Origin of the sequence: Pseudoalteromonas sp. S3776, from assembly GCF_005886915.1 — a bacterium.
In the GTDB taxonomy this organism is placed as follows: Bacteria; Pseudomonadota; Gammaproteobacteria; order Enterobacterales; family Alteromonadaceae; genus Pseudoalteromonas.
Window position 1 is genome coordinate 1 of record NZ_PNCU01000027.1, and the last position, 57,671, is coordinate 57,671.

49 protein-coding genes and 2 pseudogenes (1 of these 51 running past the window's edge) are annotated in these 57,671 nt (G+C 40.5%); 22 read left to right on the forward strand and 29 right to left on the reverse strand.

Annotated elements, in window-relative coordinates:
• Positions 1–116 precede the first annotated feature (116 nt).
• Complete coding sequence (locus CWC16_RS11600; protein ID WP_138541644.1) at positions 117–1,487, reverse strand: TIGR03503 family protein; 1,371 nt, start codon at positions 1,485–1,487, stop codon at positions 117–119.
• A gap of 8 nt (positions 1,488–1,495) precedes the next feature.
• Positions 1,496–2,209 carry a DNA polymerase III subunit epsilon gene (gene dnaQ / locus CWC16_RS11605; protein ID WP_055013898.1) on the reverse strand — a complete coding sequence of 238 codons (714 nt, stop codon included), beginning with the start codon at positions 2,207–2,209 and terminating at the stop codon, positions 1,496–1,498.
• Between the two features lie 68 nt (positions 2,210–2,277).
• Between dnaQ and rnhA the strand changes: the two genes are divergently transcribed.
• Positions 2,278–2,742, forward strand: coding sequence for a ribonuclease HI (rnhA, locus tag CWC16_RS11610; protein ID WP_138541645.1), 465 nt, complete (start codon positions 2,278–2,280; stop codon positions 2,740–2,742).
• A gap of 78 nt (positions 2,743–2,820) precedes the next feature.
• Here rnhA and CWC16_RS11615 read toward each other — a convergent pair whose 3' ends face one another.
• Positions 2,821–3,597, reverse strand: a complete 777-nt coding sequence (locus tag CWC16_RS11615) for a class I SAM-dependent methyltransferase (RefSeq protein ID WP_004585979.1) — start codon at positions 3,595–3,597, stop codon at positions 2,821–2,823.
• A gap of 53 nt (positions 3,598–3,650) precedes the next feature.
• Between CWC16_RS11615 and gloB the strand changes: the two genes are divergently transcribed.
• Both gloB and CWC16_RS11625 read left to right on the forward strand, forming a co-directional pair.
• Positions 3,651–4,424: a hydroxyacylglutathione hydrolase gene (gene gloB, locus CWC16_RS11620; protein ID WP_138541646.1), complete on the forward strand. Its 774-nt coding sequence runs from the start codon at positions 3,651–3,653 to the stop codon at positions 4,422–4,424.
• Positions 4,425–4,608: 184 nt separating this feature from the next.
• Positions 4,609–6,186, forward strand: a complete 1,578-nt coding sequence (locus CWC16_RS11625; protein WP_138541647.1) for a lytic transglycosylase — start codon at positions 4,609–4,611, stop codon at positions 6,184–6,186.
• 142 nt (positions 6,187–6,328) lie between these two features.
• Here the strand turns inward: CWC16_RS11625 and CWC16_RS11630 are convergent, their stop codons facing one another.
• From CWC16_RS11630 to CWC16_RS11640, 3 genes are read right to left on the reverse strand one after another with little or no spacing between them, the layout of a single operon-like run.
• The gene (locus CWC16_RS11630) at positions 6,329–6,778 is read right to left on the reverse strand and encodes a flavodoxin (protein WP_138541648.1); all 450 of its coding nucleotides are present in this window, start codon (positions 6,776–6,778) and stop codon (positions 6,329–6,331) included.
• Positions 6,778–7,542, reverse strand: a complete 765-nt coding sequence (gene truC, locus CWC16_RS11635) for a tRNA pseudouridine(65) synthase TruC (protein ID WP_138541649.1) — start codon at positions 7,540–7,542, stop codon at positions 6,778–6,780. The genes CWC16_RS11630 and truC overlap by 1 nt, the downstream gene beginning before the upstream one ends.
• The gene (locus tag CWC16_RS11640; protein WP_138541650.1) at positions 7,535–7,855 is read right to left on the reverse strand and encodes a YqcC family protein; all 321 of its coding nucleotides are present in this window, start codon (positions 7,853–7,855) and stop codon (positions 7,535–7,537) included. Before CWC16_RS11640 ends, truC begins: the two co-directional genes overlap by 8 nt.
• Positions 7,856–7,960: 105 nt before the next feature.
• Between CWC16_RS11640 and CWC16_RS11645 the strand changes: the two genes are divergently transcribed.
• Both CWC16_RS11645 and CWC16_RS11650 read left to right on the forward strand, forming a co-directional pair.
• Complete coding sequence (locus CWC16_RS11645) at positions 7,961–8,989, forward strand: DUF3549 family protein (RefSeq protein WP_138541651.1); 1,029 nt, start codon at positions 7,961–7,963, stop codon at positions 8,987–8,989.
• A complete protein-coding gene (locus tag CWC16_RS11650; protein ID WP_004585972.1) occupies positions 8,989–9,288 on the forward strand; it encodes a DUF3301 domain-containing protein in 300 nt (99 codons plus the stop codon). The genes CWC16_RS11645 and CWC16_RS11650 overlap by 1 nt, the downstream gene beginning before the upstream one ends.
• Positions 9,289–10,029: 741 nt before the next feature.
• On the opposite strand, the gene CWC16_RS11655 is transcribed toward CWC16_RS11650, so the two are convergent.
• A complete protein-coding gene (locus CWC16_RS11655; RefSeq protein ID WP_138541652.1) occupies positions 10,030–10,674 on the reverse strand; it encodes a GNAT family N-acetyltransferase in 645 nt (214 codons plus the stop codon).
• 210 nt (positions 10,675–10,884) lie between these two features.
• Between CWC16_RS11655 and CWC16_RS11660 the strand changes: the two genes are divergently transcribed.
• From CWC16_RS11660 to CWC16_RS11670, 3 genes are all read left to right on the forward strand, one after another.
• Entirely contained in the window at positions 10,885–11,124 is a 240-nt protein-coding gene (locus tag CWC16_RS11660; protein WP_138541653.1) for a DUF2789 domain-containing protein, read from the forward strand.
• Between the two features lie 109 nt (positions 11,125–11,233).
• Entirely contained in the window at positions 11,234–11,497 is a 264-nt protein-coding gene (locus CWC16_RS11665; RefSeq protein WP_004585969.1) for a hypothetical protein, read from the forward strand.
• A gap of 13 nt (positions 11,498–11,510) precedes the next feature.
• Positions 11,511–12,284, forward strand: a complete 774-nt coding sequence (locus tag CWC16_RS11670; protein WP_055019239.1) for a Zn-ribbon-containing protein — start codon at positions 11,511–11,513, stop codon at positions 12,282–12,284.
• 44 nt (positions 12,285–12,328) lie between these two features.
• Here the strand turns inward: CWC16_RS11670 and syd are convergent, their stop codons facing one another.
• Positions 12,329–12,868 carry a SecY-interacting protein gene (gene syd, locus CWC16_RS11675; protein ID WP_138541654.1) on the reverse strand — a complete coding sequence of 180 codons (540 nt, stop codon included), beginning with the start codon at positions 12,866–12,868 and terminating at the stop codon, positions 12,329–12,331.
• 59 nt (positions 12,869–12,927) lie between these two features.
• Between syd and queF the strand changes: the two genes are divergently transcribed.
• Positions 12,928–13,773 carry an NADPH-dependent 7-cyano-7-deazaguanine reductase QueF gene (gene queF, locus CWC16_RS11680; RefSeq protein WP_138541655.1) on the forward strand — a complete coding sequence of 282 codons (846 nt, stop codon included), beginning with the start codon at positions 12,928–12,930 and terminating at the stop codon, positions 13,771–13,773.
• A gap of 67 nt (positions 13,774–13,840) precedes the next feature.
• Here queF and CWC16_RS11685 read toward each other — a convergent pair whose 3' ends face one another.
• The 3 genes from CWC16_RS11685 to CWC16_RS11695 are packed head-to-tail and all read right to left on the reverse strand — an operon-like array spanning position 13,841 to position 20,119.
• On the reverse strand, positions 13,841–14,722 hold the full coding sequence (locus tag CWC16_RS11685; RefSeq protein ID WP_138541656.1) for a peptidylprolyl isomerase: 882 nt from the start codon (positions 14,720–14,722) through the stop codon (positions 13,841–13,843).
• A 10-nt stretch (positions 14,723–14,732) separates the two neighbouring features.
• On the reverse strand, positions 14,733–18,416 hold the full coding sequence (gene tamB, locus CWC16_RS11690) for an autotransporter assembly complex protein TamB (RefSeq protein WP_138541657.1): 3,684 nt from the start codon (positions 18,414–18,416) through the stop codon (positions 14,733–14,735).
• Positions 18,416–20,119 (reverse strand): autotransporter assembly complex protein TamA, encoded by a 1,704-nt coding sequence (locus CWC16_RS11695; RefSeq protein WP_235576465.1) that lies wholly within the window; start codon positions 20,117–20,119, stop codon positions 18,416–18,418. The genes tamB and CWC16_RS11695 overlap by 1 nt, the downstream gene beginning before the upstream one ends.
• 227 nt (positions 20,120–20,346) lie before the next feature.
• Between CWC16_RS11695 and CWC16_RS11700 the strand changes: the two genes are divergently transcribed.
• Positions 20,347–20,682 (forward strand): ribonuclease E inhibitor RraB, encoded by a 336-nt coding sequence (locus CWC16_RS11700; RefSeq protein WP_138541658.1) that lies wholly within the window; start codon positions 20,347–20,349, stop codon positions 20,680–20,682.
• Between the two features lie 16 nt (positions 20,683–20,698).
• Here CWC16_RS11700 and radD read toward each other — a convergent pair whose 3' ends face one another.
• From radD to CWC16_RS11730, 6 genes are all read right to left on the reverse strand, one after another.
• A complete protein-coding gene (gene radD, locus CWC16_RS11705; protein WP_138541659.1) occupies positions 20,699–22,450 on the reverse strand; it encodes a DNA repair helicase RadD in 1,752 nt (583 codons plus the stop codon).
• A 173-nt stretch (positions 22,451–22,623) separates the two neighbouring features.
• A complete protein-coding gene (locus CWC16_RS11710; RefSeq protein ID WP_055013917.1) occupies positions 22,624–22,926 on the reverse strand; it encodes an H-NS family nucleoid-associated regulatory protein in 303 nt (100 codons plus the stop codon).
• A 153-nt stretch (positions 22,927–23,079) separates the two neighbouring features.
• Complete coding sequence (locus CWC16_RS11715) at positions 23,080–25,899, reverse strand: TonB-dependent receptor domain-containing protein (protein WP_138541660.1); 2,820 nt, start codon at positions 25,897–25,899, stop codon at positions 23,080–23,082.
• Positions 25,900–26,350: 451 nt separating this feature from the next.
• Entirely contained in the window at positions 26,351–27,217 is an 867-nt protein-coding gene (locus tag CWC16_RS11720) for a class I SAM-dependent methyltransferase (RefSeq protein ID WP_138541661.1), read from the reverse strand.
• Positions 27,218–27,297: 80 nt separating this feature from the next.
• Positions 27,298–29,919, reverse strand: coding sequence for a TonB-dependent receptor domain-containing protein (locus tag CWC16_RS11725; protein WP_138541662.1), 2,622 nt, complete (start codon positions 29,917–29,919; stop codon positions 27,298–27,300).
• A gap of 245 nt (positions 29,920–30,164) precedes the next feature.
• Positions 30,165–32,507, reverse strand: a complete 2,343-nt coding sequence (locus CWC16_RS11730) for a DNA polymerase II (protein ID WP_138541663.1) — start codon at positions 32,505–32,507, stop codon at positions 30,165–30,167.
• Between the two features lie 233 nt (positions 32,508–32,740).
• On the opposite strand from CWC16_RS11730, the gene dinG reads away from it, so the two are divergent.
• Genes dinG through rsmS form a run of 6 tightly spaced genes read left to right on the forward strand, consistent with a single transcriptional unit; the run spans position 32,741 to position 37,564 of the window.
• Positions 32,741–34,816 (forward strand): ATP-dependent DNA helicase DinG, encoded by a 2,076-nt coding sequence (gene dinG, locus CWC16_RS11735; protein WP_055019233.1) that lies wholly within the window; start codon positions 32,741–32,743, stop codon positions 34,814–34,816.
• Positions 34,816–35,592 carry a TSUP family transporter gene (locus CWC16_RS11740; protein ID WP_138541664.1) on the forward strand — a complete coding sequence of 259 codons (777 nt, stop codon included), beginning with the start codon at positions 34,816–34,818 and terminating at the stop codon, positions 35,590–35,592. The genes dinG and CWC16_RS11740 overlap by 1 nt, the downstream gene beginning before the upstream one ends.
• Positions 35,593–36,201 (forward strand): primosomal replication protein, encoded by a 609-nt coding sequence (locus CWC16_RS11745; RefSeq protein ID WP_138541665.1) that lies wholly within the window; start codon positions 35,593–35,595, stop codon positions 36,199–36,201. It abuts the gene before it with no gap.
• Positions 36,201–37,097: a histone deacetylase family protein gene (locus tag CWC16_RS11750; RefSeq protein ID WP_138541666.1), complete on the forward strand. Its 897-nt coding sequence runs from the start codon at positions 36,201–36,203 to the stop codon at positions 37,095–37,097. The genes CWC16_RS11745 and CWC16_RS11750 overlap by 1 nt, the downstream gene beginning before the upstream one ends.
• A 49-nt stretch (positions 37,098–37,146) precedes the next feature.
• Positions 37,147–37,428: a late competence development ComFB family protein gene (locus CWC16_RS11755; RefSeq protein ID WP_055013926.1), complete on the forward strand. Its 282-nt coding sequence runs from the start codon at positions 37,147–37,149 to the stop codon at positions 37,426–37,428.
• On the forward strand, positions 37,412–37,564 hold the full coding sequence (gene rsmS, locus CWC16_RS11760; protein WP_024033713.1) for a pleiotropic regulatory protein RsmS: 153 nt from the start codon (positions 37,412–37,414) through the stop codon (positions 37,562–37,564). Before CWC16_RS11755 ends, rsmS begins: the two co-directional genes overlap by 17 nt.
• Before the next feature lie 2 nt (positions 37,565–37,566).
• On the opposite strand, the pseudogene CWC16_RS11765 reads toward rsmS, so the two are convergent.
• Positions 37,567–38,091: pseudogene (locus CWC16_RS11765) on the reverse strand (SEL1-like repeat protein).
• A 105-nt stretch (positions 38,092–38,196) separates the two neighbouring features.
• Here CWC16_RS11765 and CWC16_RS11770 point away from each other — a divergent pair.
• Entirely contained in the window at positions 38,197–39,081 is an 885-nt protein-coding gene (locus CWC16_RS11770) for a DMT family transporter (RefSeq protein ID WP_138541667.1), read from the forward strand.
• 30 nt (positions 39,082–39,111) lie between these two features.
• Here the strand turns inward: CWC16_RS11770 and CWC16_RS11775 are convergent, their stop codons facing one another.
• Genes CWC16_RS11775 through CWC16_RS11785 form a run of 3 tightly spaced genes read right to left on the reverse strand, consistent with a single transcriptional unit; the run spans position 39,112 to position 40,878 of the window.
• Complete coding sequence (locus tag CWC16_RS11775; RefSeq protein WP_138541740.1) at positions 39,112–39,624, reverse strand: CC0125/CC1285 family lipoprotein; 513 nt, start codon at positions 39,622–39,624, stop codon at positions 39,112–39,114.
• 25 nt (positions 39,625–39,649) lie between these two features.
• Positions 39,650–40,390 (reverse strand): anti-sigma factor family protein, encoded by a 741-nt coding sequence (locus tag CWC16_RS11780; protein ID WP_138541668.1) that lies wholly within the window; start codon positions 40,388–40,390, stop codon positions 39,650–39,652.
• Positions 40,387–40,878, reverse strand: a complete 492-nt coding sequence (locus CWC16_RS11785) for an RNA polymerase sigma factor (protein ID WP_006793586.1) — start codon at positions 40,876–40,878, stop codon at positions 40,387–40,389. The genes CWC16_RS11780 and CWC16_RS11785 overlap by 4 nt, the downstream gene beginning before the upstream one ends.
• Positions 40,879–41,018: 140 nt before the next feature.
• On the opposite strand from CWC16_RS11785, the gene CWC16_RS11790 reads away from it, so the two are divergent.
• The gene (locus CWC16_RS11790; protein WP_138541669.1) at positions 41,019–42,365 is read left to right on the forward strand and encodes a S8 family serine peptidase; all 1,347 of its coding nucleotides are present in this window, start codon (positions 41,019–41,021) and stop codon (positions 42,363–42,365) included.
• Here CWC16_RS11790 and CWC16_RS11795 read toward each other — a convergent pair.
• The 3 genes from CWC16_RS11795 to CWC16_RS11805 form a co-directional block, all read right to left on the reverse strand.
• Positions 42,349–43,302, reverse strand: a complete 954-nt coding sequence (locus CWC16_RS11795) for a surface lipoprotein assembly modifier (protein WP_138541670.1) — start codon at positions 43,300–43,302, stop codon at positions 42,349–42,351. The genes CWC16_RS11790 and CWC16_RS11795 overlap by 17 nt on opposite strands.
• Before the next feature lie 62 nt (positions 43,303–43,364).
• The gene (locus CWC16_RS11800) at positions 43,365–44,246 is read right to left on the reverse strand and encodes a hypothetical protein (RefSeq protein WP_138541671.1); all 882 of its coding nucleotides are present in this window, start codon (positions 44,244–44,246) and stop codon (positions 43,365–43,367) included.
• A gap of 136 nt (positions 44,247–44,382) precedes the next feature.
• Positions 44,383–46,620, reverse strand: a complete 2,238-nt coding sequence (locus tag CWC16_RS11805; RefSeq protein ID WP_138541672.1) for an exonuclease domain-containing protein — start codon at positions 46,618–46,620, stop codon at positions 44,383–44,385.
• 513 nt (positions 46,621–47,133) lie between these two features.
• Between CWC16_RS11805 and CWC16_RS11815 the strand changes: the two are divergent.
• Positions 47,134–47,562 (forward strand): annotated as a pseudogene (locus CWC16_RS11815) (phosphatase domain-containing putative toxin); the annotation flags it as partial.
• 346 nt (positions 47,563–47,908) lie between these two features.
• Here the strand turns inward: CWC16_RS11815 and CWC16_RS11820 are convergent.
• The 5 genes from CWC16_RS11820 to CWC16_RS11840 form a co-directional block, all read right to left on the reverse strand.
• A complete protein-coding gene (locus tag CWC16_RS11820) occupies positions 47,909–48,328 on the reverse strand; it encodes a GNAT family N-acetyltransferase (RefSeq protein WP_138541673.1) in 420 nt (139 codons plus the stop codon).
• A 112-nt stretch (positions 48,329–48,440) separates the two neighbouring features.
• Positions 48,441–49,160, reverse strand: a complete 720-nt coding sequence (locus CWC16_RS11825; protein WP_138541674.1) for a DUF6445 family protein — start codon at positions 49,158–49,160, stop codon at positions 48,441–48,443.
• The gene (locus tag CWC16_RS11830) at positions 49,153–49,893 is read right to left on the reverse strand and encodes a SapC family protein (RefSeq protein WP_138541675.1); all 741 of its coding nucleotides are present in this window, start codon (positions 49,891–49,893) and stop codon (positions 49,153–49,155) included. The genes CWC16_RS11825 and CWC16_RS11830 overlap by 8 nt, the downstream gene beginning before the upstream one ends.
• A gap of 38 nt (positions 49,894–49,931) precedes the next feature.
• Entirely contained in the window at positions 49,932–51,488 is a 1,557-nt protein-coding gene (locus CWC16_RS11835; protein ID WP_138541676.1) for a tryptophan halogenase family protein, read from the reverse strand.
• A 70-nt stretch (positions 51,489–51,558) separates the two neighbouring features.
• Entirely contained in the window at positions 51,559–54,852 is a 3,294-nt protein-coding gene (locus tag CWC16_RS11840; RefSeq protein ID WP_171037652.1) for a TonB-dependent receptor, read from the reverse strand.
• A gap of 354 nt (positions 54,853–55,206) precedes the next feature.
• On the opposite strand from CWC16_RS11840, the gene CWC16_RS11845 reads away from it, so the two are divergent.
• The 3 genes in view from CWC16_RS11845 to CWC16_RS11855 are tightly spaced (at most 36 nt apart) and all read left to right on the forward strand, a layout consistent with a single transcriptional unit that may run on beyond the window.
• A complete protein-coding gene (locus CWC16_RS11845; RefSeq protein ID WP_171037653.1) occupies positions 55,207–55,779 on the forward strand; it encodes an RNA polymerase sigma factor in 573 nt (190 codons plus the stop codon).
• Positions 55,772–56,869, forward strand: a complete 1,098-nt coding sequence (locus CWC16_RS11850; RefSeq protein WP_138541677.1) for a FecR family protein — start codon at positions 55,772–55,774, stop codon at positions 56,867–56,869. Before CWC16_RS11845 ends, CWC16_RS11850 begins: the two co-directional genes overlap by 8 nt.
• A 36-nt stretch (positions 56,870–56,905) precedes the next feature.
• Positions 56,906–57,671: the 5' portion of a sugar porter family MFS transporter gene (locus tag CWC16_RS11855; RefSeq protein ID WP_138541678.1), read on the forward strand. It continues 665 nt past the right edge of the window; only the first 766 of its 1,431 coding nucleotides appear in the window; the start codon lies at positions 56,906–56,908; its stop codon lies beyond the right edge, outside the window.

Sequence of the window (57,671 nt, forward strand, 5' to 3'; positions counted from 1 at the left end):
CAACTGAACTACCACTCCGCATTTTCGTTTCTGCTTAGGTCTCCCTTTGCAGCGGCGTGAATAATACGAATCAGCCCCTACTTCGTCAAGGGCTTTTTTGTTTTTTTACAGGTTTTTTAGTCATCTGACATCGAAAGGTTTAAAATTTCACCTGATTTGTCACTTTTTGAGCCATTTTTGCCGACTTGATTTTTTTCTACCTCGGCATCGTGCTCACTGCCTACTTTCTTTTTGTTTAAAAAAGGGAGTTTAAAGTTAAATTTGATTGGCTTTTTCTGTACAAAAATACGAATTGCTAACCAGCCTAACAATAAAATGAGCAAATTACAGCCCGCGATTAAAATCACTAATGTAGAAGTGGCCATTTTTTCTTCAACGGGCTCTGTTTCCAAAGGGAGGTATTGATCAATCAGCGTAGCTGGGTCTATTTCGGGCACTGCTTCTATGGGTCTTTCTATCTCAAACTTGTACGTTGGTATTGTGGCCATAAACTCACGCCCGTTTATATTAGTACCAAAAACAGACAGTTCAACGCTGTATCTTCCCCAATCATAGTTTTTAATTGCCAGTTGTCGTGTATCACCCGCTTGCGCGTCAATCGTAAACATTTGCTCTTCATTGTTAGGGTAATAAATTTTCCCCTGTACAATAACGGTTTCGGGTTTAACTATGCGGCTATCTATATTAATAGTTAGCAAGTGCTCATCGGTATCAAGCTCTGCCAACGCTATTTCAGGTTTAAATGGCGGTTCATGCACAATAATAGGCTCTTGCACAATACGTCGTTGTAGTAAAGGAGTGGCTATGTAGAGCTCTGGCGTCCACTGCCCTGCTGGAAAGTCTAATTTAAATTCGCCAGTAAACACCCCATCTTTAGGACGCTCGTCAAAGCCGCGCCCATCGTCTTTAAATTCGGCAACTTCTTGAATGCCGGCACCAAAGTTTGCGTAGCTTTCATCGTTGGTGCTTACAAAGTCAACGTTAAGGCTTACCACATCTTTAAATAAGTTTGCATCGATAGGCTCATCATCATTTAAAATTTCGCCCGTTATTTTTATTGTCTCACCTCTAAACAGCATAGGGGGTAACGGCTGTGCTTTTAAAGACACCTCCCCCAAAACCACAATGCGGCTGTCGGGCAAAATACGGCCAATAACTTGCCATGGGCCCGCCATCGGTTTTTTTATGGTGATTAAATCGTAACTAAGCTCATCAAACCAATCAAGATTGGGATCTTTAACGGCGTTGGTGGCAAAGTATTTGCTGCCATCGGGCCTAACTAAAATAACCGCAGGCGACCCTGGCTTTCTAAAAAATAGTAAGGTTATTTCGTCTAATTGGCTGTCTATACGAAAACGGTTATCTAGCAGCGGTATTTCATTTTGTTGGCCGTCGCGTTTGAGCAGCTCTACTTGCTTAACGGCAAACGCACTGGCGCTAAAAAGCGAGGCGGCGCATAGTGCAGTTATAAAATACATCGTTTTCATAGTTGGCCTTATTCAGCGCGCCATAAACAGTGGCCGCCTTCTTTGTTTACAAGATCGAGTCGTGCTTCGTGTGCGCTTTGCTCTGCGTCGTTTGCGCGCAATACAACCAAAGGTGCTCGGTCACTACTTAAGCGCCTTATGCCGCCAGCTTGTTGCTCGCTGCCGTCGTCTTTATTTTGGTTTAAGTTTAGCTTGGTTTGCCCACCAGTCATGGCAAGGTAAACATCGGCTAAAATTTCAGAATCCAGTAACGCGCCGTGTAAGGTCCGTTTGGCGTTGTCTATGTCATAACGACGGCACAAAGCATCGAGGTTATTCTTTTGACCAGGATGCAAGTCACGCGCCATTTTAAGGGTGTCGAGAACTTGGCAGTACTCGTGCGTATTTGGATAGCCTTGGTTAAGCAGCGCAAACTCGTTATCCATGTGGCCCACATCGAACGGGGCGTTATGTATTACAAGCTCTGCACCTTTAATGTAATCAAAAAACTCTTGCGCTATATCGCGATAAAGTGGTTTGTCACGTAAAAACTCATTGGTAATACCGTGAACATCTATTGCTTCTTCTTCAATACTGCGCTGTGGGTTGATGTAAACATGAAAATTATTTCCGGTTAGACGCCTGTTTACTAATTCTACACACCCAATTTCTATTATGCGGTGCCCCTGTTTGGGGTCGATGCCGGTGGTTTCTGTATCTAAAACTATTTGTCTACGTGCCATATCGAATTTAGCCTGACTCTGGTATCTTTCTATAATCACTTTATTGTACATAATATCAAGGTAAAACAGTGCAAAAAACCGTAGAGATTTACACCGATGGCTCATGTTTAGGTAATCCGGGCCCGGGTGGTTATGGTATTTTTATGATTTATAACGGCCACGAAAAAAAATTAAGCCAAGGGTATAAGCTCACCACGAACAATCGCATGGAAATGCTCGCAGCCATTGTTGCCCTTGAATCACTTACCCGCCCTTGCACAGTTAACCTCACCACAGATAGCCAATATGTTAAGCAAGGCATTGAATCGTGGATTGCAAATTGGAAAAAGCGAGGCTGGCAAACATCAGCAAAAAAATCGGTTAAAAATGTCGATTTATGGAAACGCCTAGATAGCGCTTGCAGTGAGCACGCGGTTACATGGAAATGGGTCAAAGGGCATAGCGGACATAAATATAACGAAATAGTTGACGATTTAGCACGTGACGCAGCAAGCAGTAGTAATCTACTTGATGATGAAGGCTATCAGCCTTAACCCGTTAAAGCTTACGCACTTTTTAATGTCATGAACGTTAGGTTTATCTAGCCAATAAAAAAGTGCGTCTTACTTTCTTTAACTATTATTATTTTTTTGCTCACACTGCTTAAAGTGCTGTTTTGAGGTTTGCCTAAGCCCTGCCCCTTTTACGGGTGAAAACTGCGGCCTTGCATGCCACTTAGGTTTTATAGGCGTAAGCGGAGCTACGCGTTTTCGCGCCACCAGCATGTACACACTCCCCATAGGTTTTAAATACTGTTTGGCAAAACTGCGCCAAAATGCAAACCGCGAAAGTCTGTTACCACGCGCAAGAGATGAGTAAATAAAGCGCTCATCGCTAATAATTTCAAACCCCAATAAATTAAGCCAATCTTTTACCCGTGCAGGCGTAAAAAAACGCCCCGTCCACGGCAGTTTTTGGCCGCTAAAAGGCAACATTTGCGCCAATCCACATAAGCTAAACGGATTAAATCCGGTAATAACAATGTAACCACCGGGTATTAGCGTGCGGTGCGCCTCGCGTAATATGTGATGAGGGTCTGAGTGGTACTCTAAGCAGTGGCTTAAAATACACGCATCCACACTGTGCTCATAAAAAGGCAACTCGTCTATATCGGCTATCACACCTGTGTAAGGCCCCTCTTCGGCAACACATACTTGGTGCTTTATAGTGCTTACACTGGTATTAAGCTCGCCACTTAAATTCCCCAATTTAAGCATATGGTAGCCAAACATACGTGGCAGCCATTGATCCATTTTTTGTTCAATGTCAGCACGTAAATAGTCCCCATGAGGGAACTGCTGCCATGACAGCGGTTTGGGTCCTTCTTGAAAACTAAGGGCTGGTTTCATTTTTATAGCTCGTTATACTAGGTGTTATCTGTCACTTTATAGAGCAAATTAATATGGTGCAAGTTAAAGCAATTAAAGCCTTTTCTGACAATTACATTTGGTGTTTAACTACCCATAATAGCGACCTAGCATGGGTGGTTGACCCTGGCGACGCTCAGCCCGTTATGGCACATTTAGCAGAGCATAATTTACAACTTGGTGGTATTTTAATTACCCATCATCATAGCGATCATACCGGTGGCGTAGCCGAGCTTGTAAAACAGTTTCCAAGTATTGCCGTGTACGGCCCTATAAACAGTCCTTTTGCGGGAGTCACCAACACTCTGGTTGATGGCGATAGCATTGAGGTATTGGGTGTGCGTTTTAATATTATTACTACCCCAGGCCATACGCTTGATCACATTTGTTATACTCATGAAGAGTTGGCCTTTACAGGCGATACGCTTTTTAGTGGTGGCTGTGGGCGATTATTTGAAGGCACGCCAGAGCAAATGTGGCACTCGTTTAATAAACTGCGTGAGCTACCTAAAACCTGCAAAGTGTATTGCACCCATGAATACACACAAGCCAATTTAGCATTTGCAAAAGCCGTAGAGCCGCGTAACCCTGAACTACTCCAATACAGCGATAAAGTAGATGCACAGCGTGCTAACAACGAAATTACACTGCCAAGTACAATAGACCAAGAGCTAAAAGTTAATCCATTTATGCGCAGCGACCTACCGACAATTACAGAGTTAATTCCAAAAGAGTTTGTGTTGGTTACAAAAAACAATGAACCCTGGGAAAACTTTGCCAGTCTGAGACGATTCAAAGACAACTTTTAGTTAAGATATGTTGACCTGCTGTCATTAATTTTGCAGCATCGTGGTTAGGTATGACCTAGATAAAACCATTGGTTTAAAAATAGCGAATGGTTTTATCAACATGTTAAAGTTGGTCGTTAAGTGGCAATGTTGACTCATAACGGGTAGTATTCGCCGAGTTTTTTTACCTGATGTATTGGTATATATGAATAAATCTCCTCTATTAATTGCCTTGGCGCTTGCGCTAAGTGGTTGTCAAACTTTAACAACCGTAGATTCAGACGCACAAGCTGCTACCCAAGCAAATAAGCGCTTAGAAGGCGCAAGCCCTAACGATATTAACAATGCATTGATGGTAAACGCACAATATCAACACGTTGAACAGAGCGAAGACGCCCCCATTTTTGACGATGTGTGGGAGCGTATTCGCTACCAACTGTCTATTGAAGTACCGCAAAACCGCCCTGTTGTTACTGAGCGTAATTACTATGCACGTCATCAAGCTTATTTAGATCGCATTTCAAAACGCGCAGAACCTTACTTACACTTTATTGTTGAAGAAGTAGAAAAGCGCGAAATGCCTATCGAAATCGCGCTTTTACCTATTGTAGAGAGCGCGTTTGACCCATTTGGCTACTCTAATCGCAGTGCTTCGGGTATTTGGCAATTTATGCCAGCCACAGGCGAGCGTTTTGATTTAAAACAAAACTGGTGGTACGACGGCCGACGCGACATAGTGCAATCTACGCGTGCCGCTCTTGATTACTTATCGTATTTACACAAAACCCTTGAGGGCGATTGGTTAAACGCCATTGCGGCTTATAATTCAGGCGAAGGACGTTTAATGCGTGCGATTAAGAAAAATCGTAAAAAGCATTTACCCACCGACTTTTGGTCTTTGGATTTACCTAGCGAGACCACCGCGTACGTACCTAAGCTATTAGCGCTTGCCGATTTATTAAAACGCGCTGATGAGTTTAATGTAAAGTGGAAGCCGGTTATCAACGCGCAAGTTGTAGAAGTGGTTGATGTAGGCTCACAGATAGACTTAGCGCTGGCCGCTGATATGGCCGATATGACCCTGACTGAGCTATACAGGTTAAACCCTGGCTTTAATCGTTGGGCGACCGATCCTAACGGCCCGCACTTTTTATTGTTACCCAGCGATAAAGCTGAGCAGTTTAGCCAAAAGCTGGCACAAACCGATGTTAAAGACCGTTTACGCTGGCAACAATACACTGTGGCGCGCGGTGATAGCCTATCGGTTATTGCTAAAAAGTTTACCACCAGCACCAGTGCTATTCGCTCGCTTAATAAATTAAAGTCAAACACCATACGTATTGGCCAACAGTTATTGGTCCCCTTAACCGATGGGGCAATTAATAGCGAACATTTACCTAAGCAAATGCGTTTAGCCGCTAATAAAGCCACCCGTACAAAGCTGTCGCACACGGTTAAAAGTGGCGACACCCTGTGGGACATTAGTCGTGAATACGATGTCACCATGGATGAGCTGGCCTCGTGGAATAAACTGAAGAAAAACGCAGTGTTGCGCTTAAATCAAAAGCTCACTGTGTATAAATCAGCGAGTAAACCACAAGCAACTGCAAGTACTAATCGCACCATTACTTACAAAGTACGCCGTGGTGACTCGCTTGCTCGTATTGCGTCTAAGTTTAATTTAACCGTAAACGAAATTATTAAGTGGAATAACTTAGCCGGCCAAAAGTATTTACAACCAGGCCAAAAGTTAAAGCTTAAAGTAGACGTAAGAAGTAGCTAATTTATAAAGCTATAAAAGCAAAAAGGAGCGCATGCGCTCCTTTTTTAATACTTTAATTTAATAAGTCTGGCCTATTGCACGTAAATTCCACGCTAAAAATAGCTGTTAAAAATAAATTTACTATTCAAAGTTCAGGGTTAAATTAAGCAGGTAGCTTTTCAAGCCATGCTTTTAACCACGGCTCTGCTACAGGCCATGGCTCAAAGTCTTCACAGGCATCTATTTCTAAACGGTTTCCTACCGGCTTAGCCTGCAAGTCACGTAGTAGCTCATCAAAGCTGCGCCCTGCACCGCAAAACGTATCGCCGTAGCATCTATCGCCCATGGCTATAACACCAAATGGCTTATCTGTTAGCATCGGAAATGTGCTATTCATAGCAAAGTAGAGCCCTGCTAAATTGCTAGGTACATCGCCCTGCCCTGTGGTAGAGGTAACAATTAATATATGTGAGGCGTTTTTTATATCATCAAGTGAGGCCTCACTAATAACGCTCGCAGTGTGCCCCGCTTTTTCTATTGTATTTGCAACGTCGTAGCTTAAACGTTCTGCGCCGCCGTTAACGCTGCCTACAAAAATACTAATATGTGCCATTAATAATCCTTTTCTTGCTGTGGCCAACCTAGTTGCTTACATATACTAAGCATGTCTTCACCTAGTGGCGCTTTAATTACGATGGGTTTATGCGTATAAGGGTGCACAAAGCTAAGTTGCGTTGCAAATAACATTAACCGCCTAAGTGCAAAATGCTCCCTAAAAAATTGATTATGCTGATTATCACCATGATTTACATCACCAATAATAGGTATTGATAAATGATTAAGGTGGCGCCTAATCTGATGCTTTCGCCCAGTTTTTGGAAAACACTCTACGAGCGAGTAACGCACCGTGGGGTATTTACCAATAGGGATGGGTAGCGTGGCTTGATGCAGACAATTAAATTGCGTTTGCGCCGCTTGTGGCGCTTTATTTTGCGTAGCAAATTTGTCAGCTATTTTATCAAGCTCTTCTTTTAATGGTTTATCTAAAAATACCGATTCAGGTGCAAAACCACGTACAAGCGCTAAATAACGTTTTGTAATCGTGCCTTCAATAAAAAGCGTGTTCATGTCTCGGGCGGCTTCTGAGCTTAGCGCAAATAACAGCACACCTGATGTTGGTCTATCTAGCCTGTGCACCGGAAATACATGTTGCCCTAGTTGGTCGCGCAGCATCTGCATTGCAAACTGCGTTTCGTGTTTATCTAAAAAAGAGCGATGAACCAATAAGCCTGCGGGCTTATCTATGGCAACAAAATAGTCGTCTTGGTAAAGAATATTAAGCTCGCCGTACGCTATAGGTTCTCCCTTTTCAGTCATGGGGTTTACCTAAAAAAGCATCAAGCTCACTAAGTAACGCTATAATTTCGCCGCTGCCGGTTTTACCCACTAACGCCATTTCAGCCATGGGCGCAATAGCAAAATTTTGTGGTAATGGTTGGTTAAGCGTTATTAATTGCTGCATTTTTTCAATAAATACAAACTGTAACCACTGCTCAAATGCCATAGTATCGTGACAAAAAGGCACTTGAGATTGTAATTTATTTGCCTCTATTGGCGTGATTTGCCACAGCTTATGTTTTTTTAAAAGTGTGCTTAATTGGTTTAAATAAGCCTGCGTTTGTTGATACATAACCACTCTTCTTTTTACGTTATAGGGCAATTATACCCTGTTCCCTCAATGCCTGCTATGGCGTATAATTAAGGTAATTTTGCAGTAAAAACAATTGAGATAACGATGAGCGAACATATAGCGACACTAGGCCAACTTTTAGATGGCGCCGGTACACAATGGCGTGCTTTTGATATTGGCAGGCATATTACTAAGCTTGATAAAAAACAATTTTTAGCTATCGAGCAAGCGCAAGTTCCTTATCCTTATCCGCTTGCAGGGCATGCATGGCTGGCTATTCAATTTTGGGATAGCAAAGCAAGTAAAGAACCTTATGTGTGGTTTTTAAAATTTCCACTTGATGAGCAAAGTAAATTAGTGAGTGCGAGCCGCGATCATTTCGCTAATATGGTTATTGAGGCCCTAGGCAGCGAAATTACCGGCGAGCAAGCCGATGGTAAGCTAGACAATAACCCTTATGTGTTTACCCCTAATGCAAATAAATTAGCGGCTTTTAACGCCCAACTTAAAGTATTGTTAAAGCAGCCAGCCTCTAAATATTACGAGCATACGCAGCTGTACTTTAGTGGTGATTTAGGTTTTGATGATTGGCAAAGCGTTGCGCTACAAGGTATTGCCGATTTTGCACTGCGCCTAAATCACGACAACAACTTAGCAAACTTGCAAAACGCTTGGCCGCATTTACCACTTGAAGTATTACAGCCTTTGAGCGCTATGCTTGAACATGTAGAAATACCGCCATCACTCAGTGAGCTTTTAGTGGCCTCTGGCCACACAGCCATTGAAAATAACGATACAATTGCACTGACTGCCGCACTGCGCTCACTTTCAAAAGGCCAAGCGCAAGGGCTGTGTACACAACTAGTAGATGCTGCATTAAGCTCATCTCTTAGTACTGATTCAGATGTACTTTTAACAATTGCAGGGCGTTGTTTTGCTCAACTAGAAGAGCCTGAGCGCTTACATATTTTTATGGATAATTGTGCGCACCACCAGCAAATTGCCGAGCTATTTCCCAGTATATTTGCTGATTTAGTTGCAATACCCACTATACGCCCACACTTATTAGGCTTATTACGTAAAGAAAATCGCAGCGAAACGCTCGCTCGCGCAATTGGAAGGTTGTTCTCTTAATGGCTACTTTGTGGACGTTTATCGCTATTGGCGCTGTAATATACTTATTTTGGCTAAACCGAAAAGTAGCAGAAGCTGCTAACAGTCATGCTGCGCGCCAAGCTGAACAATTACAGGTTCAGTTAATGAGCGTAGCGTGCACAAAGCGCCGCTTTGGCATTTTAAAAAATGGCAAACCGGGGATCAAAAGCGAATTTATGTTTGAGTTTTCAAGTGATGGCGAAAATGCCTATCAAGGTATTTTAATTATGGAAAATGAAATGCTAAAAAGTGTTGTTGTGCCGCCACACAAAATTTAACGCTAATCGTTAAAACCGGTGGGGTTAAAGTGAAACCACTAAAATAAGTTAATACATAAAACTAAGGCGTAACAAAAGTTACGCCCCACTCTTACAGCATCCTGCTTGTTATCCTTGACCCAAAATCCGTATTATCATCCCCTGAACGAGTAAACAACCCTATTTACCCTCAACATTGCATCCTGCAAAATCCATAACCATCCTGGCTAACCCACGTAAACTAACGCTTGGCTACTTACTTTAGCATCATCCTTGGTCATCCTTTTAAGTAGCTCCTGCCACTTTAAATGCATCCTGCATTTTCCACTTGCCGCCTTGGCCATCCTGCGTAAACTAACGCTCCTGCTACTTCCTGTAGCCTCATCCGTAAATATCCTTAAGTAGTTCCAACTACTAAGCGCTTCATGCACTTCCTAGTTCGTCCTTGCGTCCTTTTTAACTTGTCCTTTATGCTTCCTGCTAGCATCTGCTATGTTGCCTATTCCGTATCCTTGGCCGTAGCTTAGTCATTAAGCTATGTCGTCTTGACACGTTAAATACTACGCGAGTTTGGGTTTCATCCTACTAGGTAAACTAAATTAATTTTGCGTAATATATATGAAAAAATATAAAAACCTATACAAAACAGAAACTTACCCTATTAAAGCTGCATTTATGAACGACCGTAACTGATAATGCGCACGTCAATGTAAGATATATCTCACGGGCATATGTCCGTAATGGCGCTTATCGCTTACCTGCCTATTTTGCATAAGGTTTAAAAAGAAGCTCTCCAGATACTTTATTAAAGGCAAGTGATTTATAGGTGCTAAATCCTTCTGATTTAAAAAACGTATTATGCTCTTGGCGTGTAACAAAAACGGCAAGCCCTTTGGCTCCTGTGTTTTTAGTTGCTAAATCATCCAAGCCTCGCAACAGGTAACGCCCAAGCCCGTGGCCTTGCACGTGCGGGTCTACCGCAATAAACGCTAAATAGTAGTAATCGCCAATCTCATTGAGCGCAGCGCGTATTGTTTGCTCTTTTTCTATTAGTTGGTTGGTTTGCAAATACCCTGCACTGAGCATTAACTTTAAGCGCCAATGCCAATAACGCTCTGGTTGTAATTGGCTGCTTGACTCAAATACACACGCGACCGCTTTTAATTTATCATCGCGGTACAAGCCTATTAATGGCAGCTTTTCTTGCCAAAAAGCACTGAGTTCTTCGCGTATCACTGAGCGTAATTTTTTCTCGTAGGCAGCCATATTATGTTGATCATAACCTAATAAATTTTGCAGTAGCGGATCATCATGATAGGCCTGATAGATTAAACTCCCTGCCGTGCTTATATCTTCAGGGGCGAGGTATTGTACGCTTAATGTGTGCTCATTAGAGGTGACTGTCATTGTTTATCCTTTTTGCTTTTCTACCCTCAACGTTGCCAGTTGTTTACCGCATGTAAGATGGTTGGTAATTGTATGGCGAAAATGTTTATCTATACTACACGTTAACTATATACCTAAAGCAAAAATACCGTCAATTCAGCGAGAGTTTAACTAGCAAAGCCTATAGTCTGGCTCTAAGCTTGGTTTAATTTAATCAGATGGAGTAATAATATGGATACGACAAAACACGATATGAAAACGTTGTTTGCACAATTGGGTTTACCTAGCTCAGAGCAACAGATTGACGATTTTATTGCTTCTCACTCACTAGAAGACACAACGCTTTTACAACATGCTCCTTTTTGGGATGAAGCACAGCAGCATTTTTTAGCAGAATCGCTAGCAGAAGATGGCGCGTGGAGCGAAATAATTGATGAACTTGATGTGAGGCTTCGCCAAGAAGGTAAGTAATCCCCCCCTCTACTTATACCAAGGCTTTATGCGCCTTGGTATTGTTGCTACTATAGCACCCGCGCAACAAACACTTGCTGCGCATATATATTAAAGAGTTACAAATCTAATGAATGCAGTTGTATTTGATGCAATTAAAGTCCTTCTTGATGAAGGCAAAACCCCTACTGTTGCCCTAACTAAAAGCCGTTTAGCACAACCTGTGCCTATGCCGGTTATTATTGCCGCAGTAAGCCAATATAAAAATAATCCTGATTCAATTCATAATTTAATGAAAAACCCTGAGCAGAGCATCGTTGAGCCTAAAACATCTCAACTCGATCGCATTGAGAAAAAACTCGATAGGTTGCTAGCCCTGTTAGAGCAAAAATAATTTGAGACTATAAATGTTCGTTGTTGATTTAACGTTTGACTGCTACCAAGACACTACCCTAGAACACGCCGAGCAAGCCATTAACCGGTTAGTTAATGCACTGCGTTTTAACGGCCAAATTATGGGGGAAGAATTCCCAACTGTACTAAAAGATGGCTACTTTATTACCCGTGTAATGTGCCCCACCGAAGACGCCATGCACCCATTAAATAATAGCCCTTTTGTAAAACACAGTATTGAGAAGCTACACAGTGCTGGTTTGCTTGCCCCTAAAATAAAAGTGATTGGTCAAGACATTCACTCAAACGGTGCCGATACCTGTAAATCGCCCTCAAGCTATATTTTATACACAACCTATGTGCATACCTGTAGCCCACTGTATTGTGGTGATGACTTTTTACCTGTGCCATTGTTTACTATTCCCGCCATTGCAAATGGGGACTATAAAACACTCATAAAATGGCAAGAAGATTGGCAAGCCTGCGATCAAATACAAATTAATGGCGCTACGCGGTGTGAATTTCCCGCGCTTGAAGAAATATCAAGCACAAAAAGTGACTTATATCGCCGCGGTAAAGACATTGCTAAACGTATCCGCTTTTTAACTCAAAAACCGGTTTATTATTATTTATACCGTGTAGGTGGTGTCGATAAAGCCTCAGAGCTTGAGCGTAAATGCCCTAGCTGCAATAGTGAGTGGAAACTGCCAGAGCCGTGGTTTGGGTTATTTGACTTTAGATGTGAGCCATGCGGGTTGGTATCTAATGTTTCGTGGGATTTTCAGTAACAAACTAATACGTGCCAGTAGTGAGTTAAACTGGCACCTACTTTTTACACTGTTAACGCTTTTAAAAATGATTCTATATTGGGTGCAAGTACATGATGCGGCTTTTTACCCACATACTCTAAACATACCTCACCGGTATTTACCTGCACGGTAACCAGTAGGTCATCTTGCTCAGTTAAACCAATGAATAGGGTTTCTGGCTGCTTTAACTTTCGTTTCATTAAGACATGGCCAGTAATATTTTGTTGCAGCAGGTCAAAATCATCTTTATTCCACGCTTGTAATAACTCAACACGGTGGCCTTCTATACTGGCTAAAATACTGCCGCCATACATGTGCCCATAAAACTCATCAAACCCTGCAGGGAAGCTCAGCTCAAGTGCGTTAGCTAAATCTGATAACGAACCTGCGGGAGATTGCAAAGCACTTTTCCATTGAATATTGCCTTGGGCGTCTACTTCGCCAAATTCACACGGGCTAGGCCATTGCTCATCGTGTGCCATAAGCGGGTATTTAGCGGTGTTTTTAACGGTTTTTTCACAAAATTGTGTGTGAAGTTGGGCCATTTGCATTGCAACAGACATACTGCGAAACTCATTTAAATTAGATATAATCTATCTATTGTAACTATTTAAGAGCAAACATGACAGATTACAGCAATTCTCCAGATCTCAAAGGTAGTGTGTTAGGGCAGTCTACTGAATACGTAGATGCATATTCGCCTAGCTTACTTTTTCCTATTGCCCGCAAGTTAAATCGTGATGCTTTAAATATTGACGAAGCCGAGTTGCCCTTTAAAGGCCAAGATATTTGGACAGGTTATGAGCTTTCGTGGTTAAACGCTAAAGGTAAACCACAGGTTGCCGTGGCTTTATTTACTTTTGCGTGCCAAAGCAGCCATATTATTGAATCTAAGTCGTTTAAACTTTACTTAAATAGCTTTAATCAAACCCGCTTTGAAAGTATTGAGGTAGTAAGACAGCATTTAATTGAAGACTTATCAAATGCGGTAAATAGCGATGTAGCGGTAACTTTATACGCACCTGATGAGTATAACTGCTTACCTTGCACGCCATTACCTGGGCAATGTATTGACGATTTAGATATTGAAATAGATAACTACGATATTGACGCCTACTCACTTAAATCAAAAAGTGACACCCAAGTAACTGAGACCCTGCACAGCCATTTACTTAAATCTAACTGCTTAATTACCTCGCAGCCTGATTGGGCCAGTATAATTATTCGCTACACTGGTGAGCAAATATGCCATGAGGCACTCTTGCGCTATTTAATTTCATTTAGAACGCACAATGAGTTCCATGAGCAATGTGTAGAGCGTATTTATAGTGATTTAACCACGCAGCTAAATATTAAAGAGCTTGAGGTCTATGCGCGTTATACACGCCGCGGTGGGCTAGATATAAATCCGTATCGTTCAACGCACTATAACGATACGCCGTTTGCGGTAAAAATTAATCGCCAGTAATACCAATCGACTTAAATATCACTATAAAAAAAGGAGCCTAAGCTCCTTTTTTTATACACGTTATATGCTAATTAATGCGCTTAGTCGGAATAGGCATTGCGCACACATCAACATAGTTATGGGCGTGCACAAACCAAGGTTCGGTACGATTTTTTCGCGCCTCAATCAGCTCCCTAAATGATTGTGAGTCTGTGTTCATAACACTAAAGGTGCTTTTATCACTTTTAATATCAGCTAACACCTCAATGTTTGTAATTGGGTTAAATGGCGTATTAGGAACAGGCTTACGCTGTAAACGATTAAAGTGATCCATACCTTCAAGCACTCTACCAAATACAGTAATATTTTTATCAAGGTAGCGCGGACCTTGCCCAATGGTGACAAAGAATTCCGTGCTTGCACTGTTTATCTCATTGCCACGCGCCATGGCAAACACGCCGTGGCAATGTACCTGCCAAGTTTGTGTGTTAGTAGCATTTTGTGCGACGGCAAAACCGTTTAAAAACCCCGTTACAGGCGCGTACCCATCACCTTGCAGCTCTGTAATTTTAAGCGGCTGTGTGGTGGTATGGTAAAACTCCGCTGGCACCGTTTTATTAGCCGTTTTAATTGGTTTGTTGCCTGAGCTGTCGCCACCTTGTGCTACAAACCCTTCAACAAAACGATAAACACGGGTATTTTTGTAAAAGCCTTCTCGTGCAAGTTGTTTTATGTGCGCAGTATGTTTAGCTGCAAGCTGCGGGTTAAGCTCAACATAAGCCGCCCCTGTAGGTAGCGTAATTTTTAAAATATTTTGCTTGTCTACATTTCGCCATTCGTGCGCTTTAGCCTGCTTTATTACCTCGCCTGCGCTACGTGTTGGGGTTTGTTGAGTACTCGCGTATTGCTCTGTGTGTTGGGCACAGCCAGTTAATCCTGTTATTAGTGCTGCTAAATATAATCCTTTCATATAATTCTATTTAATCCCAATCAAACTTATAGAGTAAATCAACATTTTGATTTAAACCACTGGTGATCTCTACATAAAATTGCGAAAGCAGCTGATAACGAATAGCGACCTCGCTGAGCGAGTCAAACACCCCTACGCTGTATTTAACTTGTAAGCTAGGCGCTACATAGCCCGATATTTCAAGTTTAGTGTTATCGCCAGAGCCCGTCGAACTTAAGCTTACATCAGATAAACCAATGGTTTCGCCAACTTTAGATACAACGCCTTCACTGCGGCTCACCCCTTGTGAGAGCAATAACTGAGTAAGCATGGCGTCGCTTGAACTGTCACCCTCGCCTAACGGCTGCCCATTGAGTAAATAAGCAAGCGCTTGTGCTTGATCCATTGCCGGCTCAGAAAACACTTTTAAGGTAGGTTGCTCAACGTTACCAGTAAGCGTAACACCTGCCACAACACCGTTTGCTGTAGTATCTGGATTACGTATGGCTTTAATATTTAAAAACGGTTGCTCAATTGAGCCACTGAACCCTATTTGCCCAGTACTAATAATTAAATCTTGGCCAAAAGCTAAATACGTTCCATCGATTAAATTGAGCTCGCCGGTGGCAATTATAGGGGCCCCTTGGCTCATTTTGATGGCCAAATCTCCCGCTATTTTAGACTCAAGGCCAAACGATTCTATTTTCACATCGTTTTTAACAATGACTTTTAAATTTACATCGTAGTCAAATGGCACGTTTTCTGATTTTTCCGTTTGCTGATCAACAATAATCTCATCGTCGCTCACTTGAACGGCGCCCTCTGGCAGCTCTTCAATCATTACTCTGCCATAAGGTACAATCACTTCGCCCGACAGCTTTAATGCATTATTTGCCAGTCCAATGGTTAAATCAGGCGATACTTTAAACGTAACACCTTGCTGTGCACGCACAAAAAACTGCTCGCCATTAACGCTTACGTTTACCTCAGGCTGTGCGCTTTCCCAATCTACATCGCCAGTTAAGTTTATTTTACCACCTTGGCTGTCGTTTAAATTACCTTTAATTGTGGCGGTAGTTTTATCAAATAAAATGTTTATATTAGATTTTTGCAATACTATAGGTAACTGCTCACCTTCTAAATTGATATCACTAACATTTAGCTCACCTTTTAATAGTGGGTCTTGTAATGTGCCAGCAATAGCCACATTACCGGTTACATCCCCTTTTAATTGCTCAAGAGTCTCTAAAAATGGATGTAAGTCTGATAGCAAAATTTTGTCTATATCGATGTTACCGTTTAATGTTTGCTGATTTTGAATATCATCAATATTAATTTGGGTGGTTATTTTACCCAGCACACTTGAGTCTAAATCTGCTTCTAGTTTACCTGTTTGAGAGTCAGTATAGGCACTGATTTTTAGCGTTTCTATAGGCAACCTAAACCGGTCTTCCTCTGAGGTAAGAACCGCAACAAGTTCGTGCGAATTTAAATTAGCCCGTAGTGTTTTTAAAGCGCCCTCGCTCCAATTTGCAGCAAAGTCGCCGCTTATATCGCCTCGCGTACGCATGTTATCTGGTAAAAAATGTTTTAGCTCTTCAAGCGCTAAATTGCTCAAGGTGGCATTAAATTGGCCCAAGTTTTTGGTTTGCGCAAGAGTGTTAATGCATAGCTCACTTTTGTTTGAGCGCCAACAATGCGCACTCACATCAAAGTCGCTGGTTTGAGTATTAAACATCACTGCAATTTTTTTACTATTACTAAAACTAAGCTTTTTATCACTTAGCGTTATGTTACTGAGCGAGCCATTCCACACGGCATTATTTAGCTTACCGGTTACTTCAAGTTCAGCAGCCCCTTGCTCTGCATCTACAGCGACAACCATTTGGTGATCGGTTTTATCGCCAGAGGCTGTTAGCTCAACGCGATTAATGATCTCATCAGCAACCTTTGCTGAGCCTACGTTTAAGCTCACATCGGTTTGCCAGTCTGCGGCGGTATCGAGCTGGCCTTTGAGGGCGAGTTTGTTAACGTTTATATCGTTATAGATAAAGTTGTCGAGTAATAACGATAAATCAACGGCAGGGGTTAAACGCTGGCCTCTAATTTTTAAATCGGCCTTACCATTTGCTACAAATGGCAGGTTCGTTTGCTCACTTCCTGTGAGTGTTACTTTTCCGTCGACCTGCCAGGTGTCGTCTACTTGCCCGCTCAAGGTTAATTTATTAGGCCCGCTACTCAAATACAGGCTGTCTATGTTGGCTTTAAGCGTATTATTAAGTGTAAAGTTTGAGGCAAATTCAAGCGGTGTTTGGTTAAGTGTTCCTGTAAGCTGCGTATTATCCATTTGCAATTGCCAGTTTTGCCCTTCGCTATTAAAGCGCCCCTCTAGCTGACCAGAAATATCACTTGTAACGGTATCTGTTAAATACTGTGCTTTTAAACTATTTAACGAACCAGAAAATTCGGCCTGTATGCCATTTTGCCAATTAACGTTACCATTGAATATTGCACTACTGTCGTTTGCTTTTAGGCTTAAAGTGCTTAGCTGTGCTTGGCTAAGCGAGCCGTTTAATTGCGTATTTAATACAACAGCTGGATAGGCACCTAGCTGGCTATCCGCTTTTAAACTTAGCGTATAATCATCTGCATTACCCGAGGCTGATAAATCAACATGACTTACTTTTAGCTCATTACTTTGCGCATCAATCAGCCATTGTTCTACTTTACCGGTAAGTTCAAATGGATAATTTTTTTGTTTTAAATTAGCCGTTGCCGTTAAATTCAATGGGTATTGGCCGGATGTATTTAACTTTATATTTAAATCAGATAGATCACCACTTAATGCTAGATTAGCTTGATGTAAGTCGCTATTTAAGGCTATTTCACCCTTTATCGGCAAGTTCCCGGTAAGTTCACTGCTCAACTGCGTATTTAATTGCCATTGTTGATACTGCGCGCTAAGGGTTTGTAAGTTAACTTTTTCATCTTCTACATTTAGTGCAAGCGCTATGTTTTCAATTGTATGTGTTTGCTCAGCTTGTTCAATACCCACTTTTTTTACGTCAAACTGCTCTACCCGTAAATTAAGGGGCGATGTAAATTCTATATCTGGTAACGCGGGTAGCGCTGTTAGCGCCTGGCTTTGCTGAACCGTTGCCTGTTTGGATGAGGTGGGTTGCTCTTTAAGCTTTACCAGTACATCGCTAATAGTCAGGCTTTTTACTGCTAAGGTTGCATCTTCCGCTTTCGCTGCAAGGGTAAAGTTATTTACGGTTACATCAGCACTGGAATGGTTTAATACAAATTCGTTTATTGCTATATTTTGTACTGCAATATTAAAGGGAAACGTAATTTTAGCTAATGGCTCTGAGGCGCTCTCTTGTGTAGCTTCGGGCGCATTGGCAAGAGCAAGCTTGACTGACCGCGCACTTACATTTTCAATACATAAGCCATCGCACTGCCACCAAAATAAATCTATTTTAAGCTGCTGTGCTTTAAAATCTGTACTTTGGTTTTTAAAGCTCACATTAAACGGGTTGTTATATAAAAAGCGCCCTTTTTCAATCTCAATATGTAAGCCGTCCACCATTTTATTTGAACTATAAGCAATAAATTGATTACCGGGCGCCGTAAATAACAAACAAAATATAATAACGGCAAGCGTGATTAAAATGCCGATGACAGCGGCGGATATTTTTTTAAATACTGACATTAAATTTCTGGCCCTATGGTAATGCTTAAACGTGTACTTTTACTTTCTTTAGTCAGCCCCCATGCATGATCTACTTTTACGGGGCCTATGGGCGTTAAATAACGAAAGCCAAAGCCTGCGCCCACTTCAAAGTCATCCGAAAAGTCATTTGTGGCGGTACCACCATCTACAAATATCGCTGCGCGCCAGTTTTGCGCAAATTGGTAGTTGTACTCAATCGTACTAGTTAGTAAGTATTTACCTCCAATTAAGTCACCGTCTTCATCTTCAGGAGAAATAGACTGATAAGCAAAACCACGTACACTTTGGTCACCACCGGCATAAAAACGCAATGAGTAAGGTACATTTTCAATATTATCGACCAGCATTGCGCCAACGTTTGCTTTTAAAAAAACTAAGTGTTTATCTAAATAAGTTCGTAGCCACGCATGCTGCAGCTGCACACGGACCAAGTTTGTGGTTGAAAGTACATCGTCTAAACCAAACTCTGCCGAAATTAACCACTGCTCCCCCCAATAAGGCGTTGTGCCCCCTTTTGTTTTTTTACGGGCATAGCTAATACCTGGCATTAGCATTTCGGTGCTTTCTTCAGGTTCATCACCAATGCGGTATGTTTCTTGGTCGCGGCGTAAAAATGCCGTGCGTACCCATTTATCTTCAGTTAACCATTGGCGCTGTAATTGTCCGGTCAGTATTTCACTGTAAATATCATCGGCAAGTTCATCTTCTAATTTGTAACCTACTGAAAACCTCCATAAATCGTCGTTCGGGTCATCGACTGGAATGGTGTAGGCCATAGAAATATCTTGCTGTTTCTCAGCTACATTTAAATTGCTTTCGAGATAATGCCCGTCATCGGTTATCCACGGTTTACTCCATTTAAAGCGCACTTTTGGACCCAGCTCGGTATTAAAGCCGCCACCCACTTCGTAGCTATTAGCGGGTTTGTGCAGCACGTCAATATTAATCGGTACTTGCCCGTTGGCCCTTGCTGGTATATCGGCATAAATACGCACGCTTGAAAAATACGGCGTGCTTGAAAGTTCAAGGTTATAATCAGCAATCTGTGTGGCTTTATAAGCTTGACCTTGGGTAAAAGGCGCAAGTGAGCGAATGTATTTTTCTGCGGGCGTGTCTTTTGCGATGATAATATCGCCATAGGCGTAGCGCACGCCTGTGTCTATACTAAATGTGATAACGGCACTGTTTTTTTGCACTGATACAGCAAGCTTTCGAACTGGCCATTTAGCATCGAAATAGCCTAGTTCTAATAGCATCGACTCTATTTTTTTATGGGCTGAGTCGTACTTGCCATGATTAAGTACATCGCCTTGGGTTAAATTTAAATTTTTAATAACATTTTGTAATTGCGAGTCGCTTTTCCCCTCACCATTGAGCGTTATATTAATTGCTTCAATGCGAGTGGCAGGTCCGCGTTCTATTTGGACGATAAGCTCTTTATCGTCTTTATCAAACTCAATGTCTATCGTTGGGTTATAATACCCCAGCGCTTTAATACTGCTTTGTACTTGCTTTTTGGCGTAGCGACGCAAGGTTCTTGTAGGCTTTTCACCAACTAGTTGCTTTAAATATAGCTCAACGTTACTTTCTAACTCGCCACTGATCCCTTTAATTTCGTAATCTTCAATTACCCTTTGCTCAGCGCTGACTTGAGTGCTTATGAAAAAAACGAAAAAAAACACAAAACGTAATAACTGTTTGAACAAGTAAATATCCTTACTTTTTATTCTTTAAATTTAACCTTGGATGAGTTGCATACTAACATAGCCATAATGAGCAACACATTAACTTAATCGTACTATTGCACCAAATTTTGCTCGTTTTTAACGTTAAAATTAATACGCTTTAAAGCAATATTTTGGTTACAATAGCCACTACGAATACAAAATTAATTTTAAATGAGTTTTTAATGCAATTCCCTGATGATGATAACGGCCAACTTTTAGCCGAAATAGCCGCTGCTGGCGTTGATTTAAGCAAAATGCACCAAATCGATTTTTTCATTTTATTTGAACAACAAGCTGACGCTGAAAAGTTTGCTAAAGAAATAGTCTCTGATGCATTAGTACAAAGCACTCACGTTGAAAAATGCAAAGACACAGGCGTATGGGAAGTAATTACTCATGTACAAATGGTGCCAGAGCACACATTACTTGGCCAAGCAGAGCAATACCTTGAAAGCATTGCTAATAGCTACAATGGCTATGGCGATGGCTGGGGTTTAATGGACGAAGACGCCGCTTGATAAGGATCAGTTAAGCCTAGCCGCTTAACTGATTCGCTTTTCTAAAGCTGCCTGTGTAATCAAATAATTTATCAGATACCTTCCAGCCATACTTTTTACTTTTACGCGCTATAACAAAGTCAGGGTGCACTAAATCAAACTGTGCCTTAATAACCTGCTCAGCATTTTTAAATTCGACAGGCGCTTGCCCCTGCCCTAGGCGTTTTCCAAACTGTTTATTAAAAATATACTGCCCGCCTTTACTGGCAAGGTTATATACCTCATCGCAACTTGCGCCATCTTCATCAAAGTAGGTTATTTTAATTAAATCATCTTTCAGTTTTACCACTGATAACCCGCTGCAGCGTAGTACTAACGCATCCTTTAAGTTAAGTGCGTTGCGTAGCTTGTCATCGGGGTCGGCCATTACAGCGCCGCAATCATGGCACTTACGCGCAGCGATATCGTTTTGAGCGCCACATTGGTCACACTCTTTAAACCTAAACCGATAATCGCACTGCTCTTTATGGCCTTCGTCATCCTCTAATAAACCTTGGCAGCGCCTACCAAAATGCTCAATGACTTTGCCTGCTGAATCGGTTTTTCCCCAAAAAATATTTGCAAACCCACACCCAGGGCAAAGCACTTGAACGGGCTCATTATCGCTATCACCTTTTTTATCACCCACTTCAGGGTGAAATAAATCAAAGCCGTTGCCTGCGTAATCTATAACTAAGCAATCTGTTTTTCCTTCATTTAGCCTAAGTCCACGGCCAACAATTTGCTGGTATAGGCTAACCGATTCGGTAGGGCGTAAAATAGCGATAAAATCAACATGCGGGGCATCAAATCCGGTGGTTAAAACAGAAATATTAACGAGGTATTTGATGTTTTTTTGTTTAAATTGACTTATTAATTTATCGCGTTCAGCATTTGGGGTATCACCAGTTATAAGGGCACTTTGCTCTGCGGGTAAATAAGTTAAAATTTCTTGCGCGTGCATCACCGTTGCCGCAAATATCATTACGCCTTGGCGGGTTTCGCTGTATTGTATTACCTGCTTTAGTATAGCTTGCGTTGCGCGCTCACTATTTTTTAAAAGCGCATTCATGTCATCAGTCGTATATTGACCAAACGCATTAGTAGCCAAGGACGAAAAGTCATAATGACTAATTGCCGCGTCCACTTCATTTGGCGGCGTTAAGTAATTATGTTTGATCATATACCTGAGTGGTAATTCAAATATACAGTTTTTAAATGGGCTTTCTTTATTACCTTTTACAAAACCATGGTAATGATGGTGGTATATCCACCCCATTCCTAATCTATAAGGTGTGGCCGTTAAACCCAATACTTTTAACTGAGGATTATATTGTTTGAGCGTATTTATAACCTTTCCATATTGGCTTTTTTTATCACCATTTACTCTGTGGCACTCATCAATAATAAGCAAAGAATAATGCTCATTTAATTTATTTAAATTACGCGATAAAGACTGAACACTGGCAAAGGTAACTTGGTGGCTAAGGGATTTTTCTTTTAACCCTGCTGAAAATATACTCGCTTTTAAACCAAAGCTTTTATATTTTTGTGCGTTTTGCTCTACAAGCTCTTTAACGTGTGCAAGCACCAGTATTTTTTGTTTAGCTATTCGCGCAAGCTCTGCAATAACAAGGCTTTTACCGGCACCGGTAGGCAGTACAATTACGGCAGGGTCATTTGTTTTCCTAAAATGTAAAACGGTGCGCTCTACGGCCTCTTGCTGATACGGCCTTAATTTATAGCTCATGAAAATAGTAAATAGAATAACCAGAAATGCAGTTTAACAAATACTATGCGACTGCGGGGAGTTTAAGGTTAGTTTTCGCCAATTAAACCTGACTTGCAAGGCGTAAGCCCAAGGTTTAGTTATTAAGTTATACACCATTAAAAAAGAGAAGCCGTAGCTTCTCTGTTATTTTATTAAGCTAGGTGCTTTTGTAAATCAACACCTTCAAACGCTTTAGGACGACGTCCACGACCGGTCCATTCAACCACCTCGCCATCTACTTCAATGCGATACTTAGCTTTTACTTTGGTTCGCTTATCTGCAGTACCATCTTGTAAATCTTCTAACGTAAGTCCTTTTTCTTTTAAAAGATCCAACACTTCCTGTTTAGCTTGTAGCTGCTCAGTATATTTTGCAATCGCATCAGTGATTAATTGTTGTGCTTTTTCTAGCTCAGTTAATGATGCTGTTTTAATAAAAGATCGAACTTCTTTCATTTATATCTCGCTAAATTATAGGGTTAGATTTTAATTCCTTTTTAGTATAAGCCTAAAATAGAAAATAGGCTACGAGAAGAAAGTATTAGCTATTTTTTTAAAGTTTAAAAAAAAGCCGCGATTAAAATCACGGCTTTGGCATTTAATAACTAATTAAAACTTAGTAGTTAAACTTAATTGTAAGTATCTACCAGTTACATCATATGCTTCAGAAACTGTATTAATACCTGTACCACCACTAGAAGAACTTTGGTTAGCAACTGGTGGTTGCTTATCAAATAAGTTACGCACTGTTAATGTCACATTTGTACTATCAGAGAAGCTATAGCCTGCTGAAATATCGTGATAAACAACTGATGGGAATTCGTTATACTTCTCTAAAGGAGTAAAGTCTGTGTAGTTGAAGTTACCTCCATCAACACTATCTTTTGAACGATCCCAGTAACGCATACGCCACGAAAGATTTAAATCTTCTAAGCCGTAGCTTAAGTTAAGATTAGCTCTGTTATCTGGTGTGAATACTTGACCGGCTTTTTCAACTGTTTCACCACTTATGATTCCTGTTTCATCATATTTTATTAGGTGATTCCAAATCAGATTTGCACCAAATTCACCATGCTCAGTATCAATTTTGTACGCTAATTCAATGTCTACACCAGAGGTTTCAATATTATTTTCGTTACTTGTTCCCGAATTAACTTCAACTAAAGCACCATTTTGGTCACGTAAAGAATTTCCACCGCAAGTAGAATCAAAGTCAGCAGCACTTACATCAAAACAACGGTTTAGTACTGTAGTACGGCTTGTCGTTGAAATAGCATCTTCCACAGAGATATCATAGTAATCTACTGTTAAAGCAAACTCTTCAGTTGCTTGCCACACAACACCTAAGCTATATGTGTCTGCAGTTTCTTCTTGAACATCTTCATTACCACCAATAAAACCACCAGTGCTTTGTGCCTCTGTTTGTGTTAATTCAAACGAGCCATTTGCAGCAACACGAGCTGCAATCTCAGGAATTGATAAACAGTTTTGTGCTACATTACCTGTCGAAGAAGCCGTTACACCGCTACATGGGTCAGTAACATTAGCAAAAGTTTCGCCTCTTCCACCAAATAAATCTGCAATGTTTGGTGTACGTATAGCTGTTGCTGCTGAAGCTCTAAATTTCAATGTATCAATTGGTGAGTATTGAATACCCGCATTCCATGTTGTTTGACCACCAACAATTTCATGATCTGAATAGCGAGCAGCCAAGTCAAGCTCAAGATTATCTAAAATAGGTAATATTGTTTCTACATAGTAATCGTTAGAGTAGTAACTACCATCAGTTGGTAATGAGCGGTTAGTACTTGACGCACCAGTTTGGGCTAGATCACCTGGGTTGAAGAAACCACTTTCTAAACGGTGCTCTGCACCCATAGCTACACCAATTCTTCCGCCTGCTAGTTCAACTGGTAATTCACCAACTAAAGAAGCTGAAACTATAAATTGCTCAGTTTGGCCAGCAATTTTGGCAGGTACTTTAACGTAATCAACAGCTTCTGCTGATACAGAGCCTTCACCAAATAAATTTAAAGGTACACAACCTTGTAAAACAGCTAAATCATTAGCACATTGAAGTGAACCATCATCGTTTTGTACTACATCAAAAGCTTGTGCTGCTCTTTCAATGTTAACTTGGCCACCACTGTCTTGACGTTGATCAGTTTTACCCCAAGATACATAAGTATTTAATGACCAGTCATCATTGATCATCCAATCTATGCCTGTCGCAATTCGAACAGTATCACGCTCTAAATCAGTAGAACGAGCACCAAACTCAACCATACGGCGAACTAGCTCGGGAATGTTATCATCTAAGCCATAACCGTCATTAAGAAGATTTTCACGAAGTAACTCCGGAACCATAGGATTACTAAGCTTAATGCCACCCTCTCCACCACGTTCTGGTAAGAATACATCATTAGTAGAAAATGGCGTTGGCTCAATTGTAGAGTTATAAGTTTTAGATGAGTTCCAGTTCATCTCAGCAAAGAATTCCACATCATCATTAATTTCTTGCTTGATGTTTAACGCAGCATACTTTCTTTCAAGTGGGGTAACTAATTGACGATAATCAGCTCTGTTAAATGCATCGCCACCTTCAAGCCCTGTGTAAGGAGTACCGTCAGCATTATACGAGCCTACTCGACCTTGAGGAGTATACGAAGAGAATACCTTCCCTACATACTCGTTACCATTTTCATCAAGTAGTATAGCTTCATCAAACTCAGAAAATGCACGGTCAGAAGGTTTTAGACCTTTGTCATCATCATAACCAATAGCAACGGTTACATTACCAGAATCCCAGCTGTTACCAGCGGTCAAGTTTAGCGAGTACTTTTCGCGATCGCCTTCGCCTGATATACCAGTTTGAGCATTAACTTCAACACCCTCTACGTTGTCACGAGTGATAATATTTACTACACCGGCTACAGCATCAGTACCATAGATGGCAGATGAAGCGCTTTTTAATATTTCGATTCGCTCAATCATTGAGGCTGGGATGGCATTTAAATCAACGGCATAACCACTTGAAGGTGAACGACCAGATACAAAACGACGGCCGTTAACCAATACTAAAGTGCGCGCTTCACCTAAGTTTCTTAATGAGGTTGTGTTTAAACCTACGCCAGAAGTACTGAATGAAGAGTTAGATTGGTCTGCGCCGGCAATAGCAACAGGTGATTGGTTTAAAACGTCAGCTACGTTTAATGCCCCCATTTGCTCTATATCTGTTCTGCCAATAATAGTCACAGGTACTGGTGTTTCTACGTCAGTACGCTTAATACGTGAACCAGTTACCTGAATACGCTCTACCTTTTCAACCCCTTCTTCAGCAGCAAATGAATTTGCTGAAAACGCAGCTGCAGATGCTGCACCAAAAGCAATCGCTAAGCGCACTGCCTTTGAAACTTTATTATTTAACATGTGATTCTCCCTGAAAGAATTTTATTTATATATTTATTATTTTAGCTATTAAATGAATAGCATAAGAAGTGAAAGCATCGCTTCTTTTGTAAATGTTATTATCAATATATAAACATAGTCAACACATTAAAAACCAATAATTCACACCACTTTAAATATAATTAACTAGGTTTTATTTCAATAAAAGGGACAAAAAATTAAATTTAAATATACCAAAAATAGGAACGATGTATTTTTAGGTATAAAGTCCAAAATATATTTATTTATTAACATTTTTAAAAGTATTAACAAGATAATTTAAAATTTATAAATGACAATGTGACTGAAAATATTGTTTAACAAATCACTGCAAAGATAGAAGGGGTGGGTTATGCAGCTCATACGGCCTATGAAATACCATCAAAGCTGCTAGGTTATTAATGCACAGAACACATTTGAGTGATGAGGCTAGCTATTTGCGTCCCTTGTAAAGCGTTCCGATATATTCATTATTAGAGTCAACTAAAGCCTCTTTGGATGTTTTATTGCCTAATAACAACTGGCTAATTTTCTGTGAATTTAACGCCGCTTGCTTTAAGTCATTTAGCCTAAAGGTCAGCCCCTCAAGCTCTTGAGTAAATAATTGATAGGCGCGTTCTAAATCTATTTTTCTATTATTCAAAATAAACTGAAAAAAGTCAGGATACCGTGTTCCATCAACTGCGTGAGGGTGTACTTGCCTTTCAAGCTGGATAAGGTTATTTATTGTTTTTATCAAGCTATTTACCTGAGCATTATCATCTTTTTTCAGCTCATCAATTAGCTGCTTTAAAGGAGTTAACAAGTCACTACGTACGCGAACAGCAGACTCCAGTATAAGCACATTTGGTTTAACTATATCTGAGTCTATTTCATGGCAAACAATTTGATATAACCCACCTGGTTTTAATACCCTAAATAATTCAAGAGTACTTTTTGAAAGTTCACTGTATTCAATTGCAAATTGAGCCACTATCGCATCAAATTCATTATTTTCAAAAGGTAAGGTCTCTGCACTTACATTTGATAAAATACGCGACTCAGGCACGCCTGTAACGCTCTTTGCCACTGTTGCTTTATCAATTCCAATAAAGTTCAGCTGATCTTTACTACTATCGTGTATGAGCTTTATCAGTGCGCCATTGCCTGTGCCTATGTCTAGTATCTTACACTGTGGACTAAGCTCGCTAGCAAAACCTGTCCAGCTCTGCTTGAGCTTGCCTGTATAGTTTTTTTTAATATCCTGCCCAAATGAAGTTAAATACCCTTGAGACCAATACTCACTCCAATAATTTTCCATATAAAATCCCCATATAAAATCCCCATAAAAAAAGGGCTGAATAAATTCAGCCCTATATATCAACCTGTTTCTAATTAATATTAGAAGCTAATTGAGTAGTTTAGACGGTAATCACGACCAAAGTTGTTGTAAAGGTCTTGGTTATCCCATGTACCAGCTGAAGAAAGAACTGGGTCTTCGTCAGTTAAGTTACTTACTGTAAATGTTACAGCGCCGTAAACACCTGCATTGTAGCTGTAAGTTAAGTTATGGATTAACCAGCTGTCTAAATCACCTGATTGCTCGTAGAAACCATCACCATCTTCATCAACTTCAGTTTCAGACGTGCTTGCTGTGTAAGTAGAGTTCCAAGATACTGTGTGATCATCAAGTGACCAAGAAATTGTTGCTACTGACTTAAGATCAGGTTGGCCAGACCAACCAGCAGTGTCTTGTACAACACCACCTACTTCAGAATCGTATGAAAGTGTTACACTGTTAACATTGTTAAAGCGGAAGTCACCAAAATCAGTCTCTACGTTTGCATTAATAGTGAAATCAAAACCTTCAATTTCAAAACCAGCACCGTTGAAGTAAGAAGTACCTGCTTCGATTAGCGTACCTGAAGCAGAGCGCTTAAGGTAGAAAGTTTCATCAGACGTATCTGTATCAACACCTACTGCAGTGATTAGGCCAGCAGCCTCATCAGATAATAAGCCCTGTAGAGATTTAGACTGAATAACGTTATCAATAGAAAGTTGGAAGTAATCTAACTTAAAGCTTAAGTTATCGTTTACATCCCATGCCACACCTAAGTTGATGTAATCTGACTCTTCAGCTTCAAGCTCTGAGTTTGCTGTATAGTACGTATCGTACTGACGTGATGTAGTAGAACCGTTGTTATAATCGATTGCAGATTCAGCAGAGAATGTACGTGCTGCATTAAGTAAATCTAGACCTGGTGCACGGAAAGATTCTGAGTAAGAACCACGAATCACTACGTTATCAGCAACCTGCCAGCGAGCAGATACTGCAGGAGCAAGGTTATCACCGAAGTCAGAGTAATCATCGTAACGCGCTTTTAAGTTTACTTCTACTGTATCAGAAACTGGTAGTACTGATTCGAAGAAAATAGCAGTAACATCACGGTCACCCATTGAAGAATTACCAGCAGAGCCACCGATTAGGCCCGCTTCTGATTGACCATCGTAAATATCTTCGTAAGTTTGTTCAAAGTACTCAACACCTACGTAGTGAGCAACAGCGCCCCCTGGTAGTTCAAATAAGTCAAAACCTAAACCAGCAAAGTATTGGTCAAAAGTAGAAGCAGAGCTTTGTAACGTAGTCGATTTCATGTTGGCAATGCCTTCATCAGAGCCTAAATCGATATCGTTAGCTTCGTTGTATGCTAAACCACTGTAAGAAAGGTAGTATTCACCTACAGATTTGTTATCTGCTTTATTGTGGTGGTAGTAAACTTCCCAAGAAGCGTTGTTCCAATCTAAGTCACCACGTAAACCAGCTGTTAAATCTTGGTTGTAATCGTCTACGTTACCATCACGTGTACCTATACCTACCCAACGGAATAAACCATATGCACCGTCTACGCCATATGGGTTATGAGGGTTATCAGCTGCCATGTTTTCCCATGCTGCAGCCGGTGGAGCGTAACGACCAAATGAAGAGTTTTGTACAAACATTGTTTGAGCAAAGAACTCAATGTCGTCTGTTAGCTCGTAGTTAGCACTAACATATAATGTGTTACGGTCAATTGATGCTGTGTTGTAAGATACATTAGCAAATGCATACATACAGTATTCAGAACCTGGACCCCAATCTTCGTTTGCATCAACGCGGCGGAAAGTATCTTCACCGTATTCAGAGATTAAGTCATCACATAAAAGTGAAGCTGACGCTGTAGCAAAATCAGGTGAAAGTACAGTAGCGCCGTAGTAAGACCAACCTACAGTATCTGCAGTGTAAGCTTCAATGTCGCCATCACCGTCTAAATCACCAAGCTGAGCTTTAGTGTAGTCACGGTCAGCATCTGAAATGCCTTTACGAGATTGGTGGTCAAAAGAGAATGTAATGTTACCTTTATCGCTGGATACACCACCTGTTACAGAAAACTCTGTAGAGGTAGTACCTTCGTCTTGGTCACGGTGACCTGCACCGATGTTAAACGTTAGGCCTTCAAAGTTTTCTTTTAAAATTACGTTAACAACACCCGCCATTGCATCAGAACCATAAATAGAAGATGCACCTTCAGTCATGATATCGATACGCTCAACTGCAGCCATTGGAATTGCATTAAGGTTAGCAGAAGCGCCTCCTAATGTTGGTGAACCTGGGAAACGGCGACCATTTAAAAGTACTAAAGTACGACGTGAGCCAGCACCACGTAAGTTGATAGTTGCCTGTGATTGAGCTGAGCTACCAGAACGCTCTGAAAACGAACCGAATGAGTTTAATGAACTAGAACGTAGCGCATCTGCAACTGTGTAGTCACCTTCTAGTTTAATATCAGCAGAAGTAATAGATACTACTGGAGAAGCACCCTCTAAATCTGTACGTTTGATACGTGAACCAGTTACTTGGATGCGTTCTACTTTCTCTGCAGACTCTTCTTCTGCAGCAAATGAACTTGACGAAAATGCAGCTGTTGATACTGCACCAAATGCAATCGCTAAGCGAACTGCCTTTGAAACTTTATTATTTAACATTTGATTCTCCCTGGGTCACCACTTGTTAGAAGCGACTATTATTTAATTATTTTTTGTTGTCACAGTTTATTAACAGCGACTAAACCAAATACTAAACAAAAAATATCTAAAAGCCAACTACTGTTAACCAAATATTAATTAAAAAAGGGGTTTTTATTGGTTTTTAGCTTAAATGAAGAATTACTGTACAAAAATAGAGCTAAAACGTGGATTATGTAATCAAAAAATGCATTAATGGGTACAAACTAGAACAGTTCGAACTGTTTTAGCTCAAAATTGTTTACGTTAACGTTAACAAACTGCGCAACCATTTCTAATAAGGGTACAATCTGTTTATCTATATACAGTGAGTAGTCGTAGCTATGCAGGCCTTGATACAGCTCAACACCATGTGTTGTGTAAACGAATGTAACAAATTCACCTCTTTTTAGCGTAAATTCACTATTTTGCTTCTGAAACTTTTTTACGGCTTGTACATGGGGTGGGATATTTTTTTGATAGTCGGTTAAGTTTTGACCTAAACGTTTTTTAAAAACCAGCAAATGATTAAATTCGCCACGTAAAAGTTTACTAATGTAATCGTTTACAAGGTCACTAATTTGCTCAGGTTGATTAAAAAGGAGGGTAAATAAGTCAAATTGGAACTGTTGAGCCAGTTTAGTCCAGTCACTTCTTACGGTTTCTAAGCCTTTAAAAACCAATTTTGATTCTTCCGGCTTTATCAACTGACCTACATAGCGCTTTTTAGACCCCACACTTTTACCTCTTATGGTGGGTAAAAAGAACGGGCTGTAAAGCGATTCAAACTCTATTTCTAAATGGCTAGTTAAATTATATTTAGCGTGTATGTGTTGCTGCCACAACGTGTTTATGTGTTTAGCTAACTGTTTACCTATTTTATTACACACTTCAACACTTAAATCATCCGTTAACTTTACAAAGGTCGAATCGGTATCGCCGTAAATAACACTATAACCTTGCTCTTCAATCCACTTTTTAGTTTGCTGCATTATTTCATGGCCACGTAAAGTAATAGAGCTTGAGAGTCTAGGGTCATAAAAACGACAGCCTTGTGAGCCTAATACACCATATAAGCTGTTCATTATTATTTTAATGGCTTGAGATAGCATTAAATCGTGATTATCTTTAGCTCGTTGACGCTGGAGTGCTAGGCTTTTTATAAGCTTGGGTAAGTGGTGCTGATCTCGAGAAAACTGTGCGCTATTAAAACCTTCAATACTATTTTCAGGGTTTTCAATCCCTTCTATCAGGCCAAGCGGGTCTATATAAAAGGTTTGCATAATACTGGGGTACAGGCTTTTAAAATCAAGCACGATGACATTTTTATACAGCCCTGGTACCGACTCCATAACATAACCACCTGGGCTTTCAAAAGTCAGCCCATGATCGCCCATATTGGGGGCTACATAACCGCTTCTATGTAGTAAAGGCAAATACATGTTTACAAAAGCCGCCACTGAGCCGCCACGCTTTTCGAGCTCAAGGCCGGTTAGCTGTGTGCGAATAACTGCAAAATCGAGAAGCTTTAGCTTATCGAAAATTTTATTAACAAGTATGCAGTCTTGGCGATTGTAGTTAGCAAGCGCGAGCTTATCTTCATTAAATTGACGAATAATCTCTTGTAAGCTGTTACTGGACTCGATTAATTTAGATTCACCTAAAATCTCTTTTGAAACATTGGCAAGTGAGAAAGTCTCAAAGCTATAGGTGGCATTTTTTAGAGTGTCAATACCATCTATTACACAGCGCCCAGGAATAGAAACCCGCGTAAAATGCCCCTTTCTAACATACAAAGGAAGGTTTCCTCTTCCTAGTAATAGTTTTACTCCAAGTGCTACAGAGCGCTCATAAATAACTGCAAAATCAAACTCAATAACATTCCACCCAATAATAATGTCAGGGTCGCATTGCTTAATAAGTGTTACAAGTTGCTGTAATAGAGCAACCTCGTCTTCGCACCATATAATAGTATAACCAATGCTTGGATCATGATACTCAGGCTCTCCAATCATGATTACGCAATCTAAACCACAGCCTACTAAGCCAATAGAAAACAACACCCCACTTTCATTGCACTCTATATCAAGTGATAACTTAGAAAGTGTAGGTGTATAGTCTGCGTTAGCTTTTAATTTAGCATCTAAAATTTCAATGTAATGCGCATGATCTAATCGTTTACCCGTAACCCACGCTCCGCCTTTAATAAAGCGTTCCATTAAATAGCGCTCAATGGGCCTTATATCATCTTCATAAAGTGTAATACCGCGACTTTTTAACGCTTTGCTCGCACTATAAAAGTGTTTGAGCGAGTAAAAGTAACAGCCACATATTACTTGCTGCTGAAAGTTTTTAAGTGAAAGAGGTTTGATTAAAAAGTTCAGTGATTCGGCAGATAAAATAGCTTGAGCTGCTTTTTCATCTGACTTTTTTATAAAAAATAGCGCGGTTTCATTCTCAGAAATTGTTTTTATAGGTCCATTATCGGTAGCAAACCAAATTTCATATTGTAAACCCTGAGCGCTATCGTGCGCTTGTGCAGAAAGTACAAAGCCAGAAGTTAAATACACTATCAATAAACCTTACTTATATTTTGTTTTTCTACTTTAGGGCCTATAAACATTAAGGGTTGATAATTGTTCAACCTCAAAATATAAACAGACCACAATAGGGAGTAATTTATAAACTTAAAAAATCGCCGCATTAATTTTCTAAATTAATTTCATCGTTGCTTGTAGTTACACAGTTATAACTCTAAAATTCCTACACTGTAATTATATACATATTTTAGGTTTATCTCCCCATGCTTTCTGACCAACTAAAAAAAACCATTAGGCAAGTACACCAGCATGTGGCTAATAACCTCATTGATTACCGCCCGCGTAGTAGCCAAAACTACCTAGTTGCCGAAATAGCAAAAACACTGGCTGGCGAATACCATAAAAAGCAGCGCATTTGTGTAATTGAAGCAGGCACAGGTACAGGTAAATCACTTGCCTATTGTTTAGGCGCACTACCGCTTGCCCTTGCACAAAAAAAGAAGCTAGTTATTTCTACGGCTACCGTGGCACTGCAAGAGCAATTAATAGCAAAAGAGCTGCCTTTTTTTAAAAAGCATTCTGGGCTCGACTTTAAGTTTGACCTAGTAAAAGGCAGGCAGCGCTATATATGTGCCCATAAACTACATAACGCAGTTAATGGTGATAGCCAAACGCAAATGGAGTTTATGCCCACACTTACCTCGCCGCTAAGTGTTATGGAAACTAAATGCTTAAAAGGTCTTTACGATGCCTATGTAAATAAAAAGTGGCAAGGCGACAGAGACAGCTGGGCCGACACCATCCCCGATAGGGTATGGAACTTAATCGCTTGCGATAAACACGCTTGCCAACGCCAAATGAAAGCCCATCAAACCTGCCCGTTTCAGCTTGCTCGTAATCAGCTTATGCAAATGGATGTGCTTGTTATTAACCATTCACTCCTATTAGCTGATTTGGATTTAGGCGGTGGTAAAATTTTACCCGAACCCGACAACACTATTTATGTAATAGATGAAGCGCATCACCTGGCGCATATTACCCGCGACTTTTCATCAGCAGCGGCCACTATAAAAGGCACTATTGATTGGCTCGATAAGCTCACCAAATTTAGTGGCAAAATGTCTAAGGTATTAGTGGGACAAAAAGCCATTGGGCAAAACTTTAAGCTATGCGATAGCATTAACGATGCTAATAAAGACTTAAAAGTAGTGCGTGATATTCTTGATAATGCCGACTTTGAATACTCAAAAGACGATACATATCGTTTTGAGCATGGCGAAATACCAAAGTCATTGCACAATAAAGCTAAAGATATAAGTGATGCCACACTAGATGCACTGCGTTGTTTAAATAAAATGCACGACACCCTCACACAAGATGTAAGCGATGGCGATATAAAACCCTACGTTGCCGACCCCGTCTTGGCTGAAAGCGGGCACTACATAAACCGCTTAGAGCAATTAAATAAGCTGTGGTACAGCTATGCAAATAAAGGCGAAGGCACACCACATGCAAGGTGGATCAAACGTTTAGAATATAAAAATCATCACGACCACCTATTAAGTGATTGCCCTATCGAAGTTGGCTACTACTTAAAAGACAAACTATGGAATGAATGCGCCGGTGCAGTTTTGTGTTCTGCTACTTTAAGTGCTCTCGGTTCGTTTGATCATTTTGCTTATGAAAGTGGCTTAGCAAAAGAAGAAGGTGTTAAGTTTATTAAAGTGCCCTCTCCTTTTGATTACCCTAAACAAGCAACCTTGCGTATTCCGGTAAGTAAAATTGAGCCAACCGACAAAGCCTTTAGCGATCATATAGCGCAAACCTTGCCTGAGTACTTAAACACAAAAAAAGCTAATTTAGTGTTGTTTGCATCGTATTGGCAAATGGACCATGTGGCTAAGTTTCTTAGAACAAAAGGTTTTAACTTATTAGTGCAAGGCGAAATGTCGCGAGAGGCATTATTAAAAAAGCACACCCAAAATATTGATAGTGGTAAAGGTAGTATTTTATTTGGTACGCAAAGCCTCTCAGAAGGGCTTGATTTACCTGGTAAATATTTAGAAAACTTAATAATTACAAAAATACCGTTTGCCGTACCTACATCACCAATAGAAGAAGCCCAAGCCGAATTTGTACAAAGTAAAGGCGGTAACCCGTTTTTGTCTATCACCGTGCCCGATGCAGCAAAGAAATTGGTACAAAGCTGTGGTAGACTGCTGCGAAAAGAGAGCGATGAAGGCCGTATAACCATTCTCGATAGACGCTTAGTTACCAAGCGCTACGGCAAAGCCATGCTCGACACCTTACCACCTTTTAAAAGACAAATAGATTATTAATGTTTGAACTTGCTTTAGATCCCACAACACTGGCAGTTTTATGTGCCGCGGCCCTTGCTGCTGGCTTTATTGATGCAATTGCCGGCGGCGGTGGGTTACTTACCGTACCCGCACTACTCACCGCAGGCTTGCCACCGCATGTAACGCTTGGCACAAACAAGCTTGCGGCAAGCTTTGGCTCATTAACGGCCAGCTACACGTATTATAAAAAAAATCTCTTTAGCCCTAAATTTTGGGCAAATTCCATTATTGCTACCGCCATAGGCGCTGTAATTGGTACATTAATTGTTGACCATTTAAGTATTGAGTTTTTAAATAAGCTTTTACCTATCATTATAATTATGGTGGCGTGCTATAGCTTATTTGGTAGTTTAAGTACCACACAAGGCGACGATTTACCAAAAGTAACACCACTACTTAAACTAAAGCAGTGGTTGCAGGGTTTGGCATTAGGGTTTTTTGATGGCGTAGCAGGCCCAGGCGCAGGTACTTTTTGGACCGCATCTAATAGTTTATTTTATAAAATGAGCTTACTGCTTAACTGTGGATTAGCCCGTTCGATGAACTTTGTATCTAATTTTATATCACTTATTACCTTTGTGGCACTTGGTCATGTTAACTTTTTATTAGGCCTAATCATGGGCTTTTTTATTATGTTAGGTGCTTGGATTGGCGCTCACTCAGCAATTCGCTTTGGTGGTAAGTTTATTCGTCCCGTTTTTAACACTATGGTTATACTGCTAGCATTAAAACTAATTTACGAGGCTTATTTATAAATGCAAACACACGCGCTGGATAAATTACGCCAACAAGTTGCTACGCTCAAACAACAAGCTGAGCAATTTGATAGTGCAAAGTTGTTTTCTAAAAACCGCTATATGCAGGCGCAGCCTAGTTTATTTGACCGCGGCGTATTTAGTACTAAAAGCATGAACCTAACTGACTACGTAATAGAAATTGAAGACGAAATTACCGGCTTACCACCCAGTGAGCACCGCCATGCTTATGCTTATGCACTCGAGCGCATAGGTAATCAAGTACACGCGGTATTTAATGTTATTAAATCAACCCCTATTTGGGCAAAAGAAAACAAAAATCAGTACAAACCTAGGCCAAAAAATACGGTTTATAAGCACGCCGTAAAAAAAATAATGCAATCGTCGCACGAGCTATACGACGAGCTTAAGCAAAACCATGAGTTTGAACGACGCTTAGTGTTAATGATTGAAGAGCGCAAACTACAAATGGAAAAAGCTACCCCAGCGCAAGCACAAAAACTTAATATGGAAATTTTAACCACGCATGCGCGCTTAGGCCGTTGCCGTAAAGCAATTTCGGCCACCGAAGATAAAATTCAACAAGTCGAAAAACAACAATTACGCTAATGCAGCTTTTTTACCACCCGCTATATTCTGCTTTAACGCTTCCTGAACGCCACCGTTTTCCTATTCAAAAATACCACATGCTAAAAGCAGAAATAGAACACTTAGGCTTTGAGGCTACACAGTTTAATACACCAACCAAAGCAACGCCCGAGCAGCTTGCACTGTGCCATAGCGAAGACTACATAAATGATTTTTTAAACGCCAAGCTCAGTAATAAAGCAATTAAAAAAATGGGTTTCCCGTATTCAAATCAACTAGTAGAGCGCACGCTACTTTCAGTTGGGGCAAGTATTCAAGGCAGCGAATACGCACTAAAACATGGTTTTTGCGCTAATTTAAGTGGAGGCTATCATCATGCATATAGTGATTACGGCAGTGGCTTTTGTATTTTTAACGATTTGGCTGTGGCTGGCGCGCATTTAATCAACACAAATCAAGCCGATACCGTATTAATATTTGATTGTGATGTACACCAAGGCGATGGCACAGCACAAATTACGCAACATAATAATGCTATAGTTACCTGCTCTATTCATTGCGAGCAAAATTTTCCGCGCTTAAAGCAACACTCCGATTACGACTTCGCCCTACCTGCCAACACATCAGATACCGAGTACTTAACAACGCTAAAACAAGCCCTCGAACTTTGCGTGCGTATTCATAACCCCGATATTATTTTATATAACGCAGGGGCTGATATTTACGAAAAAGACGAGCTAGGGTTATTTAACGTATCGCTTGAAGGGGTTTATGCGCGCGATCATTTTATTGTTAACTACTGCAAAGCCCATAAGATCCCACTTATGTGCGCTTTAGGTGGCGGTTATCAGCGTAATTTAAATACGTTAATTAATGTGCATAAACAACTATTTAAAGCGGCTATCGATTTATTTTAGTGCTTAGTATACACTCAAATAAACGGACCCCATAAAAGGCGCTAGCACGATGCGACTGCACGACGACATACATAACTTTTACGAAAAAATTGTGGTTGAAGAAATCATTAAACGTAAACTAGATAAAGTTTACAGTGAAGATGTAATGGCCGATTTTTGTTGTACGGTGCTCAATCAACTTCCCCCTCGCTATATTCGCTACGATGTAGATATGGCATTTTATTTACCGCAAAGTGAACGTATTCACATGGAAGAGCGCGTACAAACCGCTATTGATGTAGCCATTACTCAAATTTCAAAAAAGAAAGACTTAAATGACCAGCCCACTTGATAACGCCCCTACACATGTAAAACTTGCGGTAGATTTAATTATGCTGTTGGAGCAGCACGAGGTTGCTCCAGAGGATGTGTTAAAAGCACTCGAAATTGTAAAAAGTGACTTTGAGCAAAAACAAGCTACCGCTTAGCATTACTCTTTTGTTTGCACTTCGTATTTAGTCACAGTGCCCTCGTGTTTGTTACAGTCTATTTTAATTTCGCCAAACGTGCGTCTTGGGGTTGTTGAGCGACGGCACGTCATTTTTTGTGCTTTACTACCATACTGGCTTATGTACAACGCAACGGTTTCGTCTATTTGTTGCTGTTGCGCCTAAGTAGCCGCGTTATAAAACGTATTATATTGCGCCTGCCAACTTTCAACTCCAGCCTCTTTTGCAACCCCTAGCCAGCCCATGCCCATGTTAGTGGATTGTGTTAAGTACTGCCCTTTTAAAAACATAAACGACAATGTGTATTGCGCACTTTTATAACCAAGCGCTGCAGGGTCTTTTAGGTACATAAAAGCTTGTTTAAAATCTCCTTTTTTATACGCTTTTATGCCGTTATACTCATGTTTTTTCATGGTGGTGTCATCGTATAAATTAATAGGCGTAGACCCACAACCACTTAATAAACCCACTCCCATTATTGCTGTGATCAGTAAATATCGGCTCATGACTATTCCTTTTTTATTATTTTTATATGCGAGTACCGAATCTGGCTTACAGTTATTGCAAAGCCTGTTACTCTATAAATTAAGTTGTATAATTAAAATACTATCATGAGCTTAGCAAGTTTACTTCGGTTATTTTTTCTGGCTGCAATTTGGGGCGCCTCATTTTTATTTATGCGAATGGCGGCAAATAGCCTAGGCCCAGCGGTGTTAATAGAATTTAGAGTCGGCTTTGCCGCACTCACCCTTTTTATAGTGGCGCTGTATTTAAAACGCCACTTGGCGCTTACTAAGCACACCAAGCACTTTTTTATAATTGGTGCGCTTAATTCTGCCCTTCCCTTTTTACTTTTTGCATACGCTGCGCAAACTATTAGCGCCTCTACTTTATCGATTTTAAATTCAACAACCCCTATTTGGGGCGCAGTGGTAGGTATTATTTGGAGCAAAATCAAACCGACTAAAAGTATGGTTTTAGGTTTGCTGCTTGGTTTAATAGGCGTGGCAATTTTAGTTGGGCAAAATCATCTTGTATTAAATACTCATTCACTTATTGCGATTGCAGCAGCGCTAAGCGCCTCACTGTGTTATGCCATTGCATCACATTATACAAAAAATGCCCCTAAGCTTGCACCGTTCGATAACGCACACGGCTCTATGTGGGCAGCCAGTTTTATAGTACTACCTCTTATACTTTTTATTCCTATTCGCGAAGTACCTAGTACCGACGTTATGCTTGGCGTGTTAGCCCTTGGCGTGGTGTGTACCGCACTTGCTTATATTTTATTTTTTAAACTTATTGACGATATTGGCCCAACTTCAGCTTTAACGGTCACGTTTTTAATTCCGCTATTTGGCATTTTTTGGGGGCATGTAATTTTAGATGAGCAAATAGGGCCAAATACGTTACTCGGCGCATTATTTGTTATTGTGGGCACTATGCTGGTTACTGGTTTTCTACCACGAAAAAAGCACTTAGCTAAAACAAGCTAAGTGCTTATATCAAGAACTTTTACCAAACGCTTACTTCTGAGCTTTTTTCCTTAAGTTTTCAATTAAGTCTTGAGCGCTAAAGCTGTTATCGCTGGGTTTTATACCTTTGCCCATTTTAATATCAATTAAGGTGTGCACTTCTTTGCGTTTATCATTATTGCTCACTTGTACGCCTATACTATTGCTCGGGCGTACACGTGTTTCGCAGGTTAATAAACCACAGTTTCGCTCATATTGCTGGCTGTGTGATGCACTAATAGATGAGGCAGGCGCTTGTGATTTAGACTCAACAAAGGTTTCTTTATTAGTAACAACAAACCAGTCGTAGCCTTGCGTTTGGGTAAGCTCAGCCGCGCGTAATAATGCATAATCACCGGCATCGGCTACATTGTTTGATACACTTTTAAACTCTACTCGGTATTGATCAATGCTAATTTTTTGCTCGCTGTAACCTTGTGAGCCATTATTCGCGGCGCGGTAATCAGGTTTTGATGCGCAACCCGCCATAAGTAAAATACTGATAATTAAAATAGATGTTTTCATCATTCACCTCGTTTTATAAAAACTATTATTGGTTTAACTGCCACTTTGCACTAATTGCTTGCTGCTCTTGCGCTCTATCTAGTGGTGCGCCGCTGATCATGCTATCTATAACAGCATCTAACTCACTGTTATTAGACGCTGTTTGATATTGCGCGCCATTATTACTTTGCTGCGTGGCTGTTTGCGCTTTAATTTGCCAACCGCTTTGCGTTTTACAAGCAATGCTTGTTTGCGTTGTATTGTTTGAGCTTAGTGCATACTGCCTACAAAGCTCACCTTGCTGATTTTTAAAACTAAGCTGCGCGCTAAATACTGAGCCATCACTTTGCTCAAACACACCACTACTTAGCTGTGTATCAAGTGCTGATGCTATGGTACTGGCTACTAAATTTTTCGACTCATTGGGTTGTAAATAACTCGTCATTGCTATCCCAAATACCACTGCAACGCTTGCAGCTATTGCTAAGCTTTTATTAGCCGACTGCCTAACCTTTTGCCAAGGCGTTAACGTTACTACATTGCTATTTAACGTGTTTTTTGTCGTTGCTGTATCAAGCTTTGCAACCGTTTTAGCTAATGAGTCACTAAGGGGGGCGTCATCAATACTTGTAGCGTGCTCTTTTACGAGCATGTCTACTTCGCTTAGCTCTGCAAGTCGCATTACTAGTTCATCATCGGTTTCTAGGGCTTTGCGCACTTGCTCCATTTCGTGCTCGCTGAGTTCTGAGTCTAAAAAGGCGCTAAGTGTTTCGTCGTTAATGTTCATACTTGCTCCTTTTTAAAGTCGGGTTTTATTAAATTATAAAGTGTACTGCGTGCGCGCGATAATTTACTCATTACACTGCCTATAGGTATATCGAGTGTATGTGCGACTTCTTTGTAAGCCATGCCCTGCACTGCCACCAGCGATACTATGGCGCGTTGCTCTTCGGGTAATTGCCCAAGTGCTGTATTTACATTTTTAAGCATTTGTTTGTTTTCGAGTGTTTGGTGCTCATTACTTGTAATTGGCTCTGGTAATATATCGGCCTGAGCCGTATTTTGCCTTACTTTGCGTGAGCGGTACTCGTCTATCCACACATTACGGCAAATTTTAAACGCCCATTTAGCTGGCTCAACGTCATCTGGAATGCCTTTTACTAATAGTTTTTCAATTGTTATTTGCACTACATCGTCTGCATCTGCTTTACTACCCGTTAGCGAATAGGCAAAGCGCCTAAGCATGGGCAATAAGGTTTTTAGAGTTTCGTTCATTGATTTTTACCCCTTTTATAAAGAAGACGATTCAAAAAAACATTTATTCCCAAATAATCAAAATAATTTGAATAATGAAATATTTCTATGTGTTAAACGTTAACTAACCAGCATGGTAAATTTAATAGAAGTAACCCACTATGAACATTAAAAACACACGCGTTAAACACATAATAGCCGCCTCCCTTTGCATATTTAGCGCAACGAGCTCAGCCAATATAGTAAGAGTCGATCAGGTGCTTGGGCAGCTAAACCCAATAGAGCAGCGTATAGAGCAAACAATAGAGCGAGCACAGCACCTGCCGCTTCCAGTGCCTGTACCACAAGTTTCGATTGATGAACTAAAAGCGCAGATAAGTGAGCCTATTAGCAGCTTACCTAATGTACTTAACATTAATATAAATAGCCAAAACACCGCATTTGTTGAAGTAGAGCTTGAAAACGGCTTTAGAGCAATAGAGCGGCAATGGTTATTAATGGCAAATAGCCAACAACTTAATACCCTAAAACAGCAAAATGTAACCATCGTATCGGTAAAAAATTACAACGCACTTAATATAAGCTTAGTGCGCTTTAACGCCCCCCAAGGTGTTAATTCTAAAAGTGAATTATTAAAAGCACTTAACTTAGATGAGTCTGCAATACTTGACCGAAACCACATTTACCAAGCGCAAACAGGCGAGCCTACCGCAAAAGTAACGCAAAATAAGCCTATTGCGCCTTACTGCACACAAAGCGTGAAAATTGGCATGATCGACAGCGCCATTAATACCAAACACAGTGCTTTTGAAAGTGCAAATATCACTACGCAAAGCTTTTTACCACAAGGGTTAAGCTCGCCAAATTTACACGGCACCGCCATTGCAGGGCTAATTACAGGTAAAGGCGCAAAACTTAGTCCGCTTTTAGGCAATGCCAAGCTTTACAGTGCCGAGGTGTTTTATAGGCAATCTGAATATGCACAAGGGGCTACATTATTTGCCATAGTAGAAGCACTTAACTGGCTAGTTAGTAATAAAATACCCGTAATAAATATGAGCCTAACCGGGCCAAATAACGCAATTTTAGAAGCAAGTATTACTGCTGCAATAAAGCAAAACGTGTTAATTGTAGCTGCTGCAGGTAACCAAGGGCCGGCGTCGCAGCCGTTATACCCAGGTGCGTATAAAAGCGTGATAGCGGTAAGTGCTATTGATTCACAAAACCAAATTTATAGATGGTCAAATAAAGGCGATTACATAGACTTTACAGCCTTTGGTGTAAATGTTGTTACAAGCCAAGGCAATGGGGAATTTGGAAGGGAGTCGGGTACTTCAATGGCGGCGCCGCATGTAAGCGCGGCATTAAGTTGTTTATTGTTAAAACATGGTAATAATAAAACCAAAGCACTTAACGAGCTTACATCGCTTGCCAAAGATTTAGGCGAGCAAGGCAAAGACACCACCTTTGGTTATGGCGCTATTTATCCACCTAAAAGTGCACTTTAACTGACGCCGATAAAACCGATTGCGTATAGGTATTGCTACTAAGCTTTGATTGATAATCGCCATATTCAGCCTCGGCTATGAGTGTTACGTGCTCAAACACAGCTAGGTTATAAAACGCATTAACGACATTTCGGTGCTCATCTCGCGACGGTATTTGCTCAAATAAATCATCCGTTGTTTGCTCATCGTAATCTTTATTTTGATAACGCCAGCCAACTCCCACTTTGTTAGCCACATTAAAGGCCGTAAATTTGTGCGTAACTTTAGTAGTAAAACCGTAGCCGTTAAAGTCGTATTGGTTGTCGTCGGCGTTTTCTTTATCGGCACTTAGCGCTGCCATTAACATGGTTTGGCCATTATTTATAAAATGATAAAGCGCTACATCGCCACCTACGCCGTCGGCATTACGTGCTTTTGCAGTAGTAAAACGTTTAGCTTTGGTTTTTATGCTCATACGCAAATACGTATGCGGGTTTAAAAAATGGCCATAATAAGCACTAGTTTGATTAAAATGTAAAAATGGTTCGCCATCTACATTTGCTTTTGCACCATCGTAACGAACCCCTAGCTCATGGTTATTAAAGCTATAGCTGCCATCTAAACCATATTGATGCAGGCCTAAATCGTATTGTTCAAACTCATCGTAGTCTTGCTGTTCAAACTTATAGCTTGAAGTTAATTTAGCGCCTTTGGTTAATTGCCATTTTGCATTAACACCGGCTGCGGTTTTTATGCCGCTGTCGCTTTGCGACGAAATATCGTCAAGCTCCTGAACAGAGAGCGCCGAGTTACTTAATACCCCAACTTCTGCATCTGCATTTACCTCAAGACTGCTTTTAAACGGTTTAGTTTGCTCAGCTGTTTTAACGTGGTTGGTTTGTGCAAGCACCGCTTGGGCACTAAAAACACACAATGTGGCGGTTATAACTGCTTTCATATTTATTCTCCAACAGGCCGAATAGGTTTCCCCATTCGGCATTTGTGCAAATACTTGGCGTATTAAAGGCCTAGGTCTAAATCGTTAGTAATGTTGGTTACTACTTCACTTGCGGTACTAAGTGCTACATCGTTACTAATTTGATCAGTGACCGCCGTACTCACCTGCCCGCTAACACTTTGCTGTACCGTGCTTTGTAAACTACTAACCGTACTGTCTTGCACACTGGCAATTAAAGATTGCTGAACACTGCTTACTACTTCATTACTGGTATTAATTGCATCACCCACTTGCAGTGCAGAACTCACTGAGTTAGCAGCTGTATTAGTAATTGCTAATTGGTTTGTAAGCTCACCCGCATTAAGCGCATTTGTTGCATCAGCTTGTGTAACTGAATCGGTAGCGCTACTCACATTTGAAAGTAACGAGGCATCGGTTGGTGTATCGGTAGTGCCTTCCCGTGCAGCTTGTTCAGAGGTAACAGAAAGTAATGACGACTGGCTCGCAGCGGCTGTTAAGTTACCCGCCGATGAGGTTAACTGCGCTGTTGTATCAAGCGCTGTATTGACTGTGGTATTGCCTGTTGTATTTAAAGATGAGGCCGATGCATTTAATGCATTATTTAAAGATCCGCTTACAGATGCAACTAATGAATTTGCAGGCTCTACGGCCTCGCTGCTTTCTTGCGTTGGAGTTTGCGTGTTATTCGCCGTTGAATCTGTGTTTTGCGAATCATCAGCCGTTACTTGTGTATCGTTAGATACGGTTGTGTTATTGCTACCACTGGCTGTTAAACCGTTTTGTGAAAGCGTAATAGATGTAGCTGTTTGTTGCTGCGCCGACGTTGACTGAGATATTTCAATATCAGCGGCGTGCACTGCACCTGTAAAAGTACACACACCGCTTAACATCATTACGCTTACAATTTTATTTAATTTAGTCATTGTTTTGTCCTCTAGTTTGTCGGATTGACATAAAGAAGACGATTTACAAAAACCCTTTATTCCAAAAACAAATAAAAATTTGTAGTAACGTTAATTAATTACTTAGTTTTCATATTCTTAAATATAAGTTACTCGTTTACTGCGTGTGCGTTTCACTGTTTTGGATCAGCAATAACAGCTCGGCAGTGGCGGTAGCATCGGCCAATGCGCGGTGATGGCTGGTTAAATTCAAATTAAAATGCGCGCTAAGGTTACCTAGCGAATACGACTTTAACCCTTTAAATGCTTTGCGCGATTCAACCACGGTGCACATTTTTGGCATTTTAAAAAAGTGCCCTGCAACCTCGCACTCTTTTTTAATAAAGCCGTAATCAAAGTTTACGTTATGGGCTACAAAAATACTGCCTGCGAGTTTATCTAGTAGTGGCTGTGCAATTTCTGCAAATACAGGTGCGTTGTAAACCATGCCATCGCTTATGCCGGTTAGCTTAGTAATAAAGCCGGGTATATGGCGCTGCGGGTTAACTAGTGTCGTCCAGGTATCAATTACTTTACCGTGCTGTACTTTAACTATACCAATTTCGGTAATGCGGTTACCCCCTTTTAAGCCGCCGGTGGTTTCTATATCAACCACGCTGTAAACACGGTTAGGGTCTACAAACCATTTAACTGCAGCAATATGTACCGTAAAGCCTACATTTTTTAAATTATCAATAGTGGTTAATTGGTTGCGCCTAAGCTTATCGCCCGGGGCTTTTACCTCTTCTAAATGGACCTGGCCATTATCAATGACCATTAAATCGGGGTAGCCATCTTTTAGCTGTAAATAATGTTTGCTCATGGCCGTTAAATGCGCAATTAACGCTTCAAGCGGGCTGTTTAAAATAAGCGCCTCTAGTGGCTCTAATAAATTGCTGCGCCACCTAAATAACCCATTGGGCTGCTCAAAGTATTGCGCGGCATGTTTACATACCAAATTAAGCAGCGCCTGATTAGTGCTACAACTTTTTAAACGTGCGTTAATTTGCGTACTTTGTGCTTCATAAAAATTACCAAGCTGCAAAACTTGCGGGTAAATATCAAATTCATTACACGGCGGGTATGGCGACTCTATAAATAACTCGTGCCAAAATACTAAACCAAATAAGCTTTGCCATAAGGTGTTTTCGGTATTAAAAACCGTTAACCCTTTTGCGGTGTAATGCTCATTTACGCCTTGCTCTACATCGCCTCGGTAAATTTCGTCAATTTCCAGCACACATTGGGTATCGGCTAGCATAGTGCTTAAGCGCGAACGCATTTGTTTATTAAATTTACGCATTAAAAAGTCATCAGCAAAGTACAGTAAATCGTCGCTGAGCGGGTTTTCTATTATTTGCTCTAGTTGCGCTTTTACCCACTCTTTATTACCTAAGCGGTATTGCTCTCTTATTTGAATTTCTTGGGCTTCGGCGTAATCGGTGCAGCCTTCTAGTAGGCTAAAGGCAAGTTCGCTATCGGTATTTTTAAGTTGTTTATACAGCCTAACCAGCAGCTTGTTTTTAATATCGTGCGCTTGTGCACCGTTTGCCGGTTGCGCTAAAACTAAATGCGCAAGCTCGGTGTAAGGTGTTTTGTTATCCAAGGTTTCAGCTTCTGTATTACCGGCTGTTTTGCCAATGTTTTTAAACGCTAAACGGTAACGGTTTAAAACATAATTAGATTGCGCCTCAGCGAGTGTATTAAAGCGCGACAAGCTCTCGCTGTGCCCTTCGCGGGTAGCGGTTAACCCTAAATCGCGCATAACAAAGCGGTTTTGATGGTTTACATCACCACTACTCAAGCGCCCTGCAAATAAAAACTCAAAATACTCGTAATAATCTTCACGGTTATTAATGACATACTGGCTATATAAAGGGGTAAGATCATCTGCGCGCTCACTAAAAAATTGGCACGCTATACTAACTAACTCCCCTTTAGCTGCGCTTTTTTTAAAGCTTACTTGCTCACTGTAATTACTTAGTAACTCCACCAGCATGGGCTTGGTTAAATGCGCTATAAGAAGCGTGTAATGCTGCGCGTTTGGTTCATATAAAATGCCCGCTGTTTTTAGGGTATAAATAGCCTGATGCGGCGAGGTTATTTCTTCGTAATTAAGCGATTGCGCCTGCACTAAATAAGGCTTGCGCGAATACACACGCGCCAACATGCATTGGCTTTGCTCATCTAGTTGGTTAATTTTACTAATAAATTGGCTGTGCTTGGGCTCAAGTAAATGCATACATTTACTTGTTACAAACTCAATAAGCTCTCTAAAATGCGCTAAATAGTATTTTGCTGGTAATTCTTTTTTCATAACATCGCCACAACTGTATATAAAAACAGTATCTAGCATTTATGCTTATTATTCAATCTTAAACTTGTAACTAAAACACGCTATAGTGGGCTTATAAAAGTAAATTTATTAAAAATAAAGGACTTACCATGAGCGCGCACCCGTACGATGTTTTATCACTCAATAACGGCGCAAATATTATTTTTACGCCTTGCTCAGGGCCTGCTGACCTTTCAGGATTAAATTTGTTCAATCTAGGGGGGATTTAATCGCGGCGCGAGGCTTGTAACCTAGTGGGCTCGATAACTGCTCCTGCGTTATTCTAATGACTTACATCCATGTAAGAATAAGTAAAAGCCGAGCAATGCTTCCGCGTCCTGCTCACGCCCCTTACCAACATCCATGTTGGCAACAAAGAGTCAATCCCCCTAGGCAGAACCCTTCGGGCAGCGCATGTTTGCCATTTATACTGCGTTATCGCCTATTAATGGGGAACAACCACACTACATAAGATCTGCCTTGCCTAAATACCAAACATACTGCTGCAAAATTAACCTCGAAAGATAAGCAGGCCCCAGTAAAAAAACACAAAACCTAGCGGATTCAATTGCTACATTAAAGGCGGCTGGCACTCACATGCTGCTATCGCTTATGCCGCAAAAGGAGCTTGAAAAAAACAACGTAGAAAGCATTAATAGTGAGTGCAAAAAGCACGGTATAACATGGTTTCATTTACCTATAAATGACGACGAAGCACCAAAACAGCCTTTTACATCAAGCTGGAACACCCACAAAACCGACATATTACAAGCCATACAACACAAACAAACCATTGCCATACATTGTAAAGGCGGCACTGGTCGCACAGGGTTGATGGCTGCACTTATTTTAAATTCGGCAGGTTACACAAAAGAAGAGGTATACAACCTAGTACAAGGTATCCGCCCTAAAGCACTCACTATAGAATTGCAAAAAGATTACTTTAATCACTTTGAGGTGTGAGGGAAAACTGGGGAATATGTTAACGCTAATGGTTAGTTACCTTTAATAAACTTTGCCACTTATTGACGGTAACTAATCGTTATTATGTAAATCAAAAAGCCCCCAAATTGAAAAAAGCCAAAACTGCAGGCCTAAATGTGCTTTAAATTTTTGGCAGACCACATAGCAAATTGTCGATGACGGCAATTAAGTACACCTCACTCTCCTTAAAACTAATGCCAGCATAGGGTAATCGCACTTTACTAAAGTTAGCTAAAGAATCGCGAAAACTAAGTGCTTTGCGCCTCTTTGATACCAATCCGCTTAATTAAGTGATCTGTTTTAAGGATTGGTAATACAGTTGCTATTAGACTTGCAAACTCATGTAATAAAAACGATCGTCTTTTCTATCGACTGCAAACCCGATGCGGCTATATAATTTAAATGCAGGGCTACGCTGAAATACTTTGAGGTCTATGAATTTGACACTTTGTTGACGAGCCATATCAACTACTTTTGCAATAACATGAGCACCATAACCTTTGTTTTGATAAGTAGCTGCAATTTGAATGTCGCGAAGTTGGCAACGCCCTTCTTCATACGATAAACGCACAACACCTATGTGTTCACCCTTACACAAAATATCAAAATTTTTGAGGCTTTTGGTTGCTTGATAAACGTCTTCTACATCCCAATCTACCGCATACATTTCGTAATAGGGTTTCATATTGTTAAACGTAAAGTGTGCGGCAGCCTTTAAGTCTTCAGTAGCAACAAGCTCTAGCATCCATCTAGCCTCCAAAAAAATTAATACTCAAAAAACTAAGTAGTCACTTTAATTGAATAAGCTCAACTGCGCTATAAATTGCGCGTGCTAATAACTTTAGCGGTTAAAAAAACTAACGTAAAACAGCAAAACTACTTATAGTTAAACGCCCATTAATTGGATCGCAGGCATAACCGTTAGCCGCATTTATATTACCGGAATGCAATAAGTTGCTTGGATATATAACAACTCGATTTAGCTTTGCCTCTACACTGAAAATTTGCTCAAACAAAACTGTGCTGCCATTTATGTAATGTGGGTTTTTATGAAGCTTTTGCGCCAAGGCTTGTTGCTTTATAGCTTGCCTATAAGGCATGAGTCGCTCTTTTGTTATGCGTTCATACCCTAGGGCTTTATGTTTATAAAAAGAAGTACCCCCATGTGTTTCATCACATAAAAAATGCACCATAGCGAGTTGGGTCATATTGGGTGTGTCAAAATGGGGAATCATCTGTATTGGCCTGAGTTCATCAGGCTCAGTACATGCAATTGAAAAGGCAGAAAGTATTACATCAAACTCGCTTTTATCTGCCATATCAAAGTGTGAATTAATAATTGGCGCCAGTGCTTTTAACTGCTCTATATAACTAAGCGGTGCTGCTTTTCTTACTCCCGGGTAAAAGTCACTTTCTTGTGTGCAAAATGTTTCCCTCGCATTTTGAGAAAATACAGCAAAATTAATAAGTGCATCTACATTATTTACAAAATCATCAATAACAATAATTGGGGTTTTTTCTTCCCCTACAGTGTGTATGTGTAACACCATATTTTTGTTAAGTGTAAAATCAATCATTGGCTAAATTAAGCACCGCATTTTTACGCTCTATTAATGGGTATACCTGGCCAAGTGAGGTTATTATTGTATAAATAGCAGGTAATAAAGCACTTTGATGTAAAAGCGTAATTTGCTCACTATTAAGTTGTGCGAGTTTTTCTTGATTAATAGTGTATAGGCCGTTTAACTTTGTTTTTATGTTATTTTCAAACGTTACTTCAAGCGATAATCGCTGTAGTAGTTCATATTTTAACAAGGTATCAATTAGCTTTTTATTATCTATTTCGCCTTGTAATAAATGCCCTAAACACTGCTTTATTTGTTTTAAATAGCCACTTTCTTCAGCGCTTTGGGTATAAATTGGTTCTAAATTATTTTCTCTTTGCGCAGAGTTATCAACTACTGCAGGGCTATTCAAATTAATACACACAGGGTATTGCGTTTGCTGCGCATGAGTATCACCAACAAAAAATGGCTGACGCTGTAACTGAAGCGGCAAATATACGCCCTGCCACTGCGATTGCTGATAAAACAAGTTCTCATGTTGCTCAAAGCCTAATAAAGCATTGAGTGTAAACTCGCCTGTTTCTGAGTTTTTTGCAAAAACTATAGGCTGCTGAACTGCAATTTGGCTAAGCTCTGCCATAACAACGGGGATCATATTAAGGTTTTTAGCGTGTGATTGTGCTTTTTGTGTGTCTATTTTTATATGCTGATGAGCACTTTGCTCTAATGCGACTAAATTTTCCATGCGTGTCTCTTTATTGTTTTTATGCGTAAATTTTTAAGCTAAATAGCACTAAAACCATGGTGCTTAATTTTATTAAGCAGCTCTCGATTACTAGGTAAGTTTGTGACTGCTTGGTTTATCATGCTCTTATTTTTATCAAACTGACTTTTAGCGAAAACAGTGTCTTTAAGCATACAGGCAGTTGTGCTGTAATCACTTTTAAAGCCCATACCGTATAAAACATATTGATAACTCGCCGCTGGAAACACCTCATTATTACTTGTAAAGTCGTGATCAGCAGGAGCGCGGTATTGCCATAACTTCATTAGATCTTGTAAGCTTTGAGGAATCGTTTTTGGGTCTCTGTTATCGCGCCAAAATGCGTTATCGTCACGGTCTGACAAAATATAATGCAGTTTTAAAAAGTCGATTATTTTTTCCCACCTATAGATAAACGTCTCGTTAAAGCGTTTGGCGGTAATATCCATAATATCTCGGGTCTGGGGGAGCTGTTCGCTGATCATCTGTGCTGACATTTCTACTAATACCAATGCAGAAGCTTCTAATGGCTCTAAAAAGCCAGCCGAAAGCCCAACTGCAACACAGTTATTTTGCCAAAAGTGTGAGCGATGGCCACTTTTAATAGGAATTTTTCTAACTGTTAACGACTCTATTTTATCGCCTACATACGCTTTAAGCTTTTCTCGTGCTTGAGCTTCGCTACTGTATTTACTCGAATACACGTAACCTACACCACGGCGATGCTGTAACCCTATATCCCATATCCAACCCGCTTCTTGCGCTGTTGAAATTGTGTGAGATGCAATACTCTCATCTTCATTATCATAAGGGACTTGCACTGCTAAGGCGGTATCAATAAATAGCACGTCATCGCAAGGCATAAAAGGAACCTTATAATGCTCGCCTAATAACAATGAAGAAAAGCCGGTGCAATCAACAAATAAATCACCGCTAATTTCACCTTGTTGCTTTGTGGTAACGCTTGCAATATCGCCATTTTTAGTGCTATTAACTTGCGTCACATCGGCTAAAATATGTTTAACGCCAAGCTGTTGAGTACAATGCTTTTGTAAAAAAACGGCAAATTTTGCAGAGTCTAAATGGTAGGCATAATTGGCTATAGCTGCGTATTCTGGGGTGCGAATTGTTTTAGGAGCAAGCCCTTGTTCACAAATAGCTTCTTGGTAACACACTGCATTTGAAAAAGATGCTGACTCAGCGGTGTTATTTAACCAATGGCCAGCCATATCTGTTTTTGAAAAGCCCTGCGGCAAAACTAATGGGTGATAATAAAAATCATCATTGCTGCCATCCACCCACTTGGCGAATTTTGCACCTTGCTTAAAACTTGCTTCGCACTCACGTATAAAGTCGGTTTCGCTAATGCCAAGCGCTATTAAAGTACTGCGCATGGTAGGCCAAGTGCCTTCGCCAACACCTATAATTGGTACATTAGGAGATTCAACGAGTACAACATTAAGACCATCAGGGGCATTACTTTTATGGTGCGCCGCTAATCGGCCGGCTGTTAGCCAACCCGCGATACCTCCACCAACGACAACCACTTTTTTTATTTCTTTATCTTGCTGGTTCATACTTGTTACCTAAAAGGCATAGTTAAAAAGTGGCCTTTACTAAATGTAAAAGCCACTTTATTAATTAAAGTTAAAAACTACCGCGAACACCTAACGCAAAACGTCGCCCGCTATCTTCAACCAATAGTAATTGGTTAGAAAAACGACCACGCTTGTGTACGTATTCTTCGGTTAAGTTAATACCTTCAAAAAATACCGATACATTTTCGGTAATGTCATAGCTGCCACTAGCATCAAGTTGTGCGTAATCTTCCACAATTGTCACGCCATCACCATTTAGCTGCGTTAGTGACTGTACAAAACTATCGCGCCAGTTATAGGCTAAACGCGCTTGAAATGGGCCATTTTCATAGAAACCAACCACATTATAAGAGTCGCTTAAGCCTGTTAATGCAAATACTTGAGTTATATCTGCAGGGTCTAGCTCTGCATCGCTGTCTACAAACGTTGCATTAACCATAAAACCAAACCCACTATCAAAACTGTGTTGTAAGGCTATTTCCCATCCATCAACAATCGCTGATTCGCTATTATTTGGTAATGTATTAGTAAATACAGCCGTTGAGTCAGCAGCGTCAGGGTTATCTACATCGTTACCTGTAGAGGGGTCAGTTAATAATCCGCCATCAGACAACTCAAAGGTTAAATCTTCGGTCGTATTAATAATGAAGTTAGCAACATTTTTTCTAAAATAACCCGCAGATAAATAACTAGCATCAGCGTAATACCACTCTAATGATAAATCTAAATTATCAGAGGTAAATGGCTCAAGCGCAGGGTTACCAGAGCTTGATGTTAAATTGCCGCCTTGGCGAGTTGTTTCAATTACTGTTACAGGCGACATACTATCGAGTGTTGGCCGTGTAATTGTTTGCGATACAGCAGCACGTGCTATTAGCTCATCGCTTATTTCAAGCTTTACACTAAAGTTAGGTAAAATCGCTTCGTAATCTGAACTTGCTGAAATATTTTCTACGGCGCCAAAGTTAGCAAGCATTTCCGTTTTATCTAGAATGGTTAACGCGCTCACCGGCTCGTCTGTGCCTTTTACTTCTACATCGGTGCTTTCGTATCTAAAGCCGGCTGTTGCGTATAAAGGCATGCCTGCAAGTTCAGCTTCAAAATCAAATTCTGTATAAAACGAGAAAGTATCTTCAGTTATCTCAAACGACTTATTACGTTTAACTGCATCAAAACTAATAGGCTGACCATTCGCCGCAGCTATTTGTTCAAGGTACGCAAAATTTGCCTCGCCATCGTGTGCAAGCCATGACGTTGGCATACGACCGCTGCCGCTTACATCAGATAAAAAGTCATCTCCTGCGTCAAATACAAATTGCGCTAAGCCATCCATACTTGGGTCATCTGGGTAACCACAAAAAGTACAGTGAATACCAACACCTTCGTTATCCCAACGATCAAGGTTTTTAGTTTCAGTTGAATACATAGCACCAAATTTGACCGAAACTAGGCCTGAAGTACCATCGTTATGCCAAATGCTATCCCAACGAAACTGATCCACAGTATCTTCTACAGCCCAACCACGGCGTAGCATTACATGTGCTCGGCTGTTGGCAGTATCTAAATGATTTGATACGCCATCAGGTGTAACCGCAGGATTATAAGCAACACCGTCAAGCTCTTGCTGGCCGCTATAAATGTTAGGGTTAGCAGAGGCAAACTCACTCGCATAAGGTAAAATACCGCCATCCAATTCAAATCGAACTCGGTTAGCATAGCCAATCAACGATAACTGATCGCCACCGCCGTTATTAGCCTCACGCTCGGCTTTTGAATGGCTCAAATCAAACTTCATATTTAAGTTATCGTTTACATGCCAATCAAAGTTTAAGCCTAGTGCGCTAGAGCTTGTTAAGCGGTCAAACTTTTTAGCGTGCATATCGGTAGCAAGGCCTACCTCTTGATATAAATCAACCACTGTGCCATTTTCGTCTACAGTTGGCCCTGCAGCGCCGCCAAAGCCTTCTAGGTTTGGCGCCGTAAACCAATGCCCATAAGACGTGGTGTCTGCTTCAACATCAAAATCAGAATAAAGCCCATCAGCTGTTATTACTAAATCATCTGAAGGTGCATACTGTATAACTAAATTTGCATTAGTGCGTGTACGTGTTTCTGTAGTGACTTTATGATCGTAGTTACGCGGCGAAAAAATATTACCGGTATATGTTTGCCCGCTTTGAGTTTGCGGGTTTGGGACGCCCACGTTTTCTAACCAACCGTCTACCTGGGCCTGGTTTAAGCGTGTTTCGCGCTCCTGTCGAGAAACTGCAAACAACACACCCAGTGTGTCATCATTAAACGTATTGCTAATTAAGCCAGAAATCTCGGGGGTAGTTTCTTCACTATTTTCATCGTAAATACCTTTAACACTGCCCGCAACTTTAAAACCGCTAATTGCAAATGGTCGCGCTGTATTTACATTTACTGTTGAACCAATACCACCAGATTGCATAGTGGCCGTTGAGGTTTTAAATACATCTAAGCTTTTAACCAGCTCGGATGCAATGGTATCAAAGCTAAACGCACGGCTTTGATTTTCAGATGCCATTTGGCGTCCGTTTACCAAGACTGTATTAAACTGCGGGCCAAAACCACGTACCGTAATGAGCTGTCCTTCGCCGCCTGAACGGTCTATTGAAACCCCGGTAATACGCTGTAAAGACTCAGCTAAATTTGTGTCAGGAAATTTACCAATGTCTTCTGCTGAAATGGAGTCGACCACGCCACCCGCTTCTCTTTTGGCATCCATAGCTCGGCCAAGCGAGCCTCTAATTCCGCGTACTTCAATTATTTCTGGTTCTTGTGCTGCTGTCTCTGCTGCTGCAGGAAGCGTTGCCATTGTGCTTAGTACAGCTAGTACAGCACTCGACACGCCATTTTTTTTATAGTTAGCCATGTTGTCAGTTCTCTCGAAACTTGGGTCTATTAAAATAGATATTTGCCCATCTTCGCTAACATGCGGTTGCAACCCTGTGCCATCGAGTAAAATCTGTAACGCGTTTATTATTGAATACTCGCCAGCAATAGTATTTGTTTGTAACTGCTGAATTTTATCCAGCGGAAAAAGCAAAGTAATATCGGCTTGCTCGGCAAAATTTATTAGCGATAAATCGGCCCTTTGTCTCGGAATATTAAACACTGCTTTATCGTTTACAGCGCTCGCTTTTACCTCGGTGGTGAACAAGCTAAAAACCAGCACATAAAGCGGTAAACAAAAAGGCAAATGTAAATACTCCTTGCGTATAGTTTTTGGCCATACACAGAACAAAGACGAGTGACTTTTTATTTTCCTCCATAAATATTTTTTATTTTTTTTAAATAAATTATTTTTTTGACTAGCCATGCTAAATTTTTTTATGCCTTTATTGTTTTTATTTTTTGCGCTTTTAACTGTATTTTTATTACAAAAAACATACAGCCCACATTGTATTTTTTTACTTATTAATTAAAAGGTTAAAGTTTTAAACGTAAATACTAAGTACCAAGCAGGGTATTTATAATGGCAAAAACTGTAGTACACTTCGCCTTTACATTACAAGCTTTATACCCTGTGCGGTTAGTGAACATTAAATTTAAAAAATAAAAAGCTGATTTATTTTTTAAATTTAATAGCGGATTTTTTCTTACCATTCGTCTTAGTTTGTATTGGCAAAACAATAACAATAATTGCCGTAAACACACACGAGACACAAACTAAATGACGAAAAACACACTTTTTTATAAGGTCTATTTGGCCTCGCGCAAAAGTCTCTCAAATGTAGTTGCACGTATAGTGCCGCCACATGAAATTGAAGATATAGTGCAAGAAACCTATGTGCGAATTTGTCAGATTAAAAACACTGAAAATATAACTTCACCAAAATCTTTTATTTATAAGACGGCGCGAAATTTAGCGCTCGATTACCAAAAGCAAGCCAATATACGCCTAGTCGATGGCATCGACAACATGGAAGCGTTAGAGCAAATCTTAGCGGAACACCAGCAAGACGAAATGTATGAAAAAGCACTAACCGATAGTGAGTTTTCAAATTTTTGTGAAGCCATACGGCTTTTACCCGTGCAGTGCCGTAAAGTGTTTGTATTAAAAAAAGTGTATGGTTATTCGCAGCGAGAGATTGCTGCTCAATTAAACCTTAGTGAAAGTACCGTGGAAAAACATATAGCAACAGGCATGAAACGTTGTACGCAGTTTATGCGTCAATCTACAAATAGTGTTTATGGAAATAAGAGTACTTCTTCGCAGTTAAATGCAGGAGGTAGACATGAGTAATGTTCATCATATAAACGAGCGAAACACGAGCGACGATGCGCGCCTTGATAAGGCAAGCGAGTGGCTAGCTAAACTTGACCGTGGTTTGAATAAGCCCGAGGAGCATGCGCTGCAGCAATGGTTAGCGCAATCTTATAAAAATGTAGAGGTGTTACTAGAAGTAGCACAACTGTGGGACAAAATGGACGACCTCAGTCGTTTGTCAGATCTATTCCCACAAACACCGGTAAAACAAAAGCGACTCCCTGTGTGGTTAGGTGCAACAGCTGCTTCTATTTTATTAGCTGTTGCACTTAGCTTTTTTCAAGAAGCATTTAACTTTTCATTTTTTTACCCAGTAAATCAATCAGCAGTAGTTGCTAAAAAGCTTAATTTTCAAACCGACGTAGGTGAAAGTAAGGACATACTGCTTCCTGATCAAAGTAAAATCACCTTAAACACAAATAGCTTTGTTCAAGTGAGGTATACCCAACACTCTCGCGTAATAAATTTACTGCGTGGCGAAATTCATATAGATGTAGCTCACGATAAAACGCGCCCTTTAAGTGTAATCGCCGGTGATAAAGTTATTCAAGCTGTTGGTACTGCATTTAATGTAGAAGTTGGGAAAAAACAAATAGAGCTCATTGTAACCGACGGCAAAGTACTTGTTGCAGAGCAACGTACTAAGCAGTTACCAAACCTCTCCCAAAGTGGAACCAATAAACAAGGTCACTATTTATCAAATAGCTCAACTTCAGTATCAAAGGGAGAAAAACTTGATTTAAGCTTTAAAGGTAAAATTGCTAAAGCCGCTGTAAAAGTAGACCCAGTAGAGGTAGCTGCAAGTTTATCGTGGCGCAAAGGTAGTTTAATTTTTAGAGGTGAGTCACTAGCTGAAGCTATGGCTGAAATTAGCCGTTATACAGATATAGACTTTGAACTCTCAGAAGATGAGCGCCTAAAAAAAGTGCAAGTGGCGGGCATGTTTAAAACAGGTGACATTAAAGGATTGTTAGAAGTTTTAAATAACAACTTTAATATTGATTATGAAAGAGTTAGCCCCGATAAAATTCGTTTAAAATACGCAGCACCACACGCCTCAATATAGTAAAATACACAATAATAAAAATCAGGACACACAATTATGACATCACCTCTTTCGCCGAGCAGTAATAGCTCGGCGCACACATTGGGCACATGCTCTCTTTTTTACGTAATTTTTATCTCTGCCGTGGCTGCTATTGGTGGCTTTTTATTTGGTTTTGACTCGGGCGTTATTAACGGCACGGTGTCGGCACTCGGTAATGCTTTTAATTCAAGCAGTGTGGCTACAGGCTTTAATGTAGCCTCGGTATTATTAGGGTGCGCCGTGGGGGCACTTGCAGCGGGGCCGCTGGCTGATAAGTTTGGCCGCCGTGCAATTATGATCATCACCGCGATTATTTTTGCTATTAGCGCGTTTGGCTCAGGCATAAGCGAAAGCTCGGCCGAGTTTATTTTTTACCGCTTATTTGGTGGTTTAGGTATTGGTGCTGCATCGGTATTGGCGCCAGCTTATATTGCAGAGGTTGCGCCACCTGCCCTTCGTGGTCGTTTAGCTACACTACAGCAACTCGCTATTGTATTAGGTTTATTTGCTGCGTTTTTAAGTAACTATTTAATTGCTGATGCTGCTGGTAGCGCGCAAAATATTTTAATGCTTGATATAGCCGCTTGGCGCTGGATGTTTTGGGCTGAGCTGGTGCCTGCAATACTGTTTTTAGTGGGTGTGTTGTTTATTCCTGAGTCGCCTCGTTATTTAGTGGCGCAAGGTAAAGTAGCCGATGCAAAAACGGTATTTAGTAAAATTTCGAACGACAACGTTGATGCGCAAATAAGCGATGTTAAAAGCTCTTTACATAGCGATAAAA

What these genes read in the sequence shown, in the direction of transcription:
- CWC16_RS11600 (WP_138541644.1), bottom strand. Translation starts at nt 1,487, where the DNA reads ATGAAAACGATGTATTTTATAACTGCACTATGCGCCGCCTCGCTTTTT.
- dnaQ (WP_055013898.1), bottom strand. Translation starts at nt 2,209, where the DNA reads ATGGCACGTAGACAAATAGTTTTAGATACAGAAACCACCGGCATCGAC.
- CWC16_RS11615 (WP_004585979.1), bottom strand. Translation starts at nt 3,597, where the DNA reads ATGAAACCAGCCCTTAGTTTTCAAGAAGGACCCAAACCGCTGTCATGG.
- gloB (WP_138541646.1), top strand. Translation starts at nt 3,651, where the DNA reads ATGGTGCAAGTTAAAGCAATTAAAGCCTTTTCTGACAATTACATTTGG.
- CWC16_RS11625 (WP_138541647.1), top strand. Translation starts at nt 4,609, where the DNA reads ATGAATAAATCTCCTCTATTAATTGCCTTGGCGCTTGCGCTAAGTGGT.
- CWC16_RS11630 (WP_138541648.1), bottom strand. Translation starts at nt 6,778, where the DNA reads ATGGCACATATTAGTATTTTTGTAGGCAGCGTTAACGGCGGCGCAGAA.
- truC (WP_138541649.1), bottom strand. Translation starts at nt 7,542, where the DNA reads ATGACTGAAAAGGGAGAACCTATAGCGTACGGCGAGCTTAATATTCTT.
- CWC16_RS11640 (WP_138541650.1), bottom strand. Translation starts at nt 7,855, where the DNA reads ATGTATCAACAAACGCAGGCTTATTTAAACCAATTAAGCACACTTTTA.
- CWC16_RS11645 (WP_138541651.1), top strand. Translation starts at nt 7,961, where the DNA reads ATGAGCGAACATATAGCGACACTAGGCCAACTTTTAGATGGCGCCGGT.
- CWC16_RS11650 (WP_004585972.1), top strand. Translation starts at nt 8,989, where the DNA reads ATGGCTACTTTGTGGACGTTTATCGCTATTGGCGCTGTAATATACTTA.
- CWC16_RS11655 (WP_138541652.1), bottom strand. Translation starts at nt 10,674, where the DNA reads ATGACAGTCACCTCTAATGAGCACACATTAAGCGTACAATACCTCGCC.
- CWC16_RS11660 (WP_138541653.1), top strand. Translation starts at nt 10,885, where the DNA reads ATGGATACGACAAAACACGATATGAAAACGTTGTTTGCACAATTGGGT.
- CWC16_RS11665 (WP_004585969.1), top strand. Translation starts at nt 11,234, where the DNA reads ATGAATGCAGTTGTATTTGATGCAATTAAAGTCCTTCTTGATGAAGGC.
- CWC16_RS11670 (WP_055019239.1), top strand. Translation starts at nt 11,511, where the DNA reads ATGTTCGTTGTTGATTTAACGTTTGACTGCTACCAAGACACTACCCTA.
- syd (WP_138541654.1), bottom strand. Translation starts at nt 12,868, where the DNA reads ATGTCTGTTGCAATGCAAATGGCCCAACTTCACACACAATTTTGTGAA.
- queF (WP_138541655.1), top strand. Translation starts at nt 12,928, where the DNA reads ATGACAGATTACAGCAATTCTCCAGATCTCAAAGGTAGTGTGTTAGGG.
- CWC16_RS11685 (WP_138541656.1), bottom strand. Translation starts at nt 14,722, where the DNA reads ATGAAAGGATTATATTTAGCAGCACTAATAACAGGATTAACTGGCTGT.
- tamB (WP_138541657.1), bottom strand. Translation starts at nt 18,416, where the DNA reads ATGTCAGTATTTAAAAAAATATCCGCCGCTGTCATCGGCATTTTAATC.
- CWC16_RS11700 (WP_138541658.1), top strand. Translation starts at nt 20,347, where the DNA reads ATGCAATTCCCTGATGATGATAACGGCCAACTTTTAGCCGAAATAGCC.
- radD (WP_138541659.1), bottom strand. Translation starts at nt 22,450, where the DNA reads ATGAGCTATAAATTAAGGCCGTATCAGCAAGAGGCCGTAGAGCGCACC.
- CWC16_RS11710 (WP_055013917.1), bottom strand. Translation starts at nt 22,926, where the DNA reads ATGAAAGAAGTTCGATCTTTTATTAAAACAGCATCATTAACTGAGCTA.
- CWC16_RS11715 (WP_138541660.1), bottom strand. Translation starts at nt 25,899, where the DNA reads ATGTTAAATAATAAAGTTTCAAAGGCAGTGCGCTTAGCGATTGCTTTT.
- CWC16_RS11720 (WP_138541661.1), bottom strand. Translation starts at nt 27,217, where the DNA reads ATGGAAAATTATTGGAGTGAGTATTGGTCTCAAGGGTATTTAACTTCA.
- CWC16_RS11725 (WP_138541662.1), bottom strand. Translation starts at nt 29,919, where the DNA reads ATGTTAAATAATAAAGTTTCAAAGGCAGTTCGCTTAGCGATTGCATTT.
- dinG (WP_055019233.1), top strand. Translation starts at nt 32,741, where the DNA reads ATGCTTTCTGACCAACTAAAAAAAACCATTAGGCAAGTACACCAGCAT.
- CWC16_RS11740 (WP_138541664.1), top strand. Translation starts at nt 34,816, where the DNA reads ATGTTTGAACTTGCTTTAGATCCCACAACACTGGCAGTTTTATGTGCC.
- CWC16_RS11745 (WP_138541665.1), top strand. Translation starts at nt 35,593, where the DNA reads ATGCAAACACACGCGCTGGATAAATTACGCCAACAAGTTGCTACGCTC.
- CWC16_RS11750 (WP_138541666.1), top strand. Translation starts at nt 36,201, where the DNA reads ATGCAGCTTTTTTACCACCCGCTATATTCTGCTTTAACGCTTCCTGAA.
- CWC16_RS11755 (WP_055013926.1), top strand. Translation starts at nt 37,147, where the DNA reads ATGCGACTGCACGACGACATACATAACTTTTACGAAAAAATTGTGGTT.
- rsmS (WP_024033713.1), top strand. Translation starts at nt 37,412, where the DNA reads ATGACCAGCCCACTTGATAACGCCCCTACACATGTAAAACTTGCGGTA.
- CWC16_RS11770 (WP_138541667.1), top strand. Translation starts at nt 38,197, where the DNA reads ATGAGCTTAGCAAGTTTACTTCGGTTATTTTTTCTGGCTGCAATTTGG.
- CWC16_RS11775 (WP_138541740.1), bottom strand. Translation starts at nt 39,624, where the DNA reads ATGAAAACATCTATTTTAATTATCAGTATTTTACTTATGGCGGGTTGC.
- CWC16_RS11780 (WP_138541668.1), bottom strand. Translation starts at nt 40,390, where the DNA reads ATGAACATTAACGACGAAACACTTAGCGCCTTTTTAGACTCAGAACTC.
- CWC16_RS11785 (WP_006793586.1), bottom strand. Translation starts at nt 40,878, where the DNA reads ATGAACGAAACTCTAAAAACCTTATTGCCCATGCTTAGGCGCTTTGCC.
- CWC16_RS11790 (WP_138541669.1), top strand. Translation starts at nt 41,019, where the DNA reads ATGAACATTAAAAACACACGCGTTAAACACATAATAGCCGCCTCCCTT.
- CWC16_RS11795 (WP_138541670.1), bottom strand. Translation starts at nt 43,302, where the DNA reads ATGAAAGCAGTTATAACCGCCACATTGTGTGTTTTTAGTGCCCAAGCG.
- CWC16_RS11800 (WP_138541671.1), bottom strand. Translation starts at nt 44,246, where the DNA reads ATGACTAAATTAAATAAAATTGTAAGCGTAATGATGTTAAGCGGTGTG.
- CWC16_RS11805 (WP_138541672.1), bottom strand. Translation starts at nt 46,620, where the DNA reads ATGCTAGATACTGTTTTTATATACAGTTGTGGCGATGTTATGAAAAAA.
- CWC16_RS11820 (WP_138541673.1), bottom strand. Translation starts at nt 48,328, where the DNA reads ATGCTAGAGCTTGTTGCTACTGAAGACTTAAAGGCTGCCGCACACTTT.
- CWC16_RS11825 (WP_138541674.1), bottom strand. Translation starts at nt 49,160, where the DNA reads ATGATTGATTTTACACTTAACAAAAATATGGTGTTACACATACACACT.
- CWC16_RS11830 (WP_138541675.1), bottom strand. Translation starts at nt 49,893, where the DNA reads ATGGAAAATTTAGTCGCATTAGAGCAAAGTGCTCATCAGCATATAAAA.
- CWC16_RS11835 (WP_138541676.1), bottom strand. Translation starts at nt 51,488, where the DNA reads ATGAACCAGCAAGATAAAGAAATAAAAAAAGTGGTTGTCGTTGGTGGA.
- CWC16_RS11840 (WP_171037652.1), bottom strand. Translation starts at nt 54,852, where the DNA reads ATGGCTAGTCAAAAAAATAATTTATTTAAAAAAAATAAAAAATATTTA.
- CWC16_RS11845 (WP_171037653.1), top strand. Translation starts at nt 55,207, where the DNA reads ATGACGAAAAACACACTTTTTTATAAGGTCTATTTGGCCTCGCGCAAA.
- CWC16_RS11850 (WP_138541677.1), top strand. Translation starts at nt 55,772, where the DNA reads ATGAGTAATGTTCATCATATAAACGAGCGAAACACGAGCGACGATGCG.